49 protein-coding genes, 1 rRNA gene and 1 riboswitch (1 of these 51 only partly in view) are annotated in these 45212 nt (G+C 39.6%); of the genes, 10 read left to right on the top strand and 40 right to left on the bottom strand.

Annotation, left to right across the window (positions count from 1 at the left end):
- The 5 genes from M3600_RS13870 to M3600_RS13850 form a co-directional block, all read right to left on the bottom strand.
- Positions 1-86 (bottom strand): 16S ribosomal RNA (locus tag M3600_RS13870); the annotation flags it as partial.
- Between the two features lie 301 nt (positions 87-387).
- Positions 388-1263: a nucleotidyltransferase-like protein gene (locus M3600_RS13865; RefSeq protein ID WP_233316423.1), complete on the bottom strand. Its 876-nt coding sequence runs from the start codon at positions 1261-1263 to the stop codon at positions 388-390.
- 217 nt (positions 1264-1480) lie between these two features.
- Positions 1481-1924 carry a peroxide-responsive transcriptional repressor PerR gene (gene perR / locus M3600_RS13860; RefSeq protein ID WP_245399835.1) on the bottom strand — a complete coding sequence of 148 codons (444 nt, stop codon included), beginning with the start codon at positions 1922-1924 and terminating at the stop codon, positions 1481-1483.
- A gap of 335 nt (positions 1925-2259) precedes the next feature.
- Positions 2260-2724 carry a thioredoxin-dependent thiol peroxidase gene (gene bcp, locus M3600_RS13855; protein ID WP_233316422.1) on the bottom strand — a complete coding sequence of 155 codons (465 nt, stop codon included), beginning with the start codon at positions 2722-2724 and terminating at the stop codon, positions 2260-2262.
- 71 nt (positions 2725-2795) lie between these two features.
- Positions 2796-3206: an ion channel gene (locus M3600_RS13850; RefSeq protein WP_233316396.1), complete on the bottom strand. Its 411-nt coding sequence runs from the start codon at positions 3204-3206 to the stop codon at positions 2796-2798.
- Positions 3207-3382: 176 nt separating this feature from the next.
- Between M3600_RS13850 and M3600_RS13845 the strand changes: the two genes are divergently transcribed.
- Complete coding sequence (locus M3600_RS13845; RefSeq protein ID WP_251646421.1) at positions 3383-4681, top strand: glutamate-1-semialdehyde 2,1-aminomutase; 1299 nt, start codon at positions 3383-3385, stop codon at positions 4679-4681.
- 300 nt (positions 4682-4981) lie between these two features.
- Complete coding sequence (locus M3600_RS13840; RefSeq protein WP_251646419.1) at positions 4982-6070, top strand: FUSC family protein; 1089 nt, start codon at positions 4982-4984, stop codon at positions 6068-6070.
- A 42-nt stretch (positions 6071-6112) separates the two neighbouring features.
- On the opposite strand, the gene M3600_RS13835 is transcribed toward M3600_RS13840, so the two are convergent.
- The 6 genes from M3600_RS13835 to M3600_RS13810 all read right to left on the bottom strand — a co-directional run bounded on the left by M3600_RS13835 (position 6113) and on the right by M3600_RS13810 (position 11247).
- Entirely contained in the window at positions 6113-7861 is a 1749-nt protein-coding gene (locus M3600_RS13835) for an ABC transporter ATP-binding protein (protein WP_282581419.1), read from the bottom strand.
- 146 nt (positions 7862-8007) lie between these two features.
- Positions 8008-8538: a nucleoside tri-diphosphate phosphatase gene (gene ntdP, locus M3600_RS13830; RefSeq protein ID WP_233316393.1), complete on the bottom strand. Its 531-nt coding sequence runs from the start codon at positions 8536-8538 to the stop codon at positions 8008-8010.
- Between the two features lie 185 nt (positions 8539-8723).
- Positions 8724-8984 (bottom strand): YgaB family protein, encoded by a 261-nt coding sequence (locus M3600_RS13825; protein ID WP_233316392.1) that lies wholly within the window; start codon positions 8982-8984, stop codon positions 8724-8726.
- 281 nt (positions 8985-9265) lie between these two features.
- Positions 9266-9442, bottom strand: a complete 177-nt coding sequence (locus M3600_RS13820) for a gamma-type small acid-soluble spore protein (RefSeq protein WP_233316391.1) — start codon at positions 9440-9442, stop codon at positions 9266-9268.
- 242 nt (positions 9443-9684) lie between these two features.
- On the bottom strand, positions 9685-10470 hold the full coding sequence (locus M3600_RS13815) for an SDR family oxidoreductase (protein ID WP_251646417.1): 786 nt from the start codon (positions 10468-10470) through the stop codon (positions 9685-9687).
- Positions 10471-10509: 39 nt separating this feature from the next.
- Positions 10510-11247 carry an SDR family NAD(P)-dependent oxidoreductase gene (locus tag M3600_RS13810; RefSeq protein ID WP_233316389.1) on the bottom strand — a complete coding sequence of 246 codons (738 nt, stop codon included), beginning with the start codon at positions 11245-11247 and terminating at the stop codon, positions 10510-10512.
- A 186-nt stretch (positions 11248-11433) separates the two neighbouring features.
- Between M3600_RS13810 and M3600_RS13805 the strand changes: the two genes are divergently transcribed.
- Positions 11434-12048, top strand: a complete 615-nt coding sequence (locus M3600_RS13805) for a TetR/AcrR family transcriptional regulator (protein WP_233316388.1) — start codon at positions 11434-11436, stop codon at positions 12046-12048.
- A 28-nt stretch (positions 12049-12076) separates the two neighbouring features.
- Here M3600_RS13805 and fabL read toward each other — a convergent pair whose 3' ends face one another.
- The gene (fabL, locus tag M3600_RS13800; protein ID WP_251646415.1) at positions 12077-12820 is read right to left on the bottom strand and encodes an enoyl-[acyl-carrier-protein] reductase FabL; all 744 of its coding nucleotides are present in this window, start codon (positions 12818-12820) and stop codon (positions 12077-12079) included.
- A 116-nt stretch (positions 12821-12936) separates the two neighbouring features.
- On the opposite strand from fabL, the gene M3600_RS13795 reads away from it, so the two are divergent.
- A complete protein-coding gene (locus tag M3600_RS13795; protein WP_233316386.1) occupies positions 12937-13161 on the top strand; it encodes a hypothetical protein in 225 nt (74 codons plus the stop codon).
- A 39-nt stretch (positions 13162-13200) separates the two neighbouring features.
- On the opposite strand, the gene mutY is transcribed toward M3600_RS13795, so the two are convergent.
- Positions 13201-14289 (bottom strand): A/G-specific adenine glycosylase, encoded by a 1089-nt coding sequence (gene mutY, locus M3600_RS13790; protein ID WP_237940724.1) that lies wholly within the window; start codon positions 14287-14289, stop codon positions 13201-13203.
- A gap of 268 nt (positions 14290-14557) precedes the next feature.
- Between mutY and M3600_RS13785 the strand changes: the two genes are divergently transcribed.
- Positions 14558-15538 (top strand): metal-dependent hydrolase, encoded by a 981-nt coding sequence (locus M3600_RS13785; RefSeq protein WP_233316384.1) that lies wholly within the window; start codon positions 14558-14560, stop codon positions 15536-15538.
- A 38-nt stretch (positions 15539-15576) separates the two neighbouring features.
- Here the strand turns inward: M3600_RS13785 and M3600_RS13780 are convergent, their stop codons facing one another.
- Complete coding sequence (locus tag M3600_RS13780) at positions 15577-15846, bottom strand: YfhJ family protein (protein ID WP_233316383.1); 270 nt, start codon at positions 15844-15846, stop codon at positions 15577-15579.
- 107 nt (positions 15847-15953) lie between these two features.
- Here M3600_RS13780 and M3600_RS13775 point away from each other — a divergent pair, with 107 nt between their 5' ends.
- Positions 15954-16103 (top strand): small, acid-soluble spore protein K, encoded by a 150-nt coding sequence (locus M3600_RS13775; protein ID WP_233316382.1) that lies wholly within the window; start codon positions 15954-15956, stop codon positions 16101-16103.
- Between the two features lie 41 nt (positions 16104-16144).
- On the opposite strand, the gene M3600_RS13770 is transcribed toward M3600_RS13775, so the two are convergent.
- Complete coding sequence (locus tag M3600_RS13770) at positions 16145-16459, bottom strand: YfhH family protein (RefSeq protein WP_233316381.1); 315 nt, start codon at positions 16457-16459, stop codon at positions 16145-16147.
- 93 nt (positions 16460-16552) lie between these two features.
- Positions 16553-17362 carry a recombination regulator RecX gene (gene recX / locus M3600_RS13765; protein WP_233316380.1) on the bottom strand — a complete coding sequence of 270 codons (810 nt, stop codon included), beginning with the start codon at positions 17360-17362 and terminating at the stop codon, positions 16553-16555.
- A 96-nt stretch (positions 17363-17458) separates the two neighbouring features.
- On the opposite strand from recX, the gene M3600_RS13760 reads away from it, so the two are divergent.
- Entirely contained in the window at positions 17459-18358 is a 900-nt protein-coding gene (locus M3600_RS13760) for a TIGR01777 family oxidoreductase (RefSeq protein ID WP_237940723.1), read from the top strand.
- A 61-nt stretch (positions 18359-18419) separates the two neighbouring features.
- On the top strand, positions 18420-18545 hold the full coding sequence (locus M3600_RS13755; protein ID WP_233316378.1) for a YfhE family protein: 126 nt from the start codon (positions 18420-18422) through the stop codon (positions 18543-18545).
- A gap of 305 nt (positions 18546-18850) precedes the next feature.
- Here M3600_RS13755 and M3600_RS13750 read toward each other — a convergent pair whose 3' ends face one another.
- Together M3600_RS13750 and M3600_RS13745 are read right to left on the bottom strand one after the other, a co-directional pair.
- On the bottom strand, positions 18851-19033 hold the full coding sequence (locus M3600_RS13750) for a hypothetical protein (protein ID WP_233316377.1): 183 nt from the start codon (positions 19031-19033) through the stop codon (positions 18851-18853).
- Positions 19034-19257: 224 nt separating this feature from the next.
- A complete protein-coding gene (locus M3600_RS13745) occupies positions 19258-20325 on the bottom strand; it encodes an ATP-grasp domain-containing protein (RefSeq protein WP_233316376.1) in 1068 nt (355 codons plus the stop codon).
- Between the two features lie 228 nt (positions 20326-20553).
- Here M3600_RS13745 and M3600_RS13740 point away from each other — a divergent pair, with 228 nt between their 5' ends.
- On the top strand, positions 20554-21612 hold the full coding sequence (locus tag M3600_RS13740; RefSeq protein WP_233316375.1) for a lactonase family protein: 1059 nt from the start codon (positions 20554-20556) through the stop codon (positions 21610-21612).
- A gap of 43 nt (positions 21613-21655) precedes the next feature.
- On the opposite strand, the gene M3600_RS13735 is transcribed toward M3600_RS13740, so the two are convergent.
- The 13 genes from M3600_RS13735 to M3600_RS13675 all read right to left on the bottom strand — a co-directional run bounded on the left by M3600_RS13735 (position 21656) and on the right by M3600_RS13675 (position 35248).
- Positions 21656-22366 carry an ABC transporter ATP-binding protein gene (locus tag M3600_RS13735; protein WP_233316374.1) on the bottom strand — a complete coding sequence of 237 codons (711 nt, stop codon included), beginning with the start codon at positions 22364-22366 and terminating at the stop codon, positions 21656-21658.
- A 13-nt stretch (positions 22367-22379) separates the two neighbouring features.
- The gene (locus tag M3600_RS13730) at positions 22380-23156 is read right to left on the bottom strand and encodes an ABC transporter ATP-binding protein (RefSeq protein ID WP_233316373.1); all 777 of its coding nucleotides are present in this window, start codon (positions 23154-23156) and stop codon (positions 22380-22382) included.
- Positions 23157-24428 (bottom strand): branched-chain amino acid ABC transporter permease, encoded by a 1272-nt coding sequence (locus tag M3600_RS13725; RefSeq protein ID WP_251646413.1) that lies wholly within the window; start codon positions 24426-24428, stop codon positions 23157-23159.
- Between the two features lie 9 nt (positions 24429-24437).
- On the bottom strand, positions 24438-25415 hold the full coding sequence (locus tag M3600_RS13720) for a branched-chain amino acid ABC transporter permease (RefSeq protein ID WP_233316371.1): 978 nt from the start codon (positions 25413-25415) through the stop codon (positions 24438-24440).
- A gap of 160 nt (positions 25416-25575) precedes the next feature.
- On the bottom strand, positions 25576-26772 hold the full coding sequence (locus tag M3600_RS13715) for a branched-chain amino acid ABC transporter substrate-binding protein (protein WP_233316370.1): 1197 nt from the start codon (positions 26770-26772) through the stop codon (positions 25576-25578).
- Positions 26773-27086: 314 nt separating this feature from the next.
- Positions 27087-27611: an acyl-CoA thioesterase gene (locus M3600_RS13710; protein ID WP_233316369.1), complete on the bottom strand. Its 525-nt coding sequence runs from the start codon at positions 27609-27611 to the stop codon at positions 27087-27089.
- 44 nt (positions 27612-27655) lie between these two features.
- Positions 27656-29191 carry a sensor histidine kinase gene (locus M3600_RS13705; protein WP_251646412.1) on the bottom strand — a complete coding sequence of 512 codons (1536 nt, stop codon included), beginning with the start codon at positions 29189-29191 and terminating at the stop codon, positions 27656-27658.
- Positions 29130-29819: a response regulator transcription factor gene (locus tag M3600_RS13700; protein ID WP_237940717.1), complete on the bottom strand. Its 690-nt coding sequence runs from the start codon at positions 29817-29819 to the stop codon at positions 29130-29132. Before M3600_RS13700 ends, M3600_RS13705 begins: the two co-directional genes overlap by 62 nt.
- 116 nt (positions 29820-29935) lie before the next feature.
- Positions 29936-31114: an ABC transporter permease gene (locus M3600_RS13695; protein WP_237940716.1), complete on the bottom strand. Its 1179-nt coding sequence runs from the start codon at positions 31112-31114 to the stop codon at positions 29936-29938.
- Positions 31111-31812 (bottom strand): ABC transporter ATP-binding protein, encoded by a 702-nt coding sequence (locus M3600_RS13690; protein ID WP_245399834.1) that lies wholly within the window; start codon positions 31810-31812, stop codon positions 31111-31113. Before M3600_RS13690 ends, M3600_RS13695 begins: the two co-directional genes overlap by 4 nt.
- Positions 31812-32813, bottom strand: a complete 1002-nt coding sequence (locus M3600_RS13685; RefSeq protein WP_233316365.1) for an efflux RND transporter periplasmic adaptor subunit — start codon at positions 32811-32813, stop codon at positions 31812-31814. Before M3600_RS13685 ends, M3600_RS13690 begins: the two co-directional genes overlap by 1 nt.
- Positions 32814-33030: 217 nt before the next feature.
- Positions 33031-34284: a M20/M25/M40 family metallo-hydrolase gene (locus M3600_RS13680; protein WP_233316364.1), complete on the bottom strand. Its 1254-nt coding sequence runs from the start codon at positions 34282-34284 to the stop codon at positions 33031-33033.
- 136 nt (positions 34285-34420) lie between these two features.
- Positions 34421-35248, bottom strand: coding sequence for an SAM hydrolase/SAM-dependent halogenase family protein (locus tag M3600_RS13675; protein ID WP_311315912.1), 828 nt, complete (start codon positions 35246-35248; stop codon positions 34421-34423).
- Positions 35249-35426: 178 nt separating this feature from the next.
- A riboswitch (PreQ1 riboswitch) is annotated at positions 35427-35471 on the top strand.
- A gap of 7 nt (positions 35472-35478) precedes the next feature.
- Here M3600_RS13675 and M3600_RS13670 point away from each other — a divergent pair.
- Entirely contained in the window at positions 35479-36000 is a 522-nt protein-coding gene (locus M3600_RS13670) for a QueT transporter family protein (protein WP_237940715.1), read from the top strand.
- A 41-nt stretch (positions 36001-36041) separates the two neighbouring features.
- Here the strand turns inward: M3600_RS13670 and M3600_RS13665 are convergent, their stop codons facing one another.
- The 9 genes from M3600_RS13665 to M3600_RS13625 form a co-directional block, all read right to left on the bottom strand.
- Positions 36042-36521: a GNAT family N-acetyltransferase gene (locus M3600_RS13665; protein ID WP_251646410.1), complete on the bottom strand. Its 480-nt coding sequence runs from the start codon at positions 36519-36521 to the stop codon at positions 36042-36044.
- A gap of 18 nt (positions 36522-36539) precedes the next feature.
- Positions 36540-37619, bottom strand: a complete 1080-nt coding sequence (locus tag M3600_RS13660; RefSeq protein ID WP_237940713.1) for a toxic anion resistance protein — start codon at positions 37617-37619, stop codon at positions 36540-36542.
- A complete protein-coding gene (locus M3600_RS13655) occupies positions 37616-38275 on the bottom strand; it encodes a 5-bromo-4-chloroindolyl phosphate hydrolysis family protein (RefSeq protein ID WP_233316360.1) in 660 nt (219 codons plus the stop codon). Before M3600_RS13655 ends, M3600_RS13660 begins: the two co-directional genes overlap by 4 nt.
- Positions 38276-38536: 261 nt before the next feature.
- Complete coding sequence (locus tag M3600_RS13650) at positions 38537-39769, bottom strand: L-lactate MFS transporter (protein WP_233316359.1); 1233 nt, start codon at positions 39767-39769, stop codon at positions 38537-38539.
- Between the two features lie 152 nt (positions 39770-39921).
- Positions 39922-40671 (bottom strand): LytR/AlgR family response regulator transcription factor, encoded by a 750-nt coding sequence (locus M3600_RS13645; protein ID WP_251646408.1) that lies wholly within the window; start codon positions 40669-40671, stop codon positions 39922-39924.
- On the bottom strand, positions 40668-42335 hold the full coding sequence (locus M3600_RS13640) for a sensor histidine kinase (protein ID WP_233316357.1): 1668 nt from the start codon (positions 42333-42335) through the stop codon (positions 40668-40670). Before M3600_RS13640 ends, M3600_RS13645 begins: the two co-directional genes overlap by 4 nt.
- A 135-nt stretch (positions 42336-42470) precedes the next feature.
- The gene (gene opp4C / locus M3600_RS13635; RefSeq protein WP_233316356.1) at positions 42471-43391 is read right to left on the bottom strand and encodes an oligopeptide ABC transporter permease; all 921 of its coding nucleotides are present in this window, start codon (positions 43389-43391) and stop codon (positions 42471-42473) included.
- 12 nt (positions 43392-43403) lie between these two features.
- Positions 43404-44366 carry an ABC transporter permease gene (locus M3600_RS13630; protein WP_233316355.1) on the bottom strand — a complete coding sequence of 321 codons (963 nt, stop codon included), beginning with the start codon at positions 44364-44366 and terminating at the stop codon, positions 43404-43406.
- Between the two features lie 229 nt (positions 44367-44595).
- Positions 44596-45212 carry the final stretch of a peptide-binding protein gene (locus M3600_RS13625; RefSeq protein ID WP_233316354.1) on the bottom strand. Its footprint extends 1117 nt past the window's final position, so 617 of the gene's 1734 nt are visible here — the last part of the coding sequence; the start codon falls outside the window, past its right edge; its stop codon occupies positions 44596-44598.

Raw genomic sequence — 45212 nt, 5'->3', positions numbered from 1 at the left:
AAGCAAGCTTTTTAAGTCCGCTCGACTTGCATGTATTAGGCACGCCGCCAGCGTTCGTCCTGAGCCAGGATCAAACTCTCCGATAAAGAGTAAGATTAGCTCATTTGCTAAACTCTAGCTTTTTGTTACTTTGTTTTCATCTTTATAACGCAAGTTATAAAAACGATTATTGTTGACGTTTTGTTTGTTCAGTTTTCAAAGAGCAATCTCGTCTGCTTCCTCATTCTTCCAGAAGCGACTTTCTTAATATAACATTTGACCTTTTTCGTGTCAACTGTTTTTTAAAAAAACTTTTCCGCCGTTTCAGCAACATTTTGTGTTGTTTTAGCGACGGATATAAATATAACAAGTTATTTAGTTAGCGTCAATACTTTTTCTAAAAAAACTTTAATCTTTTTTCGAAACCTTATAATAGCGGTGATAAACCTTAGGACTTTTCGTTTCCACATCCACCACTTCAATAAAATGTTTTTCAATTAAATATTCAACAAGCATTCCTAAATCAACAGAATATACAAGAAAAAGCTCTTCATTCTCCATAAGATCATTAAATGACCAATACTCTTTCTCCTCCAGTATATCTGAAATATGCTGAATGCTCATTTTTGTCTTTGAATGGATGAGGAACTCGCTTGCCAAAAACAACAATTCAAGTCTTTTTTCCAAAGGCTCTTCACTGTTAATCAATTCAACATATAATTTATAAATCTCTGGTTCAATCTGTTTAACCTGACTCCAAACAGTCACCTCGGGGTGAAACCCGTTTTCGATGACCGCAAGCCTTGCTAAATGATGCAAGGAGTGAACGACATCATTATATGCATCAAGATAATGTTTGTTCTCAAAAAATGCCTTTCCATCCATATATCTTCTGATAAGCTTGGCAAACTCCACACCCATCTTCCGCTTTCTTTCAGAGACAGGAAAATCCTTTAACTCACTTTTGAGCTGCGAGACAAACTCATTGCGGTCAAATATAACTCTCCCATTGTACAGCCATTCAAAGATTTTTTTATTTGTCCCAAGCAGGATCCATTTTTTCAACTGAGTCTCTGTGATGACATGAAGTGCTGCCTTTTTATCTGTATACGTATAATGCTTAATGAAAATTGGCTTTTCCGCCTCTTTTACGATGATTAGCATCACCGAGTCAAATGTATCTGTTACCGTCATTTCTTTTTGTCTTTTTTCTATCATCAGAACGCCAAGTGTGTTCGCTTGGCTCGCTCTTTCTTGATAAATCGGACGAAGAATGTCTTCCATCATTGCTCCCCCATCATAAAAAATTCGTTAATTATACTTTCGATATATTGTTCTAAAATTCCTGCCTTTCACTAAATCGGACAATAATCCCCGGCAAACTTTATGATACGTTTTTCTAATGAGCACATAAAAGACAAAAAGAGGAGTCATCATTTTTTAAATCCCCCGCCGGCATTTGGTGGGAAATTTCAAAAAGAGACATCCTCTTTATACTTGCTTAGTGCGCTTCGTTTTTTGCACATTCAGGACATGTTCCATAAATTTCTAAGCGGTGATGACTGATTTTAAAACCTGAGACATGACTGGCGAATTGTTCTACCTCATCCAGTCCAGGATAATGGAAATCCACTATCTTCCCGCAATCCTTACATATGATATGGTAATGATGGGAAGTGATAAAATCAAAGCGGCTTGAAGAATCACCATATGTCAATTCCTTTACAAGACTCACTTCTTTAAACACTCTTAAATTATTATAAACAGTGGCCACACTCATATTTGGAAATTTGCCTTCCAGTGCTTTGTAAATTTCATCGGCAGTCGGATGTGACATTGAGCTTATTAAATATTCAAGTATCGCATGACGCTGCGGGGTAATGCGCACTCCTGTTTCTTTTAGTTTATCAAGAGCTTCCTGTAACTCATTATGTTCCACAGACATGCACCCCATTTCTAAAAAGTATTCTTATTTTATAATGTTTATAATTAGTGTACTAACAAAATCATGCTTTTGTCAATAAGAATGGCGGAATAGACGTAAATCAGACTGATATTGTGTTATCATTTGTCTAAAACTAGAATGATTCTTTTTCTATACTTCTTATTATATTCGATTGGCCATATATAATGCTCTTATCTTCCTAAATAAAAAAAGGCAGACCAACCATCGTGGTCTGCAACATATATCTGAGGAGGTATGCCCTAATATAATGTATTCACAACTTGTATATTGGAATGGACAAAAGCCTCAGCCGTAATAAATTAGGCTAGAAAAGCTTATCGTTTTTTCAGTTCTTCAGCAATCTCCTCTACATGACCGGCCACTTTGACCTTTCGCCATTCACGGACAAGTCTACCCTCTCTGTCGATAAGAAAGGTGGAACGTTCAATACCCATATATTCCTTCCCGAAGTTTTTCTTCAGCTTCCAGACTTCGTAGCTTTCTGCTACTTGATGATCTTCATCTGCAAGAAGCAGGAACGGCAAGCCGTGTTTTTCAATAAACTTTCTGTGTTTATTGACAGGATCAGGACTTACTCCAAGGACAACTGCCTCAAGCTTTTCGAAGATAGCATGGCTGTCTCTGAAATCACACGCTTCTGTTGTACATCCAGGTGTCATATCTTTCGGATAAAAGTATAAAACAACATTTTTCCCAATAAAATCTGACAATTTAACTGTCTCTCCATTATTTGCTTCTAATGTAAAATCAGGTGCTTTCTCTCCTATAATCACACTCATCATTCTTCCTCCAATACTATTATTAATAATAGCCTAGCGAAAGGAGCATTTTTTTTCAACTTACATCCCTTTTAGCTGTCCATATCAAGAACTGCTCTTGCCACAAATGCCGCAGGAATTGTATAGCCGATAAGTGCTTCTATTACTACAATCAATCTTCCAAACCCGATTGGCGCCAAGTCGCCGAAGCCGACTGAAAAAAGAGTGATGCCACTGAAATATATCCCTGTTTGAAGCATATCTATAAAATGCAGGGAAGAGTCATACATTTGTTCACTTTCATTGTAGACCTCTACCCCGTTGAGCTGAAGGAGTGTGTAGATTAAACCAAATCCTATCATAATGGTGATATAAACAAAGAATAAGTATATAAAGTTCTCAAAAGAAACCCATTTTTCTTTCAGACGATAAGGAACGAACAATGTTCGCAAGCTCATCATGATAAAAAAAATAATCATAGCTAACAGAAAATAAAAAAACACGTTCCTCCCCCTTATCTGCTTTTCTTTTTAAAAATGTATGCTTGTCTTTCTACATAAAGACCAGAGCATCAGGCAAAGTAGTACTTACAATAGCTTTATCGTTTATCTTCTGAAAAAAAGTGCTAAAATTATGATGAACATCATTTAATAATGATAGAAGATTTAGGAGGAATATCATGCAACATAATAATTCTGAGAGATTACATGAGGAAGCACTTAAAGTAATCGTCGGGGGAGTCAACAGCCCCTCTCGTTCGTATAAAGCAGTTGGCGGCGGAGCTCCTGTCGCTATGGAAAGAGGACAAGGAGCCTATTTCTTCGATGTGGATGGAAACCAGTACATTGATTATTTGGCAGCATACGGCCCAATCATTACAGGACATGCTCATCCCCATATAACAAAAGCTATCACTCGAGCAGCAGAAAGTGGCGTTTTGTACGGGACACCGACACCGCATGAGGTGACATTCGCTAAAATGCTTCAAGAAGCTATTCCCTCTATGGAGAAAGTCAGATTCATGAACTCTGGAACAGAGGCGGTCATGACAACGATCAGGGTGGCACGTGCCTATACTGGCAGAAACAAGGTTATTAAATTCGCAGGCTGTTATCACGGCCACTCCGATCCTGTCCTTGTTGCAGCAGGTTCAGGTCCATCTACACTGGGCACACCAGATTCAGCTGGCGTACCTGCTGTGATTGCCGCTGATGTTATCACTGTTCCTTTCAATGATATCGATGCCTTCAAGGATGCAATTGAGAAATGGGGACCAGAAATTGCTGCCGTCCTTGTCGAGCCAATAGTCGGTAACTTCGGTATTGTCGAGCCTGTTGAAGGTTTCCTTGAATTAATTAACGAATATACCCATAATGCTGGAGCTCTTGTCATTTATGATGAAGTAATCACTGCCTTCCGCTTTACATACGGTGGTGCCCAGGATTTACTAGGAGTAAAGCCAGATTTAACAGCATTAGGGAAAATCATCGGCGGAGGTCTTCCAATCGGAGCTTATGGAGGCAAAAAGGAAATTATGGACAAAGTGGCACCGATTGGACCCGCATACCAAGCTGGTACACACGCCGGAAATCCTGCTTCTGTGCTTTCAGGAATTGCCTGCCTTGAAGTGCTGAAACAAAAAGGCGTATATGAGCACTTGGATAGATTGGGTGCTTTGCTTGAAAAAGGGATTGCTGATGTGGCTGCATTGCATAAGGTGCCGATTACTATTAACCGTCTAAAAGGCGCACTTACTATTTACTTCACGAACGAAAAGGTTATGAATTATGAGCAGGCCGAAAACACTGATGGTGAATTATTCGGTAAATTCTTTAAGTTAATGGTAGAACAAGGTGTTATGCTTGCACCTTCAAAATATGAAGCATGGTTTATTACCATTGCTCATACCCAAGAGGATATTGAGGCAACAATCCATGCTGTCAACAATGCTTTTGAAGCATTGGCGAAAGAACTATAAAAACCATCTAAAACAGAGAGCAGTTATATTGCTCTCTGTTTTATAAATCACATAAATCTGCATGATACAACGTTTAAATTCTCCTGTAAAAACTTTTGCAACCTGCTAAAATCCAACAAAGCATATTCCGCAGCATTACATTTCATTAATTTTTCATGAAAAAATCATATAATCATTAAATGACTATTGATGTTAACAGTCAATCACTGTATAGTACATTATTGTTTAGTTTTTCTATAATTTGTTTAAAGTATAGATATACTAGGCTACTTAAAATGTATGAGAGAGGATTATTTCTATATGACTTTAGGAGCGCGCATTCTTAAGACAGGAATCGCCATCGTTTTAGCGTTGCTGCTTGCCCAAACACTGCAAGTGCCAACACCTGTATTCGCAGGAATTTCCGCAATCTTTGCGATACAGCCTACTATTTATCGATCTTACTTATCTATTATAGAGCAAATACAAGGTAATATTATAGGCGCAATTATCGCTGTTGTTTTCGTACTCAGCTTCGGCAACAATATCTTTATCATTGGTCTTGCCGCGGTAATTGTAATTACGATTAATTTAAAGCTTAAACTAGAAAAAACAATCATTTTGTCAACAGTAACGTTGATTGCAATTATGGAAACGACGACAGATGACTTTATTACATTTGCGATTATACGATTTTCAACTATAATGCTGGGGATTCTATCAGCGTTTATCGTAAATCTCGTATTTTTGCCTCCAAAATATGAAAACAAGCTGTATAACAGCATTTCTGATATTAGTGAAGAAGTTACAAAGTGGATACGCCTGAATATTAGGCATGCATCTGAACATAGTCTACTAAAGAATGATATCGACAAGATTTCTGACCGGATTATTAAAATAGACCAGTTGTACTTAATGTATAAAGAAGAAAGAAACTATTTTAAGAGGAATACGCCTCTTAAAGCGAGAAAGCTTGTTATATACAGGCAAATGATTAACACGCTTAAAAGATCATTCCATACTTTAAAGAAATTGCACCGTTTTGAAAATGAGCTTAAATCATTGCCGGAGAATTTTCAAAATATCATCCAGCAGCAGCTTGATTGTCTGATCCATCATCATGAGCATGTGATGCTGAAGTTCATTGGTAAAGTGAAACCGAATGTCACCTTTGAGGAAGGGAATATCACCCTTGACAGGAAGGAACTATTCTACCAGCTTATCAACCACTACCGCGAAACAGTTGATGAGCGTATATGTGAACACGAAGAGGAAATGGTGCAGTACCATGCAATGCAAATCATTTCTGCAATCATTGAATATGATGAAAATGTGGAGCATTTAGATACACTAATCACCACGATTCAAGTACATCATAAGCATGAACCGGAAGTTAAGATAGAAGAATAAAAAGAAAGGATGTCCTTGATTCAAGGACATCCTTTCTTTTATTTATACTCCAAGCTGCTGTATTTGAAACAGATTAAAGTAATGACCTTGAAGCTTCATCAGCTGTTCATGGCTGCCATCCTCAACAATTTCCCCATTGTTAATTAAGACAATGCGGTCTGCATGAGTGATGGTCGAAAGTCTATGGGCAACAATTAATGTCGTCCTTTCCTTTGCCAGTTTCTCAATCGCTTCTTGAATAGATTGCTCACTTTCCAAATCAAGAGCAGACGTAGCTTCATCCAAAATGAGAATTGGCGGATTCTTTAAGAATACACGGGCAATGGCAACACGCTGCTTTTGTCCGCCGCTTAGCTTTACTCCTCTTTCGCCAACCTTTGTTTCATATTTATCTGGGAGCTGCATGATGAAGTCATGTGCGTTAGCAGCCTTTGCTGCTTCGATTACTTCTTCCTCTGTTGCATCTGGTTTTCCTATCATAATATTCTCTCTGATTGATTCACTGAATAGAATATTTTCTTGGAGAACCATTCCGATTTTATCCCTTAAGGTTCTTACTTGAAAATCGCGGATATCTTTTCCGTCAAGAAGAATACTGCCGCCAGTAACATCATAAAAGCGCGGAATCAGACTGATCAGTGATGATTTACCGCCGCCGCTCATCCCTACAAAAGCAATTGTTTCTCCTTGCTTTATATTTAAAGTGATATTTTTTAAGACACGGTCATCCTTTTGATCGTAGGCAAAATCGACATTCTGAAAACTAATATCCCCTTTAACATCCACACATGGGACAGCTGTCTCCTTATCTTGAATATCGTACTTTTCATCTATCAGCTCAAAAACACGATCCATTGATGCGATTGACTGTGTCAGTGTAGTGGAAGAGTTCACCATTCGTCTCAGCGGATTATACAGCCTTTCAATGTATGCAAAGAAAGCTACCATAGCCCCTAAAGACAGCTGACCGCTGATTACTTGATAGCCTGAATAGGCAATTACGATTAATGGTGAAATATCCGTAATCGTATTAACCACAGCAAATGCTTTTGCATTCCAGCGTGTGTGATCTGTTGCCTTTTCCAAGAATGCACTATTATATTTTTTAAAGTGTTTTTGTTCATGATCTTCTGTTGCAAAACTTTTGATGACCGAGATTCCCTGCACTCTTTCATGCAAGAAGCTTTGCACTCCTGCTAAAGCCTGCGATCTCTCTCTTGTCAGCGTACGTAAGTTTCCGAAGAAATGTCTGATAGATAACGCATAAAACGGCAAAAGAATAATCGAGATAATCGTCAGCTTCACATTCATCGTCAGCATTATTCCGATCGTAATTAAGATGGTAACACCATCAAGCCATAAGTTCATCAGGCCAGTCAGGATAAAGTTCTTCGTTTGCTCCACATCATTAATTACGCGGGAGATAACCTCCCCTGCCCTTGTATTTGAATAATACTTCAAGCTCAGTTTCTGTAAATGAGAAAACAGCTGATCACGAATGTCATAAAGTATTTTATTCGACGTCCACTGGGCAAAATATTGGCGGTAATATTCAACAGGCGGCCTAATGATGACAAAGATGATTAACATTATACCCATCATCTTCAAAAGGCTTGTTATTCTCTCTTGTTTATCCAAGTCTGTTGCGTTAATAATGTCATCAACGACAAATTTAAGCAAAAGCGGAATGAGCAAAGGAATAGCGAATTTGATGATACCAATGATGATAGTTCCTATAATTTGCATTCGGTAAGGTTTTACGAAATGCAAATATCTTTTAATACTGTCCACATTCTCTCCTCTTTCCTTTCCAAAGTTGTTATGTAAATAAGTAATTAGAACAAAGCTTCCAAACAAGATGTTATTTTACCACTAGCACAAATCAAAACAAAAGAAAAAGCTTGCTGAACTCTCAACAAGCTATTCCTCCTTACTTATTAACTTCTGTACGTTAAATACCTTTCATACCATAAATCAATAAAATCTGGTGCAAAGGGACCTTTTCTTTGGCGTATCCACTGAATCAATTGATTAACATGCGATTTCAAGATACGGTCAATCGCATCTGGATACTTCATTTCCGCACGGTGACGCTCATACTCGTCCTCATCAAGGAGGTTGAAAGTCATATCTGGAAAAATTTTAATATCCAAATCATAATCAATATACTTCACTGCTTCTCCATCATAAATAAATGGCGAACTAAGGTTACAATAATAATGGATTCCGTCTTCCCTTATCATTCCAATTACATTAAACCAGTATTGGGAATGAAAATAGCATATTGCCGGTTCACGGGTGACCCATGTTCTGCCGTCTGATTCTGTAACAATTGTCCGATCGTTACCGCCTATTATTAAATTTTGCGTCCCTTTAAGTATCGTTGTTTCGTCCCAGATTCGATGGATGTGCCCATTATGTTTGTAGCTATGAATTTGTATTGGTTCACCCTCGATAGGTACGCCCATTATTCTCCCCTACTTTCATTTTGCGGACGCTTTGCAACCTACTTACATTTAAATATTCTAATTCCCAATCAAGGCAACAAAGAACAATTCCTCTTTTTTCTATTATTATAACGGTTAATAGAAAAATTTAAAACAAAAGAACCATTGAAATTGCAGAAGGGATAAGAAATATTTAATGTTACCTATCAAATGGAGCTTAAATTCATTTCGTTTTGCTGGTAAACCTTGATAACTTTTTCTGTCTGCATTTCAAATATTCGCTGAATCTCTTTCAGCTCCATCTCCATATTCAGGATCTCAACCTGCACTTCCTTCAGCTCTGTTTCCTTTTGCAATTGCTGCAATTGTGCCTCTATTTCCTCACACCGCTCCAGCTCACTTTGCAAGTACAGCAGCTTTTCCATAATCTTCATCTGTTCTCCTACTAATCCATTGAACACGTTCATGAACATACACATCCTAATTCATATTTTTAGCAAGGATTTAATTACCTCTCATTTTAAAAAAGATATTCTACTATTCCCTCTTCACTGCTGACTTTTAAATTTTGGTGTTTTTTTTGCTCTGTTGATTATTTCCACTTCAAGTCCCTATTTCCTTTGACTACTTCTGTAGACTAACAAGAGGTTTTGTCGAACTTTCCATTAGGAGTATACGAGGATTTTTTTAGGAGAAATAAGAGAAGACACTTTCCTCTAAGAAAAGTGCCTTCATCTTTTAGCTATAATTATGAGTTTTTAGATTTGTTTTGCTCTGCTTGAGCGTTTTGTCTTTTTACTTCTTGTACGTCAGTTTCGCTAGCGAATTCTGTACCGAATTGTTGACCAGAAGTTACTGAAGCGTTTTGTTGTTTTACTTCTTGGATGTTAGTACCAGTTTGTGTGCTACCTGCTTTTTTAGCCATTACTATCACCTCCACGAATATAATTTGTCCCGGATGCAGAAGTTCTATCCATTATTTTTTTAATTTCAATAAAATCCATATAAAAAAGCACGAGATTAACTCGTGCTTTAAATTCTACTAAGACCCTAATTAAGCTGTTAAATCTTTTGCAATTATTCCATAGTAAAGCTGTTAACCTGGGGGGCTATTGAAACTTAGCTGGAAAACAATCGCAAGCGAAAATGGAAGCTTATATCTTAATATTAATATTTGTAGGACTGTCCGCCGTCAATTGGAATAACAGTCGCATTGATGAAGTTAGCTTGATCAGACAGCAGGAATGCAACTAAGTAGCCAACTTCCTCTGGTTTTCCGAAACGCTTCATTGGGTTTGGTTCAACAAATTGTTTGCCGACCTCTTCCCAGTTGTCTGGGTCGATTTGCTTTAATGATCCTTCTACCATTGGTGTCATAATTGCACCTGGCGCGATCGCTTTAATGCTGACTCCATATTGGCCGTACTCAATTCCTGAGTTGCGAGTTAAGCCGACAACGCCGTGTTTGCTTGCTGCATAGCCGGATTGGTTTCCAACACCGCGGATTCCACCTACAGATGCAGTATTAACAACAGACCCAAAGCCTTGTTCTCTCATAACTTTCAATACGTATTTCAAGCCATAAAATACACCATTTAAGTTTATGCTAACGACTTTTTGGAACTCGTCTAGACCGAAATCTTCCGTAAGATCCTGTTTACCTTCAATACCAGCATTATTGAAAAAGCTGTCAATTTTGCCGAATTTAGCAACCGTTTCGTTTACATAGCTTTCAACTGCCTTCTCATCGGCTACATTTGCTGTAATAAGCAAAACTTCTGCTTCTGGTGTTGTTGCAAGCACTTGTTTTTTTGTTTCTTCTAAAGAAGCAGTATTTAAATCCACAAGGGACAGCTTAGCTCCTTCTTTCGCAGCTTGCAGAGCGGAAGCCTGTCCTAAGCCAGAGCCAGCGCCTGTAATTAACACAACTTTGCCATCAAAACGATTTTCCATCGTCCTCTTCCCCCTTTTCATGTTTAAGCCGTAATTGAATTATTGTGCAGTATAACCGCCGTCTACTATCAAGCTGTTCCCTGTCATATAAGAAGAATCATCAGAAGCTAGGAACAAGACAGCTTTTGCCATTTCTTCTGCTTTGCCGAGACGTTTTACAGGTGTTGCTGCAGCGAGTGCTAATTTGCTTTCTTCTGGAATGATTGGTGTATCAATAAATCCAGGGCAAAGCGCATTTACACGTATATTTTGTTCAGCATATTCTAATGCAAGAGAGCGAGTTAAGTTAACAACGCCACCTTTTGCCGCATTATAGGCAGCAGAACCTGGTGAACCAACCCATCCGTACATGGAAGCTGTATTGACGATCGTGCCTCCTCCAGCTTTCAACATTTCGCGGATAGCTTCACGTGCCACTAAGAAAACACCATCTAAATCTACATTTACTGTTTGGCGCCATTCGGAATAGTCCAATTCATGTGAAGGCTGAACACGGCCAATACCTGCATTGTTGAAAACAATATCAACTTTGCCAAATGCATCTATCGTTTGCTTGAAGATATTAGCAACCTCATCTTCACTTGTAATATTAGCTTTAACGAACAGAGCTCCAGCGTTAAGCGCTTTCAATTCTGACTCGAAGGCCTTTCCTTTTTCTTCATTTAGGTCTACAAGCACAACTTTAGCACCTTCTGAGACAAATAAACGTGCTGTTGCTGCGCCAATACCAGACGCGCCGCCTGTGATTACTGCAACCTTATCTTGTAATTTTCCCATTGTAAATCCCCCTAAAAAATATGCTTACATATTCCTATAAAAAGTACTAGACTATTTGATGAATATGCTTAATTACAAATTAAATTTTACTCTTTTGTTCACAATTAACAATCATTAAGATATCATTAAGTGACTATTAGTTAGACACTTGCGATAAATCTGTCTATTTTCAGGGAGGTTTTTTTCATGGATCAGGAACATCCGGCAACAAATCGGCAAAACCGGACGAGAGAACATCTGAAGCAAGCATTAATAGAACTTATAAAAGAAAAAGGCTATCACGCTGTCACAGTTAAAAACATTGTGGACCATGCCTCCTATAACCGCAGCACCTTTTACATTCACTACCCTGATAAAATAGAACTGGCAGAAGATTTGCTTGTTTCAAAGCTGGAAGGTTTAGAAGCAGCAGTCGGCAAACCATACATGCATGGCCATAAATTTTATACAGAAAAGCTTAATCCGCAGTCTTTCAGTATCGTTGCTTACATATACAAAAACCGTAATTTTTTTGAGCTGATAAAGTATGAAGATACATTACCAGGATTACATACTAACTTCCCGCAGACTATTTTGAAAATCTATAAAGAGCAATTCATCTTTGATACAATTAACCATATTCCTGTTAACATGGATTATTTTAAACGCTATACGGCTTACGGCTTCTACGGGCTAATATTAAATTGGATTCGGGACGGCTTCAAGGAATCACAAGAAGAATTCATCAAAGAAGTAATTGAACTGACCAAGACTCATATTCAATCGTTTGAGTTTATTGGCAAATTAGCTCATAAACATTAGAAAGGACCGGAAGCCCCGGTCCTTTTCCTTATACTAATAAAGAGATTCCTCCATCGACAATAATTGTCTGCCCTCTTATCATACTTGCATCATCGCTAACTAAAAACATGACAGCATTCACCATATCATCTATTTCTACAATTCTGCCTGCAGGCGTTCTTTCTGCAGAATGATTTAACAGCTCTTCCCTGTTTGGGAATGACTTTAATGCCTCTGTATCAATCGCTCCACCAGAAACAGCATTAACTACAATATTCATTGGTGACAGTTCAACAGCTAAATACCTTGTCAATGCCTCCATTGCCGCTTTGCTCACACCTACTGTTGTATAGTTCTCTAAATATCGGATGGATCCTAATGAGCTGATGCTGACAATTTTCCCGCCGTCTTCCATTAGCCTTGCTGCCTCTTGCGCACAAAACAGCAGCGCCTTGCTGTTTATATTCATCGTCCAATCCCAATGTGATTCCTCAAGCTCCATAATTGGTCTCAGTACTCCAGATGCGGCATTGTTAATAAATACATCCAGTCTGCCAAATTTCTCCTTTATTTCAGTAAACATCGCTTTAATCTTGTCCACATCGCCGACATTCGCCCTTACTATAAGAGCCTTTCTGCCGAGTGCTCTGATTTCCTCTGCCGTTTCCTCTGCAGCCTTTTTGCTTCTTGCATAATTTATAACGATATCATAACCAGCTGCTGCGAGCTTCAGTGCTGTTGCTTTTCCAATCCCTCTAGAACTGCCTGTAATTAAAGCTACTTTATTTTCCATCCTTTTTACCAATCCCTTCCGTCATTATTTCGCTTCACATTTTACCTGTTCCATGCATAGTTCGCAATCAACAACAACACAATACTTATAGATAATAAGGGAAAGAAGGTGCTTAAATGTATGTCGGCAGAGATATGACTGAACTGGCAATGATTGATAAATCTGAATGGAAAGACAGCGAACTCGCCTACTTTCATCATTCCTTGCAGCAAATGACCCAATACTTGAATGTGGAAGGTGTCTCTATCCATAGAAAAATTATCGAGGAAATCGAAAATCGCGGCGGGCTGAAAAGGCAGGAAGCCGATTGGACCCATGGCACAGAAGTCAGCTATGATTAAAATAAAAAATGCCTCTCCCAAAATAAGGGACAGGCATTTTTATTCTGCTTCAGGGATAAATTTGAGCATTTTCTGATGTGATACCGGAAAAGGATATGGTTCAATTTCCTTGGCATTCACTCTTTTTAATGTGTTTGTTTCTTCTTCAAGCTTGATAAGCTTCCCTTTATATACCGTAATCTGCCAGATAAGGTGTGAGAAAACATGTTCAATCCTTGTGATGCTTTCCTCCACTTCAATAGTTGCTCCATATCTGCTCAACATCTCTGCCTTTAACTGCTCTGCTTCACTTGTAAGTGTCTGCACTATTTCCATATTAGGAAACTCCCAAAGGTTGGCAAGCAATCCTTTATCTGGGCGTTTGTGAATTAAGGTTCTGCCATTTTCATCTGCTAATATGACTGCAGCTAGCTGAACTGTCTTCTGTTTTTTACTCTTTGTCTTTACTGGTAATTCACCTTGTGTGCCATCCATAAAAGCCTGGCAGTGCTCACGGACAGGACATAATAGACAGGAAGGAGATGTTGGTGTGCAAATAAGTGCTCCTAGCTCCATCAATGCTTGGTTAAAATAGGACGGATTTTCATGAGATATTAACATCCTCACAGCTTCCTCAAAGGTTTTTCGTGTTTTTGGCTTAGCGATATCTTCCCATATCGACAGAATTCTCGATAAAACCCGCATCACATTTCCATCTACGGCTGGTTCTGGTACACCGTAGGCAATGCTGAGAATCGCACCGGCAGTATATGGGCCCACTCCGCGCAATGTTGCTATTTCTGCTGGAGTATCAGGAACAACACCACCATACTTTTCTCGTACTTCCTTCACAGCACTATGTAAGTTCCTAGCACGAGAATAATATCCAAGTCCTTCCCAAGCCTTGAGCACTTTCTCCTCTTCTGCATCTGACAATGCATTAATGGACGGAAACAGTTCAATAAACCGGTTAAAATATGGAATAACAGTATCCACCTTCGTCTGCTGAAGCATGATTTCTGAAACCCAAACCTTATATGGATCCTTGTCCTTGCGCCAAGGAAGGTCACGCTGTTCTGCTATGAACCAATTAAGTAAGTCATCTCTAAATTGCTGTATGTCCAATTGGCTTTTTGCTTCTTCTTTCACTTTTACCCTCCACCATGTTAATATTTTGTGAAATGGGGAATAACATAAAATGTGTTCTTCTAACCCATTTTGGGCTTTTATGAAAACAATCCCAATGATAAGGTATAGATAATGTTTCTCTTTCACAAAGTAAACAGAGATAATTTTTTCAGTTAGTCTAAAATCAAAGTGTATCTTTACTGATAAAAAAAATAAAGCTATTTTTTATAGAAATTATTAGAGCATTATCCATTAATTGCTTATGCAAAATCAGGGAGGTAATTTATTTTTGGATACTGGGACACATGTAGTAATGGGATTAGCGCTAGGAGGCTTGGCGACTCTTGATCCAGCAGTTGCAGGAAGCCATGCGACAACAATAAGCGTGATGATTGCAACATTAGCCGGTTCTCAAGCTCCTGATGTCGATACTATATTAAAACTAAGAAATAACGCAGTATATATTCGTAATCACAGAGGTATAACTCATTCAGTTCCTGCTGTGGTACTATGGCCGCTAATAATTGTAGCTGTTTTATATCCGTTTTTTCCTGAAGCTAACTTGCTCCATTTATGGATGTGGACATTTATTGCCGTGTTCCTCCATGTATTCGTCGACATTTTCAATGCATATGGGACACAAGCTTTAAGACCATTTTCTTCTAAATGGGTAGCACTCGGTTTCATCAATACATTTGATCCAATTATTTTTGCTTTGCACGTAGTTGGTCTGTTTATTTGGGCTTTCGGAGCACCACCTGGATATACTTTCCTCGTGTTATATATCGTGTTGTTTTTTTACTATATACTCCGCTATCTGGCCCAAAGAAGGGTGAAGCACAAAGTAAAAGAAGTCATACCTGATGCAAACACTATCATCCTGTCTCCAACGATGAGATATGGCCATTGGCGTGTCGCCGTAATGACAGATGAGTATTTTTATGTCGGCAGAGCACATAACTATAAAATTGAAATTTATGACCAATTTAAGCGGATTGCCATTCCATCCACACCTGTGCTGGAAGCAGCAAAAACAGACAGCAACCTGTCTGCTTTCCTTTCCTTCTCCCCAGTATATCGCTGGGAAGTTACAGAGCTAGAGGATCAATATCAGGTCCGATTTATTGATTTGCGCTACCGCAGCAATGGGCATTATCCATTTGTCGCTGTCGTCCATCTCGATACAAATCTGAACATCATTTCCTCGTACACAGGCTGGATATTTAGTGAAGAGAAGCTTCAGAAGAAACTTGACATAATAACAAACTAATCTGCTTGCACAAAAAATCCAGCATCTGCTGGATTTTTTTAATGGAAGCTTCGCTTATTTTCAGCAAGAAAGTCTTTATACTTCGGATTTTCCGCTACAAATTCATGGAGATTTGGACCATAATTTTCTATCCATTGGCTTACAACCTTCTCCGTCATTTCTGCTCCTTTATAATCTCTTCCCGCCTTAGCATATGTTGTTTCAAAATCCTCCCACAGCAGCTCTACCCATGTCTGTGCCTGAATAACTGTTATACTTTCATTTATCTCAAGCAATCTGTCCACAAGTTTTTTTTGATAATCATACATGAAAACTACCTTCTTTCCTTATAATTAACGCTTATAGTTTGTTTAACTGATACAAATACTATTGATGTGCAAGTATATATTATGAACTATAAAGGAGGAACAGCCCAATGGTTAAAGGGGTAGATAATATAAATGAGAACAAATTTGAAGGTGAGCCAAGAGCAAAACCAGAGTATGCATCTAAGAGAGCAGATGGCACAATTAATACCCATCCGCAAGAAAGAATGAATGCCTCATCACATAGACATAAACAATAAGAAGAAATTGGCATAAGAACGGTTGCCCGCTCTTATGCCTCTTATTTTTTCAATAAGGAGATGGGGATGCCTTCTTCTTGCCCTTCACCATTATCTCGCGTGCCCCACGCAAAAATACCATTCATATAATTAATCGTGAAATGCACGCCAGGATCTCCCTCAATTTCATACACTTCACCTTGTTTAAATTGATTCGGGTCGAGCAAATATGCTTTTGCCATTACGATTTTCCGTTCGAGCACGGCAAATTCATTGACGATGCCCAGTTGTTCTGCTTTTTTGGCCTTATCATTTAACTGGGCGATTTCAGACCGTAATTCATATTCAGACATCAAGCTGTACCTTTTCGTTTGCAATTGCTTCAGTTCCCCCTTCTCCTTCTATCTTGCTTTATTTTATATGACAAAAATGCTTTCAGCAAAAAAAATGAACTAGCGTGTTACTACGTGTTAATCTTCAAAGCTCTCCAATTCGTCCAGATATTTTTGAATTAACTCAATGGAAAAGCCTTTTCTGTATAAAAACTGCTTCATCTTCTGTTTAAATTCATAGCCTGTATATGCGGAAAATTTACGCTGAGCTTTTTCGCCGTGAACGCGTAATGCAGCTAGCTCATCTTCTTCACCTGTCTCGTCTAAGGAAAGCTTTACTTCCTTAATAACCGAACCTGGATAACCCTTTCTAGTCAAAGTCTGCTCTACCTTTTGCTTGGCCATTTTAAAGGAATTCTTCTTATTGCTGCTTAAAGCCTTGGCAGCAATTTTTTCGGCGTTTGCGAGCATAACATCAAAAGGAAGCTCCACTAACGCTTTGCTAATTAATTCATCTCCCAGTCCCTTTTCTCTTAATTCTCTTCTAATTAGTTCAGGACCCTTATCTGAAGTGTTTTTTTGTGTTCGTACATAGGAATAAGCATAATCCTCATCATCCAGAAACTTCATTTCGTAGAGCTTGCGAATGACTTCTGCGATGACTGTGTCTTCCTCGATTTTCGTGCGCAAATGTGTTCGGACCTCTGCTTCTGTTCTCTTCATCCTTGTCAAATATCTAACAGCTGTATGATAGCCTTTACGGATTTCATCACTGTACTGTATTTGATTTAATAAAAGAGGATCAAGTTCCATCCCTTTGCGGAGCTGATACTTCACTAGGATTGATTCATCAACACTGAATGCATACTCTTCCTTGCCGGCTTTTTCCGTAAAAAGATTATATCGGTCGCTTAAATTTTTCTGCCTCGTAATTTTACTGATTTTCATCCCATTTTTCCCCCTTTCTCTATAAGTCGTCTGGCTAGGATTCAAATACATGTCAATATTATAATAAAAAAGAAAATATTTAGGGAGGATTACACAATGAATTTCCTGATTGCTGGCGGAACCGGCTTGATCGGTAATGCTCTAATAAAGAGTTTAACGCAAAAAGGTCATGCTATCTATTGTTTGACTAGAAGCAAAAATCGGGAGAACAGCGGACAATTATTTTTTGTTAACTGGGATGATGCATTAACAAGCTCTTCTGCTGCACTTCCTGCACCTATCGATATTGTTATTAATCTTGCTGGTGAATCACTAAACAGCGGCCGCTGGACATCTGAACGAAAAGAAAGAATCGTCAAAAGCCGGGTAAAGTCAACAGACAGACTTCTATCTATCATCAGAGAGCTTCCAAACAGACCAAAGCTTTGGATGAACGCCAGTGCAATCGGTGTTTATGGAACTTCCTTAAGCATGAAATTTACAGAAGAGTCCAGTCTAGGCAATGATTTTCTTGCAGATACTGTAAAACAGTGGGAAGCACATGCTGCTCATGCAACAGAGCAGGACATCAGAACGGTTTTTTGTCGTTTCGGTCTTGTGCTTTCAGAAAAAGGGGGAGCTCTTCCGAAACTGCTTCTTCCCTATAAGTTATTTGCCGGCGGAAATTTAGGGAGTGGAAACCAGTGGGCATCTTGGATACATATTAAAGATGTTGTTGCCGCAATGGAGTTTATTATAAATAATAATTCTATTTCAGGTCCAGTTAATTTCACAGCACCAGCTCCAGTTAAGATGAGTATTCTAGGTAAAGCGATAGGCAGACAGCTCGGCCGTCCGCATTGGCTGCCAGTTCCAGCTCCTTTTCTTAAGCTGGCATTAGGAGAAATGAGTGTGCTAGTTGCAGAAGGGCAGCATGTTTTTCCCTCTGTCTTGACTAAACATGGCTATACCTTTACATATGAGACGATAGATTCTGCCATCGCCAGCCTCTGCTGATGTATCTTTCCAACAAGAATGGAGACAATAACATTATCTTCATTTAGAAAGGATGTCAGCAATGGATAAGAAAAAAGCATTCAAAGGGAAACCAAAGCTTTCCAGCATGCAAGAGGTCACATATCAGCATGAATTTAAAATGGCGGATAGAGCTGCAAGCAGACAATCCGACCAAGGAAAACAGTAAGTCAATAAATACATTACATGGTAAAGCTGGGGATAACTTTCTAACTTATGAAAGCATTTTCATTTTTTATGCTTACATATCCCAACTTATCCACAAATCCACTAGGATAACCACATTAAAACTGTGGATATTGTGAATAAATCTGTGGAATACCACTCTCCTATAGTTTTCGCATGTGTATAAGTAAGTGAATAAGTACGCTCTTTTTCCACAGGGTCTAAACATGAAAAAATCCACTAGCAATTGCTGGTGGATTTCGTTTTCTTAAATAATTAGTATAATTGCAGTAAATTTAAATGAATATATTAAATACTTCTGCCAGCAGATATCTCTTCCTGAAGCATTCTCAGTTTATCTTGATAGTAACAGTACTTTTGGAAATAGAGATTTCTATCTAAACCTAATGCCGCTTTATTTGATTTTTGTGAGTACTTGTTGATAAGCCTTGCATAATATCGCATTTTTAGTGTTTGGATAATGGCATCCACTGGTATTCCTCCCAAGTATTTTTTGTTCTCTATAAAGAACCTATAAGCAAAAAAATATTACCTTTACAGACAATTTCTTTATAAAGAACAAATGTTGTTTGTTATAAAGTGTTAATAAATTAATAATACGTCGATATGTTCGTTATGTCAATAACTTTTGTTTCTTATAAAGAACCGTTTGTTATTTTGAAAAAAACCCCAGTTTAACCGAGGTTTTTCTTGCCTTACATATGCACAATTTTTGTGTAGAAAGCATTATCTTTTAACACTATTTCCTTTTCTAAATAGCTTGATTTAATACCAAAGTGAGGCTGAAAATATTTAATTGCCTTTCTTCCCTCTATTAAAAGCTTTATTGCCCTGTATGGCATATTAATTCCTGCTAAGCAGCTGTAATGAAGGCCGCCTGACATTCTTGGATTGATTTCAAGCAGCTTCGGTATACCGTTTTGATATTTCACTTGGATATTATAGATAAACGGGATTTTAAGGGCTTCATTTATTTCTTTTGCCAGCTTTAAGAGCAATGGATTGTCCTCCAGCTCCCTGAGCCTGCCTTTTCCCTTTTTTCTTGGGATAGCAGCCATCAATTTACCTTCATACGACAGACAGTCAATGCTGTACTCATATCCATCTAAATATTCTAGCACCATCAAAGGCGGAAAGGATTCCTGCTGCTTCAATATTTGATACGCTGAATCCAAGGATATATTAGCACTAATCCCTTGATAGAAAAGCTCATCAATGGAATCAAGCTTTTCCTGAATAACTCTGAAGCCGTTCCCTCCCTCTCCAATAACAGGTTTAAAGCAGACTTTATGACCTTTTTCTTTTAATGTAAAATATGCTTTCTTGAATTCCTCAGCAGTGTTAACAATCTCATAATCAGGTATGTTCACCGCGGTTTTAAGTACCGGATGCTCACTCATCAGCTTATATGTAGCTTCCTTATCATCAAGAACCTCCATCAGTGAAGAATCAGGACATACAAGAACCTTTACGCCAAGCTCCTCAAACTTGTGGAGATTTTTTGAAATAAGTACATTCTCTTTTCGTGGAACAAATATATTTATGCGATGAATTTTGCAAAAGCGCAAACAAAATTCAATATAATCTTCCCCGCTAATATCTGGTTCGATAAATGCTGCATCACAGTAGCTTAAATATAATGCATGCTCATTAATGGAGGTGCCATACACCTCAAAATCATTTCCGTCAGCATTGTATTTGATCATGTCAATAAAGTGAGCAGCTGTTGTGAACCAATGATTAAACCATATTTTTTTCTTCATTTCTCTATCCTTTCCATAATACAAACATTGCAATTATCTCTCTCAAACTACTAGTATGCTCATGATTTTTTTATTTATACGCTAGACTAAGAAGGCTTGATATTACGCCTTTTCTACACTGCTGTACGTTTGAATTTTCTCTCTATTTGCATTTTAGAAGTTTCTTTATTAGTGAGTGGGCTTACAATTTGCTATAATATATTTAAATCTTTTAAAGGAGACTTGTTCATGACAAATTCAAAGAAGTTTATAGGATATGTAGGTACATATACAAAGTCAACTAGTAAAGGAATTTATTCCTTCGTGCTTGATACAGAGGAAAAGAAAATTTCGAATGTAGAACTGGCTGCAGAATTAGAGAACCCGACATACGCAACAATTTCTAAAGATAATAAGTTCCTATATGCTGTAGGTAAGGAAGGCTCACTTGGAGGAGTTGCCGCTTATAGTGTTGACCCTACTACTGGAAAGCTTGAATTCATTAACAAGCAGTTCACTGAAGGCGCTTCCCCTTGTCATGTTAGCGTAGATGAAAACAAAAGCTATACACTTACTGGAAATTACCATAAAGGAACAGTCGAGGCATACCCACTAAATACTGATGGAGCTGTTCAAGAATTGGCTGCAAAAGTTGAGCATACAGGCACTGGTCCAAATACAGCGAGACAAGAAAAGCCGCATATGCACTTCACAGGCTTTACACCAGATGAGCGTTTTGTCGTTTCTGTTGACCTTGGTATCGATAAAGTTGAAACTTATAAGCTGACAGACGGCCAATTGGAAACAGTTTGCAGCCTATCAGTTAAACCCGGAAGCGGACCAAGACATATTGCATTCCACCCGAATGGCAAATTCGCTTATGTGATGACTGAATTAAGCAATGAAGTTATCACATTATCTTATAACAGCGAAACAGGCGAATTGAAAGATTTGCAATATATCTCTGCATTGCCGATCGACTTTACTGAAAACAGCCAAGGTAGCGCAATTCACCTATCATCTGACGGCAAGTTTGTCTATGCTGGAAACCGCGGCCATAACTCTATTGCCCTTTTTAGCGTTAACAGCGAAACAGGAACATTGACTTTTATCGAGCATACTTCAACAGAAGGAAACTGGCCTCGTGATTTTGTGCTTGATCCAACTGAAAAGTTCATCGTAGCTTCAAATGAGCAATCGGACACACTTACATTGTTTGAAAGAGATGAAGCAACAGGCAAGCTGACATTGCTTCAATCAGAAATTCATGCTCCAGAACCAGTTTGTGTAAAATTCTTGAACTATTAATGCAGTAAAAAACCAAAAGAGATTTCAATCTCTTTTGGTTTTTTTACGCTAAGTATGCTTCTTGAACTTGTTTGTTAGAAATAAGTTCCTCCCCATATCCTTCCAGAACAATTCCCCCGGTCTGAATGACATAACCTCTATTTGCGATTTGCAGTGCCTGAAAAGCGTTTTGCTCTACCAATAAAATCGTCATTCCGTCTCGGTTAAGCTCCTTAATAATTTCAAAAATCTGTTCAACAATAATAGGCGCAAGACCCATGGATGGTTCATCAAGCATCAGCAGCTCTGGCTGCATCATTAAGGCACGGCCAATTGCGAGCATTTGCTGCTCACCGCCGCTCATCGTTCCTCCTTTCTGGTCTATCCGCTCTTTCAGTCTCGGAAAATACTCAAACACTTTTTTTATTCTTGTTTCAATCAGTGACTTATCCTTTACAGCAAAGGCGCCAATAAGCAGGTTTTCCTTCACTGTCAGCTTAGGAAATATCCTTCTTCCCTCTGGAACTTGGGAAATTCCTAATATCGCACTTTTATGTGCAGCAATGTTAGTAATCATCTTTTCCTTGTAAATAATGCTTCCTCTTTTGACAGGTACCTGCCCGCTGATTGACTTTAATGTCGTAGATTTTCCAGCCCCATTGCTGCCGATTAATGTAATAATTTCTCCATAGTTTACATGGAGACTGATGCCCTTTAATGCTTGGATGCCTCCATAAGATGCCTCTACCTCGACTAATTCTAATATTTTATCCATGTTAATTCCCCCCTTATGCAAGTGATACGGCACCTTTTCCTAAGTATGCTTCAATTACTTTCGGATTGGATCTGATATCCTCAGGCCTACCTTCAGCAATCTTTTCTCCATGGTCTAAAACGATGATATGATTAGAAATTTCCATAACAAGCTTCATATCATGTTCAATCAGAATGATAGTCAAGTCGAGCTTTGCACATATATCCTGGATTAAATCAGTTAAGAGGGCCGTCTCTTTTGGATTCATGCCTGCAGCTGGTTCATCTAAAAGCAGTACACTTGGATTTGTTGCAAGGGCGCGGGCGATCTCCAGCCTTCTTTGCGCACCATAAGACAGATTTCCGGCACTTTCATTCACTGCATCTGCAAGGCCGACATATTCAAGCAGTCTGTATGCCTCCCTTTTAGCTTCCTCCTCCTCCTGTCTTGCACTCGGCAGCTGCAGTAAAGTGCCGATAATATTTCCCTTAATTCGGTTATGCATCCCAATAAGAACATTCTCTAGCACTGTTATCTCACTGAAAAGGCGGATGTTTTGAAATGTCCTTGAAATTCCGTGCTTGGCAACAACATGCGGCTTTAAACCGGCAATTTGCTTACCATTCAACATAATTGAACCTTTTGTCGGCTTGTAGACTCCTGTTATCATATTAAAAAAAGTTGTTTTACCTGCCCCATTTGGACCTATAACTGCTGTAATTGTATTCTTTTCCACCGCCATATCAATATTAGCATTCGCAATTAAGCCGCCGAATGTTTTCGTCAAGCCTGTCACCTCAAGAATATTCATTTATATATCCCTCCTTGCGACTGGTATTTTTGATTCCAGGTTTGTGTCTACCTTTTCCGGAGATTTCAGTTTGTTTACATCAAACCGGATGTTTTTTGCTGGAATCAGCCCTTGCGGACGGTATAATGTCATAACTACAAGCAATATTCCAAAGATAAAACGCTGCATTTTAACAGGCGATAATGCATCAGGAATAGTAACAACTTGGCTGAGCCAGCCTGTAATTTCTGTCAGTACTTGCAAATTAAGAATAGTGACAACTGCTGCTCCTAAAATAACACCAGGCACACTGCCCATCCCACCAAGGATGACCATCACCAGAATGGTTGTCGATTCCAGATATGTGAAGCTTGTCGGATCAATAAACATCTGTTTTGCGGCAAAAACAACACCCATCATTCCTGAAAAGGAGGCTCCAATCGCAAATGCAGTCAGCTTTGTTTTTACAAGGGGGATCCCCATCGCCTGTGCGGCAATCTCATTTTCTCTGACTGCTTTCCATGACCGTCCCAGCTTCGTATGCTCTAGTTTTGTCACAGCGTAAATGACAAAAAGAAACATTACTAGAACAACATAATAATATTGATTAGGAAAGATAAGAGTTATACCAAATATTTCCGGCGGGCTGATGCTGGCAAGACCCATTGCTCCGTTCGTTATATTGACAGGCTTATCAAGGTTATTAAAGACAATCCGGATGATTTCTCCAAAGCCTAATGTGACAATTGCTAGATAATCACCTTTCACACGAAGAACTGGTATTCCTAATAAGACACCAAACAATGCGGCCACAAACAAGCCAATAATAATAAATATCCAAAAGCTGTTACCTGAAAGAGGATATTCACCGAACGGCATGAAGTTAGAAGCCTGTACTGTCGCAAATATCCCATATGTATAAGCACCAACTGCAAAAAATGCAACAAATCCTAGGTCAAGGAGACCAGCTAGACCAACGACAATATTTAAACCAAGGGCCATGCATACATAAATCCCGACCATAGTCGCTACTTCCATATAAGATTGGTATGTTGGTCCCTGACTTGCCGCATATGGAAGGATGAAACCTAAGATAACTAATCCTGCTGCCCATTTCCACTTATTGCCGAAGTTCATGAAATAGAGAATTAGCAATGAAAGCAGCAAAAGCAAAAAAGCTGTGACAGATTTCTGGGCAAGATAAAGGCTTGCACTTGTTACAGATACATAGAAGAAAAAGAGAATGCCTTGGGCAAGTTTGCTTGTTTTTAATGTGGTCATGAAATTTGCCATTATACCCACCTACACTTTCTCGGCTACGGCTTTGCCAAATAAGCCTTCTGGTTTAAATATCAACACAATGATCAGTATGGCAAATGCTGCAACATCCTTGTATTCTGCACCTAATATTCCATCTGTAATGACCGACAGGTTTGCGGCTGTAAACATTTCAATTAGACCAATAAGCAATCCCCCTACCATTGCACCGCGAATATTGCCAATCCCGCCAAGTACTGCTGCAGTAAAAGCCTTCAAGCCTAAAATGAATCCAATATAAGGATCAATCGTCCCATATTGGACAGCAAATAGTACTCCTGTCGCACCGCCTAATGCAGATCCGACAAAAAAGGTGACAGAAATAACTTTATTCACATTGATAGACATGAGTGATGCAGTGTCCCTGTCCTGGGCGACAGCTCGCATTGCCATCCCCCATTTAGTTTTGTTAACAAAGAAGTCAAGACCAACCATTAAAATAACAGCAACAATAATAACAACAAGAAAAGAGGTTTTGAAGCTCGCATTGTTAGCACCTAAAAGGGAGCCCACTTGATGCTGCCCTGAGAATAAGGAAGGAGTGTTCAGGATATAGTTGCCTTTGTACAGCTCTGTGATAAAACGGACAATATCCTGCAAAAGAAAGGAAATACCGATTGCGGATATCAAGGCAATCAATTTGGGAGCCTTCCTTAACGGACGGTAAGCAACTCTTTCCATTCCCATCCCCATTAATCCCGTAATCAAGCTTGTGATGACAAGCATAATAATTAAAGACAAGACCGCCGGAAGCATGGAGGTCCAGCCAAGGCTTGTCAATACAATCAGCACTGCTGTTCCGACAAATGCTCCTGTCATGAAAATTTCGCCATGAGCAAAGTTAATCAGTTCTAAAATCCCGTAAACCATCGTATAGCCTAAAGCGATAACGGCATAAACCGCTCCTAAAGCAAGACCGTCAATTAAAACTTGCGGCAATGTTTGCAACACTTCTGTCAGCATATTCTTCCCCACACTTTTATAGTTTTTTTATTGAAAGATAAGGGCAGTCCCCTATGTAGTAATTGAAACGAAAAAGGGTATGAACACTCATACCCTTTTTCTAAAAATATGCCGTCCTTTTCTAGAAGATTGGCACATCTTTTAAAAGAATTTGCAAGGCTTATTGAGAGATCTCACCGTCTAATGTTGCCGGGTAAGAAGCTTCATCAAATTTATAAATGAATATTTTAGCGTACTTGTTATCTCCTTTTTCATCAAAGCCTACCTCTGTTACAACACCTTTATAATCCTGTGTTCCGCGTACTGCCTCTGTCACTGCCTCTCGTGTAGGCATTTTGCCGTCATTTTCTTCAATGGCTTTTTCAATGCCTGCAAGCAAAACCCCGGCACTGTCATAAGCATATGCTGAATATGATTCAATTGATTTATTAAAGGCTGCTTTATAGTCGTCCGCAAACTTTGTGCCTTCTTCTGTTTTTGTCGTATCGCCTGCAACAGATGTCAGGAATGTGTTTTTGACAGCGTCACCGGCAATTTCAACAAATGCAGATGAATCAAGGCCGTCTCCACCCATAAATGGAATATCTAGGCCTTTTTCACGAGCTTGCTTTACAAGGATGCCACCCTCGGCATACAGCCCTCCATAATAAATCATGTCCGGCTGTTTAGAAGTAACTTGATTTAGAACTCCATTGAAGTCCTTCTCCCCGACCGTGATTCCCTCAAATCCTACAATTTCAGCTCCCATCTCCTCTGCAGCACCTCTAAAGGCCTCAGCCAATCCTGAGCCATAAGCGGTTTTGTCTTGAATAATAAATATTTTCTTTGCTCCTAATGTGTTTATCGCATATTCAGCACCAGCTGGGCCTTGGAAGTCATCACGGGCAACTACTCGGCTGACTGTCTCCAAGTTACGGTCCGTAAAATCTGTTGCTGTACTTGCAGGAGAAATACTGATAAGTTTATTATTTTCATACACTTCAGATGCTGGGATGGACACACCTGAATTTAAATGGCCGACAACACCTAGCACCGCTTGGTCTGCTGCTACCAGCTGAGCATTAGCCACCCCTTTTTTCGGATCGCCTTGGTCATCTTGTGCCTCCAGCTTCAGCTCGAAGCCCAAATCAGCGAATTTGTCCTGTTGCTGATCGATTGCCAATTGTGCTCCCAGCTTGATCGCTTCCCCTAATGTGGCACTTCCGCCAGATAGAGGTGATTGTGTAACAATCTTAATTACCTGTTTTCCTCCATCACTGTCTCCTGAGGAGTCAGAGCTGGAAGAAGCACATCCACTTAAAAACCCAAGTGCTAAAGTAGCTGTCATTGCGATTGATAATGCCTTTTTGGATAACATAGTTCTCCTCCTATTTGCTATGTACTTTTTTAAAGCGGTATTGCAAACAGATAACCTCTTCTGGCAGATGTGCCATCATTAGCTATACTTATGTAAGGATTATAATCTCGGATGAAACAAGTGTCTTTCATATTGTCAGATAATCTAACGGCATATTTTCAAAATTTTTTTATTTCCAGACATATGTTTTATTTCTCGAAATAACTGGTCTTTTCTTTACTTCTTTCCATTTAATAAAACAAGCTTCCCATTGTGCTTATCAACATTGTTAAACACAAAAAAACAGAAGGCTTATTTCGCCTTCTGTTTTTCATTTAAATCCACGGAGCATCTGTTTTAACCACTTTCGCAAATGCTTTGCTGTGCTCTCTTCTGTCTTTTCTTACTCTAACCCGCTGTTCTGCTGTATTAAAAAGCATATGCTCTTCCTCAGATTGAGGAACTACCTGTGGAATCCTTGTTGGCTTTCCTTCCTCATCAAGAGCTACAAATGTCAAAAATGACGTTGCGGCAAGCTTGCGTTCACCTGTTTTTAAATTTTCTGCCACCACTTTCACAAATACCTCCATTGAGGATTTGCCTGTATGTGTGACATAAGACTCAAGGCAAACCGAATCAGTCGGCCTTATCGGAATTAAAAAATCAACGGAATCGGTGGAAGCTGTAACGACATTGCTTCTAGAATGTCTTGAAGCACTAATTGATGCTACATCGTCAATATAGCTCATCAGCTTTCCGCCAAATAAAGAATTATGATTATTTGTATCAATCGGAAAGATTCTGCTTGTCTTTACTACTAATGAATCTTTGCAAAATTTCTCTTTGGGCATATTCAACATGCTGCACTCCTTTTGATGCCTTTCATGACGGGAAGATAAATATTTTAGTTGCTTTCTTCTTTCCATAATGGCAATTTCAATAAAAACATTGTAGTAGAACCATTGGATTTTTGTAAAGATAAAAGCCCTCCAAGCGCTTTTGCCAAAAGCAGGCTGTATGGCAATCCTAATCCAAGTCCACGCTCTACGTCCTTCTTGTTTTTTCCCCTGTAGAAGCGCTCAAAAATAAAATGCTGCTCCTCAACAGGAATACCATATCCATTATCCTCGACCGTAATTAAGACGTTGTCATTGTCATATTTAAGGCTGACTGACAGTTCTGCATCAGCCTTGCCTTTAATGGCATGAAGGCTGTTATTAAGCAGATTGACCACGATTTGCTGCAAGCGGACACTGTCGATATTGGCGAACACTTGCTTTTCCATACTAGTATAGGTTACCTTCACATCTTTTAACGCATCTGCATGGACAATTTCCCACTGATAGATAATTTCTTTAACAGCTGCTTGAATATTTGTCTTCTCGAAATGGACTCTAATAGATCCTGCACTAAAGCTGTTAAAATCAAGGAGATCCTCCACCATGCTCTGCAGCCGTTTCGCTTCCTTTAAGCTCATCGCTAAAAACTCTTTTTTTCTGTCATCTGTAATAATATTATCATTCACAGCTTGAACGAGGGCGCTAATAGAAGTAATTGGTGTTTTCAGCTCATGCGTCACACCTGCGAGAAGCTGTGTCCGCAGTCCCTCTAATGTTTGCAGCCTCTTCGTCATTTCATTAAAGGATAATACGAGCTGATGCAGCTCCTTTTCCTGAACATCTTCGTTGAGTCGAATATCATAATTGCCATTCATTAAGTTTTGTGCCGCATTTGCGACTTCCTCCACAGGCTTTGCCAGCTTCTTTGACAAAGAGTAGATTACAAGCCACCCAAGGATGGCAAGACCTGTCAGAAGAAGACCAAGTAATTGATATTCCTCTGTATTAATGCGGAGCTGATCATGGGGCTGGATAATATACACGTTTCCCGCCAACTTATCGTCTTTCAAGATAGGGGCAATTACAACAGATGCCTTTCTGTTATCGCTTAAGGTGATTGTCTCCACAGTTAAATCTTCCACCATATCCAAATCTTCAATCGCAGATGCTTGATCCGTATTATTTGGAGCAGGCTCCTTCATTTCTGACTTAGGGCTGTTCGGCGCCATGTCCTGCATAGGAGAAAGGAGATTTACCTCACCTGATTCAGCCTTAATATAAATGCTCATTGGCTGATAGATGCTTTGCGAATCCTGCCTGTCCTGCATAAATGGAAACCTGACGTCCCAGATATTTTCCAAATCTTCATCGCCTGCTCTTCCTGCTATTTCTTGGGCAACGAACTTCGTCAATTCAAGCCTGTTCGCCAAGGCATTATGGCGGATCCAGAGAATGGAAACTACTCCGATGATGACAAGTCCGACTATTAATGTAAATAAATATCGTTTTGTCCAATAATATAGAAGGGGTGTTTTTTCTTTATTTTTTTTCTTGAATATAGAATTGATAGCCGAGTCCGCGTAATGTTTTAATTTCCCCATATTCTGCATCCCATCCATTCAATAATTTCCTAATTCTTTTAATCGCTAAATCCACCGCCCTGTCACTGCCATCATAATCACTGCCCCATACGTGGTCCAGCAGCTGATCTCTTGTGAAAGTCTGGTTTGGGTTGCCAGCCAAAAAGAGCAGTACAGACAAATCTCTCGGTGTAAACGGAACTTCAATTCCATTTAAAAACACTTGGTGTGATAGATTATTTATTTTCAAGTTTCCATAATAAGTGACATCTTCCTCTGCCTGATATTGCGGGGAGCGGCGCAAAACAGCATGCACCCTTGCTATTACCTCTTCCGCTACAAATGGCTTCGTTATATAATCGTCCGCTCCTGTGTCAAAGCCTTTCAGCTTTTGATCTGTATCGGAAAGTGCAGTAAGCATAATGACAGGACATGCACTTTTTTTGCGGATATGGCCAAGCACTTCCCAGCCATCCATATGGGGCATCATAACATCAAGAAGAACCAATGCCGGCACTGTTTCTTCTATTTTATCTAACGCCTCTTGTCCATTGTATGCATAGCTCACCGCAAAACCTTCCTTCTCAAGGTAAGCTCCAAGCACCATGCTTATTGCCAATTCATCTTCAACAATTAATATATGCTTCATCTCTAATTAGTCCTTTTGTTTTTTACTCATTATACAAGAATAAAGGGATAAAAAACTATCACCTATGAAAAGAGGGTCAGGCTTTTACTATACTAGCAAAAGCCTGACCCTAAATATTACTGATACCTCAAGGCCTCTAACGGGCTTAAGTTTGATGCTTTGTTAGCAGGGAAGATGCCGAATATTATCCCTATTAAGATAGAGAAGGTTACCGAACCTCCGACAATCCACCAAGTGATCTGCATTGTCATATCAAGCATGCTTGACAGCACCTCAGCACTTCCAAGTCCAATCAAGGCACCGAGTATTCCGCCAAATGCACTTAAAACAACCGCTTCAATTAAGAACTGTAACATGATATCTTTTTTCTTCGCTCCAATTGCTTTTCTTATCCCGATTTCCCTTGTTCTTTCTGTAACAGATACAAGCATAATGTTCATGATGCCAATTCCTCCGACAATTAAGGAAATACTTGCGATACCTGCAAGCAGATATGTCATTGTATTGCTGACAGAATCAAGGGCATCAGATACAGAAGATTGATTGCGGACAGAATAGGATGTTTCGTCACCGCCGAATTGGTTGTATAAATCCTGCTCCATTTTTGCCATTCCAATTTCAACAGTATCCTCAGATGTCATTTTAACTGTAGCTGATGTTACATATGTTTGCCCGATAAAGCGCTGTGCTGTTGTAAAAGGAATCAATACTTGATCATCAACAGAGCCTGACAGTTCTTCACCTTGCTCCTCTAGCACACCAATTACTTTAAAAGTTGTGCCATCTATTTTAATAGTCTGGTCAACAGCATTTGAAAAACCAAACAGTTCTGTAGCAACATTGGCGCCTAACACGACGACCTTATTACGGTTATCCAAATCAATATCCATAATGCTGCGCCCAGAGCGGACCGTAATGTCATTTACATCTTCGTAGGAATTGTTAATCCCTGTTACAGTAACACCTTCGCTTGATGTTGTACCGTTTTTCAATGTACTGCTAGTAGAAACCGTCGGTGCTACTGCTTCTACCTCCGACAAATCTTCAAAGGACATGAGTTCATCATATGTGACGACTTCCTCATCGCTTGAATTGCCAGACAGTGATACGGAAACAGTTGTGCTGCCAAGACTGGAAACCTCTTCTGAAACCGATTGGGAAGCACCCATTCCTAAAGAGGTCAAGGCAATTACAGCAGCAACTCCGATAATTATTCCAAGCATCGTCAGAACGGCTCTAAGCTTGTTCATGGTTATATTCTTAAATGATATTTTTATTGCTTGCCCTAATTTCAAGAAACTCCTACCTCCTTTTCCTCCCTGAGTCTTCCATCTTGAATACGGATGACTCTCTTAGCCTGCTTCGCTATTTCAAGATCATGGGTGATTAATATAATTGTATGTCCTTGCTTGTTCAAATCCTTGATTAGCTTCATCACTTCTACTCCTGTCTTACTGTCCAACGCCCCTGTAGGTTCGTCCGCAAGCAGGATCGGCGGGTTGCCGGCAAGAGCGCGGGCAATCGCCACACGCTGCTGCTGGCCACCTGACAATTCAGTCGGCCTATGGCCAGCACGTTCCAGCAATCCTACCTTTTTTAAAGCAGTCAAAGCAACTTCTTTTCGTTCCTTGCTGTTCATTCCTCTGTAAATTAACGGCAGTTCTACATTTTCAAATGCCGATTGCTTCGTCAACAGATTGAATGACTGAAAGATAAAGCCAATCTTATGATTTCTTACATCTGCTAACTGTTTGCTTTTTAATTGAAAGACATTTTGCCCATCAAGGAAGTATTCGCCAGAATCTGGTGTATCCAGACAGCCGATCATATTCATCAAGGTCGATTTGCCTGACCCTGATGGACCGATGATGGCAATAAAGTCGCCCTTATTAATAGAGAAGCTCACATTATCCAGTGCCTTGACCGTTTCTCCGCCAAGTGTATATTGCTTATTTAAGTTCTTAATTTCTACAATTCTATTTTCTTCAATCATTACTGGTTAGCACCTCCGCCGCCGAAGCCGCCTGATGGCATTTGCCCTCCGCTTGGCATTTGTCCGCCTGATGGCATTTGCCCTCCGCCTGGCATGCCCTGCTGGCTGCTGCTGTCACTGCTTGATTCAAATGTTGGCAGAACAACTGTAGTTCCTTCTTCTAATCCACTTGTAATTTCAGCAACATCTTCATTTTCCAAACCTACTTCTACAGTCTGCTTTGTTGTTGCTGTTGCTGTTGAACCTTCCTCAGTTGTTGAAGATCCAGACGGGATTAGAACATAATATTCATCATCTTCTTTTTGTACTGCTTCGACTGGAACTGTTACTACATCTGTTTTACTGTCCGTTGTGATAGTTGCTTCTGCTGTCATCCCAACTAATAATCCAGAAGGTTTTTTAACTTTTACTGTTACCTCGTATTTTGCCACACTAGAACCTTCAGATGAAGTTGCCTCTTTTGCAACATTCGTTACTTCACCTGTAAATTCTTTGTCTTCTAAAGCACTTACTGTAATCGTAGCTTCTTGTCCTTTCTCAACTTTAGAAATATCAAGCTCGTCCACATTTACAACCATTTCTAAATTATCATAGTCTGTTTCTGTCAATACTTCTGTTCCCATTGAAACACTGTCGCCTTCTTCTACATTAAGCGCCGTAATTTCACCAGAGAAAGAAGCTGTAATCGGGTCAAGCGTATCATCTTCAAATGTAACAAGTTCATCTCCTTCTTCGACTTCATCTCCAACTGCTACATTCACCTCATCGACTGTTGCATTGCCGACAGAGGTTACTGCCTCTGTATTAATAGCTGCTATGCTGCCAGTTCCGCTCACATTAATTTCTACATCCCCAACTTCTGCAGCAGCGGTTTGTGTTGTTGCCTGTGCAGCTACTTGCTGCGTATCATTTTTTGTGAAATAAAAGTAGGAACCAAAACCTCCACCAATTACTACAACAATAACTCCGCTAACGATCCATTTCTTTATGCTTTTCTTCATCCTTCTTCTCATCCTCTTTCTTGTTATATTTTATATGCTTAACTTGCATTTTTTCTTAGTTCCAATAGGCTTGTGCCTCTTACAAGTAATAGAATATAAAAGAAATGTGTCAGGAATAAGTCGAGGGAAATATTTTTTAAAAGTTTCCCAAAAAATTTTTAGGAACGGCTTTTTACACTCAAAAAAAGCAGAGAAACTTAGTTCTCTGCTTTATCTATTATTTCTTTGATAGTAATGGTGCTGTTACATCTCTCATTCCTACTAGTCCTAATATCGTCAAAAAGATATTTTGCGGTCCGATATGGGCATCTGTTGGATCGAAATACTCCTCTAAAGTGTGAAAACCGCCGCTGTTACTACCACCGCCACCTAATGTCACAGCAGGAATGCCAAGGCTGATCGGTACATTGGAATCTGTGCTGAAGGCTTGTGACAGCACAGGGTTCAAACCGAGAGAAGCTGCTGCAGCAATCGTTGTCTGCACTATTTCTCCTTCTGGGCTTTGTGCGCCTGCCGGTCTGTCACCTACCTGCTTAATTGTCACTTCAATCGCTGTCTTTTCACTGTTCCAGCGATTGTTCTCCTCTTCTGCCGAGTTGTGGAGAATATCCATGACCTGCTCTTCGAGACGAATAAGCTCTTCTGCAGAATTAGAACGCATATCAAGCATCATGCTGGCTTCTTCGGCAATTGTATTTACTGAAGTGCCGCCTGTTATCGTACCGACATTAAAGGTTGTTTTCGGTTCGTCAGGCGTTTTTATATCACCGATTTTACTGATTGCTCTGCCGAGTGCATGAATCGGGCTCGGGATACCAAAGTCGCCAAAGCTGTGGCCTCCTGATCCTTTATAAGTAATGTGGAAACGATGGCTTCCTGTCCCGAGATAGGTAATGCGCTCCGGATGCCCAGGCTCGATGGAAATAAAGCCGTCTATATCCGTCCTGTCCGCAAACAAGCCCTTTACTCCTCTCAAGTCGCCGAGTCCTTCCTCTCCCACTGTTGCTCCAAAAATAATATCGCCTTCTGTCTGAATGTTTGTCTCATTAAATGCTCGCACCAGTGTTAGTACAGCTGCAAGCCCGCGGCCATCATCAGAAATTCCCGGAGCAAACACCTTGCCATTCTCTCTTCTGACAACTATATCTGTCCCATTCGGAAAAACAGTATCCAAGTGAGCACATACGAAAATTCTTGGACCTTTACCAGTGCCAGGGCGAATTCCAAACACATTGCCGTGTCTGTCTTCCTGAATATCGTCAAGACCAAGAAGCTCCAGCTTCGCCTTATAAACCCTGCCTCTTTCCGCTTCCATAAAAGAAGGCGCCGGTATTTTTGTGAGCTCAATCTGCTCCTCCAGCGTTGCATCTGCATCCTTTAGCAAATACTCCAACCCTTTTTGCACAAGGGAATGTTCCAGCAATTGATCAAATACACCTTTCGTTTTCACAGCAGCAACTTGTTCTCTCAAAAATTACCCCTTCTTTCATTTATTTCGTTTTACAAAATAGAATATTTTTATTATATTCTAAATTTTCTATAAATACTATCTTTCTTTTATAAAAACAAAAAAACCAGACCGCTATAAACGCGTCTGGTTATCTTATTTATTTCTCTACTAGTATTCTCCACTCATTGCCTGTTCCTAAATTATATCTGTTTGCCATCGACTTCTGGTTAATAGCGAGACTGAAATAATGAAGAGAATTCAAGTAGGCAATAGGTTCGCCAATAGCAGCGTCAGCAAAAGAATGACCAAAAAGAACTTTATCCTTGAAGATTTCTTCCTTATTATAATTGATTGTGACAGTTAATGTATCTCCATATTTTACTCCGCTTTGTTTTACCATAGACGCCGGGATATTCGTCCATATATTTCCGAACCGATTATCATGTATTTCAATAATGCCATTAAGCTCATTATTAGCCAGTACCGCTTTTACAACAGGCAATGTTACAACTGCTTCCTTTTCTGTGGAGTGTCCGATATCTTGGTAGCTTATTTGTCCTGAAGCAAGTCTCGCACCTGTATAGGCATAAATATCTCTGCCATGAAAAGTGTATGACTCACCGCTGTTTGGAAGGCGATTCTTTGTTTCATCAAGCACGCGAACTTCTTCTATTGCATGAAGCATATGTGTAATCGTGCCATTGTCAGGCGTGATTATGTAATGGCCTTCTAAAGTTTTTACAACGATACTCTTTCTGTCTGATCCAACGCCTGGATCTACTACAGAAACAAATACAGTTCCTTTCGGCCAGTAAGACACAGTTTGTAGAAGGCGATAAGAAGCCTCCCATATATTAAAAGGGGGAATATCATGTGTCAGGTCAAAAATGCGCAAATCAGGTTGAACGGAATTGGCCACTCCATACATAGCTGAAACGGCTCCGTCACTTAAACCAAAGTCAGATTGCAATACTAATGCTTTCACTAAATCACCATTCCTCTCAAAGCTGCATTTTACAATTGGCTAATATTTATTATATGTGTGAAGAGAAAACATATTATGCACACCACAGTGCGTAGGGCTATTAATTATATTAGGATAAAATTATATTGACTCACATACCCTTTTAATGTAGGATTATTGTTTGGTTTTATAATATTTTCATATCGTGGTTCGTAACCATCCCACGTAAAAAAACTAAGGGAGAGAAAAAAATGAATACAAAAACACTTGCAGTAAACGGTGTGATTGCAGCATTGTACATTGCTGTCACTGTTGCAATTGCTCCATTCGGCTTTACGAATGTCCAGTTTCGCTTATCCGAAATGTTTAATCATCTTGTTGTCTTCAATAAGAAATACATTTACGGAATAGTTGCTGGAGTATTTCTAGCTAATTTATTCTTTTCGCCAATGGTTCCTTATGACCTTATATTTGGTGTTGGCCAGTCTATTATCAGTTTGCTTATTACCATAGTAGTTGGTCGCTATGTAAAAAACATTGTTAAGCGTATGATTATTAATACTATCGTGTTTACCTTCACGATGTTTATTATTGCCTTTGAATTGCATTTAGCATTGGACTTTCCATTCTGGGCAACATGGCTTACAACAGCAGTCGGCGAATTTGTCGTCCTTGCAGTCGGGATTCCGATCATCTACGTTATCAATAAGCGAGTTGATTTTGCTTCCTTGATAAATGGAACGAAAAGAACTTATTCTCCATCAAGAGATTAAAATATAACAAAATCACCTTAAAGATTTTAGGGTGATTTTTTTTATATGTTCTTGTGTAAAACCAGCTGGTGGCCGGCACTTCCGGCAGCACGCAGTCCTCTGTCTGCAAAGCCTGCCTTCTCATAAACATGCTGTGCAGCCTCATTGTCCTCGTTAACGGCAAGAATCAGTTCATCTGCAGAAGGAAATGAGCCCTTTATGAACTCAGGAAGTTGCTTTAGCATGCTTCCAGCAAATCCTCTACCTTGGTAACTTGCTTCAATCGAATAGGCGCGCAGCAATATGGCGTTCTTATTGCTGTGGTATTCCATCACACCTTTCCCTTTATGCAGAACGAAAAAACCTGCAAGCTGCAAATCCCATAGCAGCAGAAACGGATATCTATCTTTATCTGTGTCACATTGTTCCATTGCAGCAAGAGGCATGGCCGTCCACTGCTCCTGCCCCTTTTTCAAGCGGTAATTTTTTAAAAGTATCCGATTCGCATCAGTGCATGGAACGATCTTAAGCTTTGCTTCCATCTTTACCACTCCTGCCTGCTATTTATCAAGCTGAATGACCGTTTTTAATTCGTGTTCCGCCTGCTGTCTTGTTTGGCTGCCGTCTACCTGGATGGCGATTGTTTCTTCAATTGCAGACAAAAGCTTTTGCTGAGTTTCTTTCAGTTCAGCAATCTCTAGGATTTGCCCCTGACTGCCGCTTGCATTCATACGGATCATTTCTGTGTTCTTTTCAATAATATTACCTGTGGCGTTGCGGAGACTGCTTTCTGTTTCCATTGCATGCTTTTGCCTCAATAATGTTAATGCAATGGACAGTTGATTTCTCCACAGGGGAATTGCTGTCATAATGGAAGACTGGATTTTCTCCACAACGGTCTGGTTTGTTTGCTGAATCAGTCTGATTTGAGGTGCTGTCTGGATGGTAATTTGTCTGCTGATTTTTAAATCGTAGATGCGTTTCTCCAACCTTTCAGCAAAGTCCTCCATATCCTCTGCCTCCTGCATTTTCATTTCGTCCTGAAGCTCTAATGCAAGCTTTCTCTTGTCTGGGATTATTTGCTCCTTTACCTCTGCAAGCTTTGTTTCTGCAGCTGCAATCAGTATATTTAGATCATGGAAATACTTTTTGTTGCTTTCATAAAGCTGCTCCAGCAAATGAATATCTGAGATAAGCAAATTTTTGCTTCTTGTAAGCCTTACGCTAATCCTGTCAATCTGAGCACTTGTTTTTTGATATTGAGACAGTATCTCCTGCACAGAAGACTTTGCTCTACCGAAAAGACGAGAAAACAGCCCCTTCTTTTTAACCGATAATTCATCAGGATTGATGTCATCAAGCCGCACCATTAAATCCTTCATAATACTGCTTACTTCTCCTACATCCTTTCTTTGGACATGGTCAATCATCGTCTGTGAAAAAGTAAGGAGCCGTTTTTGCGCATCATGTCCGAAATTTATCAGGGCATGATGACTGGACCAATCGAGGCTATCGGCAAGCGCTTTCGCTTCAAGCTGCTCTTGTTCAGATAAAACAGGAAAAAGGCGATGTGAATTCGCCTTTTCTGCAGGACTATTCTGCAAGCTCTCGTTTAATTGAATTTCATCCCTTTCGGTCATTTTAACCTCCTGCTTTCATCAATTGGCTTATTATCTAATTTCTTGCTGTCCAAAGTATGACGAACTACATCCATCTCGAAATGCAAGTCATCGATGTCATCTGCAAGAATCTCATGAAGATCCTCCTCCAGTGTGAATGACAGCTTCTCTAAAGTAATTCTCGTTTCAGTCAGCGTTTCCTGCAAATCATAATTTTTCTTTGGCTGGGCAGAAAGCAAAGCGTATTTTTCCGCTATTTCTACAGCAGAATCCAAATGGGAATAATAGAACTTTTCCGCCTTGTAGAATCTTTTCGGCTCCTGTTTTGTCAAACGGTAGATTTTTTTCGTCACCCTGATAAAATCAATTCTCTTCTTTATAGACGGCAAATGGCGGATTTGTAACATCGCCCGATTAAGCCTCGATATCTTGCTGTTTGCTTCTTTAAGCTGTTTTTGAATAAACTTATACTCTTTTCTTGTCAAAGCATGCTTCTTTAAAAATCTGTGGGAGCTGATTCCATCGGCTAGGAAATAAGCAGCAGTCCCGAGGCCCACCGCATATATGACTGATAGGAAGAAACCTTGATTGAATGCAAACATGCTAACAAACCAAGTCAATATCCCTGTTGGCAGCGCAACACCCGTTCGGATGAGAAAAAGCAAAAATGAGTTCAATTTGATCGACTCCTGACTTTACGTCTTTTATTTTTATACGAACTATGTGAAAAAAAGGTTTCAATTATATTACTCTTATGCTTATACAATAACGGATAAGCAATATTTTTTCCATAGACTTAAAAAGGAATCGCATCTAAGACTTAAGACGTAATTATCATAAAACAGCTCCTTTCCTTATGCATATACGAACTCTCTCAAAAACATGCAAAAAACCCCTCTAAAGAAATATCTTTAGAGGGACTAGCAACTATTTACATATCAGTACTTGTGTGAAGGCTGCATGTTAGGCAGCTTCTGATTAGATTTTCTTTCCGCTTTACCTTGGTATGGCGGTTTGATTGTGAATGCAATTACCAATGAGATAATGCAGAGAATCGTCAAGATAATGAAGGTTGGAATAAATCCTCCTAAAAGTGCTGCAATAAAGGAACCGGCCAATGCACCGATGCCAAAACCTTGATAGATTACACCGTAGTTTTTGCTTTGATTCTTTAATCCGAAGAAGTCTGCTACAATCGTAGGGAATACAGTAATGTTTCCACCAAAGCAGAAGGCAATAACCGCAACACAAGCAAAGAATATCGGGAAGTTTAATGGAACAAAGCTCAATGTTGCTACAGCAATTGCCGTTGCGAATAATGCACCTGAAACAACTTTCAATCTGCCGACTTTATCTGACAGCGCTCCTAAAACTATACGGCCTGTCGTATTAAAGATTGCAACTAATGCTACTGCATTTGCAGCAGTTGCTGCATCGAGACCTGCAAGACTAACACCGATATCCTTAACAATACCAATCAAGTATAGTCCGCTCATGCATGCTGTAAAGAAAATGACGAACAGCAGGTATGCCTGTTTTGTCTTCAGCATTTCCTTCACTGTATAATCCTTTGTAGCAACATTTCCTGCTGCTGCACTTGAAGTAACCTTTGCTTCTCTCACTAGGAAAGAGCCGCCGACTACCATAATCAGAACGATGATACCCCAAAATAAGAAGGCTGACGTTACACCGTATGCACTTATAAAATGTCCATTAATATACTTAAACACAAGACTTCCAGTTCCGTATGCTCCTACTGAAATACCTGAAATAAGACCTTTTTTCTCTGGGAACCACTTAATTAAATTCGATAATGTTGTAATATACGCTGTACCATCGGCAAAGCCGACAACCACTCCTGCAAGCACATAAAGCATTCCGAGTGATGAAGCTTGAGAGCTAAGAATCAACCCTACGCCGAGCAATATACCTGATGCAGCGATTAGGCGGCGAATTCCCCATTTATCCTGCAGGCGCCCTGCAAACAATGTCGCAAATGCCAATGCGAAGCTAGTAATAGAAAAGGTGATAGCAACAGAGCTTAATTTCCAGCCAAATGCATCAACAAGCGGCTGATTGAACAAGCTCCACGTATATATTGTACCAAGACCCATTTGAACAATGATTGTACCGATGACAATTAACAGCCGGTTTTCTGTGCGGTTTTTCATCTGAAATCTCCTCTTTTCCTCGTTTCGGTTCTTCCTATATAAAACTCTTAACTTAAGATTTAAGCGTTTTCTTTATAGGAGGATTATACCTCCGAAACTATTCATAAAATCGTTTTCAGAATGAATTGCAAAGATTTCGGAATGAATTGCATTTATAGCTGCATAATTTGTCGGAATTCCTTTACCTTGCTTCTGCTTACAGGCACCTCTCCTTTAATGTCTTTTAATCTTAAAATATACGTATGATTAAACCAAGGGACAATCTCATGGATCTTTGTAAGATTGACTGTATACGAGCGATGGCATTTAAAGAACAAATCTTCAGGAAGCTTTGCATGAAATTCTGAAATACTCATCGGCATCATATATTCATCTGTTTTCGTATAGACAATCGTCACCTTCTCACTTGCAGAAGCATAGTAAATATCGTTCACATCTGTTACGATAATATTTTCATTTTTACGGAGATTGATTCTCCTGCTGGCTCCTTGATCTGCAGCAGGCTCCTTTTCTCCCTTGTCTTCCTCTTTGCCATAGTCCTTCTCAAAAGCTGTCTCCAGCTTTCTCAGCATTGCGGCAATTCTTTTTTCATCATAAGGTTTTAAAATATAATCGAACGCTTCAAGCTCAAAAGCTTGCGCTGCATGCTCCTTATAGGCTGTCGTAAAAATAATATACGGCTTTTTTGCAAACAAACTGATATTGCCGGCAAGGAGCATGCCATCAAGTGATGGGATATTTATATCAAGAAATATCGCGTCTACTTCCTCCTCCTGTAAAAACTTAAGGACATCAAGCCCATCCTCAAAAGCACCAACAATTTCAATACCACTATGTGTTTCGATTAAATATTCCAGCTCTTCTTTTGCTGGAATTTCATCCTCTACAATTATTGCTCTCATTGTTTCTCCTTTGTTATGTCAAAATATACTTTTGTACCAGGATTCAATCTTTCAATCACAAGTCCTTTTCCATAAATCAGCTTCACTCTTTCATGCACATTGGAAAGACCTATTTGTTTGGATGACATTTCGCCGCGGTACAGCTTATCAATGATTTCCTGTTTAATTCCTTCACCTGTATCCTCCACACTGACCCTGATAGTTTCCTCTTTGTCCTCAACTGAAATAGTGATAAGGCCAGGTGCTTTTCTTTTCAATATTCCATGGACAACGGCATTCTCAACCAATGGCTGGATAAGAAGGCTCGGCACTTTAATGTGAACATCATCTATATGGTATTCAACTTGCAGCTTGCTGCCAAACCGAGCCTTTTCAATATCGATATAATCCTGGACTTGCTGTAAAGCAAGATGAATGTCAATTAATTCATCTCCTACCTCTAAGTTATATCTCATATATCCAGATAAACTGATTATCAATTCCCGAGCTTTTTCGGGATTTCGTCTTGTAGTTGAAGCAATTGCATTTAACGCATTGAACAAAAAATGCGGATTGATTTTTGTCTGTAATGCCTTCAATTCAGCTTTATTGGCTGCTTCCTTTATTTGTTCGACTCTGGAAACCTCCATTAATGTAGAAATTATTTGGGCAAGCCCAATCGCCATCGTTTGAAGTGTATGAGTGATAGTATATGCTTTGCGGTAGTAAATCTTTAATGTACCAGTTACCACTCCTCTTTCTTCAAGAGGGATGATTAGCAAACAATGAATTTGCGGTGTATGATGGTCTGCAATATTATTGCGGATTGTTATCTTGCCGCTGCTTATCGTTTCCTTCGTTAAGCCACTGATAATTTCATGTCCGTTTTTATATTTTTCTTCACCAAAGCCGACATATGCAAGAACATCCATCGTATCGGTGATAGCCACAGCATCTGCTTTAATCTCCTTCTGGATAATCTTGCAGATCTTATGAAGCGATTCACTGTTGATAGACCGAAAATACGGCAAGGTTTTGTTAGCAATACCTAATGCCAGCTGTGCCTGCTTTGCAGCAATTCTCTCTTTCTCTCCTTCAACACTCGCAATCATCAAGACGATAAAGCCAATGCTGACTTGTCCTAATATCATCGGCAGAGCGATTTTAGCAACAATATCCACACCTAGAGAGAACGGTTCTGCCATCACAAGAATAAGCACCATTGTCAGCATTTCGCAAATCATACCAGCAATGATTCCGTATACCCATCTCTTTTGTTTCTTTACACGGAAATAAATAATGCCCGCAACAATCCCTGCCAAAATGCTTGTTATTAAACAAGGCACAGAGGTGACCCCGCCTATATCAATTAAATAACGATGAACACCTGACACAATTCCAGTGATGATTCCGACCCACGGTCCAAATAAAATCCCGCCGGACATAACTGCAATAATGCGGATATTAACAATCGAACCTTCTACCTCGATTCCCGAATACGTGCCAAACAAAGCGAAGGCGCAAAATATGATCGTAATCAGCGTCAATTCTGTTGGAGAATGATTTTCCTTCTGCAATGTTTCCTTAAATTTCGGCACTCTTGATAAAAAAAACAGCGTAATAAGCAGTAATGCTGCCCTCTCAATTAATTGAATGAGCATTTGAATTTCCATTGACGCATACATCTGTAATCCTCCTCTTGATGCCATTATGTTATGTATGTATTTTCTTCTATTATATATTAGCAATAAACAAGGTTAGCTTCATCTGTTTCCAGATAAAAGAAAAAAACCTGCCAAATCATTAGCAGGTTTTCCTCATTAACGCTTATTGCTTTTTGGATCAAGTGCGTCGCGAAGACCGTCTCCAATAAAGTTGATGCAAAGTACCGTGACAAATATACAAAGTCCTGGCGGTATCCATGCTTCAGGGCTGTTCCGTAAAATACGGATGCTTTGTGCTTCAGAAATCATATTCCCCCATGTTGGTGTTGGCTGCGGTATTCCAAAACCGATGAAGCTCATGGCAGATTCAATGATAATATAAGTTGCCATCATCAATGTAGCGTTTACTACAATCGGCCCAATAGCATTCGGAATAAAATGCTTAAAAATAATGCGGAAATCGCTTGCGCCGATTGCCTTTGCTCCTTGAACAAATTCCTGCTCCCTCAAGGACAAATACGTTCCCCTGATTATCCTCGTTAAATTCGGCCACGAGGTTATCGCAATGATTGCAACGAAGCTGCCGATTGACACCTTTGGCATAATAGAAACTACTGTTAAAGCAATAACAATAAATGGAAGCATCATGATGATATCAGCGATACGCATGATGATCGCATCAACAATTCCGCCATAGTAGCCGGCAATGGAGCCTAACAGCACACCAATTACTAACGTACAAACCATTGCAGAGAATCCTACGATAAGAGAAATTCGTCCTCCATATAATAGACGAGCAAGATTATCCCTTCCTGAGCCATCATTGCCGAGCGGGTGATCAGCGCTTGGTCCCCGTTCAACCAACAGCAAATTTGACTTAGTTGGACTTTGGTCTGTAATCAGCGGTGCGAAAATGACGGCAAGGATAATAATCGTTAAAACAATAACACCAAGCACTGCTAATTTATTCTTTAAAAATCTGCCGAGTGCAATCTGGCCAGGAGTTTTACTTTTTTTATTTTCTACCTTTAAAGGTAAGTTTGGTTCTGTTTCGATCGTTTGTTGTTTCAGTTCCATTGTTCATTCACCTCACTCGTATCGAATTCTCGGGTCAACAAGACTGTAGCCGATATCTGCCAGCAGATTTCCCAGCAATGTAAAGAAGCCGATCATTAAAGCAATGACCATGATGACAGGATAATCCTTGCTGGAAATAGAGTTAATGAACAATGTCCCAAGACCAGGATATTGATATACACCCTCTGTAATGATGGCTCCCCCTAAAATGGCGCCAATCTCAAATCCAAGCAATGTCACAATCGGAATCAAGGCATTTCTTAATGTATGCTTGTACAATACTGTATTTTCTGTCATTCCTTTTGCTCTGGCTGTACGGATATAATCTCCTGACAGCACATCGAGCACCTCTGAGCGCATATAGCGAGTATATGTAGCCATTCCACCTAAACCTAATGTTAATCCAGGCAGGATTAAATGATGGATTTTATCCCAGAAAAGCTCTGCTCCTTGCAGATTCGGACTCGAGACCGTTCCTTGTGACGGGAACCAGCCGAGCTGGATGGCGAAGAAATAAATTGCCACCAAACCGAAGAAGAAACTCGGAATAGCAAGCCCAAAAAAGCTGAAGGTTGTTACTGTGTAGTCAAGTATAGAATATGGTTTTCTTGCTGAGTAAATCCCGATCGGAATGGAAAATAAAATCGTAATAAATAAAGAAAAGGTTCCTAGCGTGAGTGTATTGCTAACTCGTGATTCAAGCAAGTCAGTTACTTCACGTCCCTTATACACAATTGATTCCCCAAAGTCCCCCTGAAGCATATTTCCTAACCAGCGGAAATATTGCACATAAATTGGGTCATTCAACCCTAAAGCTTCTTTTTGCTGTTCATATACTTCTGGGTCTACATTCGGATCAAGCTTTCCAGTAAAGGGATCGCCAGGAGCCGCCTGCATTAAGCCAAACACGATGACAGTCAAAGCGAATAGCATTGGAATGAACACTAATACGCGACGAATAATATACTTATACATTGCTCCCCCTCCATTTCTTATGATGTAAATATAAAGCTGCTAAAGCTGCAGCCGGATTGAACCATTATTTGGTTCATTTCGTACAGACCGCAGCACCACACGAAATGAACCAAAATAACAAGAATTTAAAAGGGGCTTTCTTTAAGGAACAGGCCCCGCATATAAGTAAATTTCCTGTTAATATGCGGAATTTCCCAAAATACGAAAGCCCCATCTAATTAACCTTTAATTACTCAGTCACACTCCATAAATGTGTGTTGTTCAAGAATGAGTACGGCAATACATCTATGCCTTGAAGACGTTTGTTATGCGCCCATAAGCTGTTTTGAGCATACAGGATTAATGCTGGAAGATCTTCAGAGAACTTCACTTGCCATTCGCTGTATTTCTCTTTTCTGTAATCCTGTTCAAACGCATCTGGTGGTGTAAATGCGTCTTTTAACAGCTGTTCTGCTTCAGGGTTATTCCAACGAGAATAGTTGTAAGCAGCATTAGCAGACCATAAGCCGCTCGGATCTGGGTCTGTGCTGTCTAAGCTCCAGCCAAGCAAGTATAGATCCCAATCTTGTGCATTCTTTTCTAGGTCTTCAAAGTATGCAGCAGCTTGTTTTGGCTGACGCAAGTCAATTTTGATTCCGACAGCTTCAAGATATTCTTGAATGATTGGTGCTGATTTTTCACGAATTTGGTTTCCTAATGGATAGTTCAGGTTCAACACCCACTCTTTTCCATCTGGATCTTCACGGAAGCCGTCGCCATTTGTATCTTTATAGCCTGCTTCATCTAATAGTGATTTTGCTTTTTCTGCATCAAATGCATATTGGTTAGGCTTTGTATCATCATATG

The sequence above is a fragment of the Niallia sp. MER 6 genome, from assembly GCF_023714395.1.
GTDB lineage: Bacteria > Bacillota > Bacilli > Bacillales > Cytobacillaceae > Niallia.
This window is presented reverse-complemented; position numbering and strand designations above follow the sequence as displayed.

Excerpts from the sequence above, each read along its gene's own strand:
- M3600_RS13865 (WP_233316423.1), bottom strand. The coding sequence starts at position 1,263 with ATGGAAGACATTCTTCGTCCGATTTATCAAGAAAGAGCGAGCCAAGCG.
- perR (WP_245399835.1), bottom strand. The coding sequence starts at position 1,924 with ATGTCTGTGGAACATAATGAGTTACAGGAAGCTCTTGATAAACTAAAA.
- bcp (WP_233316422.1), bottom strand. The coding sequence starts at position 2,724 with ATGAGTGTGATTATAGGAGAGAAAGCACCTGATTTTACATTAGAAGCA.
- M3600_RS13845 (WP_251646421.1), top strand. The coding sequence starts at position 3,383 with ATGCAACATAATAATTCTGAGAGATTACATGAGGAAGCACTTAAAGTA.
- M3600_RS13840 (WP_251646419.1), top strand. The coding sequence starts at position 4,982 with ATGACTTTAGGAGCGCGCATTCTTAAGACAGGAATCGCCATCGTTTTA.
- ntdP (WP_233316393.1), bottom strand. The coding sequence starts at position 8,538 with ATGGGCGTACCTATCGAGGGTGAACCAATACAAATTCATAGCTACAAA.
- M3600_RS13825 (WP_233316392.1), bottom strand. The coding sequence starts at position 8,984 with ATGAACGTGTTCAATGGATTAGTAGGAGAACAGATGAAGATTATGGAA.
- M3600_RS13820 (WP_233316391.1), bottom strand. The coding sequence starts at position 9,442 with ATGGCTAAAAAAGCAGGTAGCACACAAACTGGTACTAACATCCAAGAA.
- M3600_RS13815 (WP_251646417.1), bottom strand. The coding sequence starts at position 10,470 with ATGGAAAATCGTTTTGATGGCAAAGTTGTGTTAATTACAGGCGCTGGC.
- M3600_RS13810 (WP_233316389.1), bottom strand. The coding sequence starts at position 11,247 with ATGGGAAAATTACAAGATAAGGTTGCAGTAATCACAGGCGGCGCGTCT.
- M3600_RS13805 (WP_233316388.1), top strand. The coding sequence starts at position 11,434 with ATGGATCAGGAACATCCGGCAACAAATCGGCAAAACCGGACGAGAGAA.
- fabL (WP_251646415.1), bottom strand. The coding sequence starts at position 12,820 with ATGGAAAATAAAGTAGCTTTAATTACAGGCAGTTCTAGAGGGATTGGA.
- M3600_RS13795 (WP_233316386.1), top strand. The coding sequence starts at position 12,937 with ATGTATGTCGGCAGAGATATGACTGAACTGGCAATGATTGATAAATCT.
- M3600_RS13780 (WP_233316383.1), bottom strand. The coding sequence starts at position 15,846 with ATGTATGATTATCAAAAAAAACTTGTGGACAGATTGCTTGAGATAAAT.
- M3600_RS13775 (WP_233316382.1), top strand. The coding sequence starts at position 15,954 with ATGGTTAAAGGGGTAGATAATATAAATGAGAACAAATTTGAAGGTGAG.
- recX (WP_233316380.1), bottom strand. The coding sequence starts at position 17,362 with ATGAAAATCAGTAAAATTACGAGGCAGAAAAATTTAAGCGACCGATAT.
- M3600_RS13760 (WP_237940723.1), top strand. The coding sequence starts at position 17,459 with ATGAATTTCCTGATTGCTGGCGGAACCGGCTTGATCGGTAATGCTCTA.
- M3600_RS13755 (WP_233316378.1), top strand. The coding sequence starts at position 18,420 with ATGGATAAGAAAAAAGCATTCAAAGGGAAACCAAAGCTTTCCAGCATG.
- M3600_RS13745 (WP_233316376.1), bottom strand. The coding sequence starts at position 20,325 with ATGAAGAAAAAAATATGGTTTAATCATTGGTTCACAACAGCTGCTCAC.
- M3600_RS13740 (WP_233316375.1), top strand. The coding sequence starts at position 20,554 with ATGACAAATTCAAAGAAGTTTATAGGATATGTAGGTACATATACAAAG.
- M3600_RS13735 (WP_233316374.1), bottom strand. The coding sequence starts at position 22,366 with ATGGATAAAATATTAGAATTAGTCGAGGTAGAGGCATCTTATGGAGGC.
- M3600_RS13730 (WP_233316373.1), bottom strand. The coding sequence starts at position 23,156 with ATGAATATTCTTGAGGTGACAGGCTTGACGAAAACATTCGGCGGCTTA.
- M3600_RS13725 (WP_251646413.1), bottom strand. The coding sequence starts at position 24,428 with ATGGCAAATTTCATGACCACATTAAAAACAAGCAAACTTGCCCAAGGC.
- M3600_RS13720 (WP_233316371.1), bottom strand. The coding sequence starts at position 25,415 with ATGCTGACAGAAGTGTTGCAAACATTGCCGCAAGTTTTAATTGACGGT.
- M3600_RS13715 (WP_233316370.1), bottom strand. The coding sequence starts at position 26,772 with ATGTTATCCAAAAAGGCATTATCAATCGCAATGACAGCTACTTTAGCA.
- M3600_RS13710 (WP_233316369.1), bottom strand. The coding sequence starts at position 27,611 with ATGTTGAATATGCCCAAAGAGAAATTTTGCAAAGATTCATTAGTAGTA.
- M3600_RS13705 (WP_251646412.1), bottom strand. The coding sequence starts at position 29,191 with ATGGGGAAATTAAAACATTACGCGGACTCGGCTATCAATTCTATATTC.
- M3600_RS13700 (WP_237940717.1), bottom strand. The coding sequence starts at position 29,819 with ATGAAGCATATATTAATTGTTGAAGATGAATTGGCAATAAGCATGGTG.
- M3600_RS13690 (WP_245399834.1), bottom strand. The coding sequence starts at position 31,812 with ATGATTGAAGAAAATAGAATTGTAGAAATTAAGAACTTAAATAAGCAA.
- M3600_RS13685 (WP_233316365.1), bottom strand. The coding sequence starts at position 32,813 with ATGAAGAAAAGCATAAAGAAATGGATCGTTAGCGGAGTTATTGTTGTA.
- M3600_RS13670 (WP_237940715.1), top strand. The coding sequence starts at position 35,479 with ATGAATACAAAAACACTTGCAGTAAACGGTGTGATTGCAGCATTGTAC.
- M3600_RS13665 (WP_251646410.1), bottom strand. The coding sequence starts at position 36,521 with ATGGAAGCAAAGCTTAAGATCGTTCCATGCACTGATGCGAATCGGATA.
- M3600_RS13660 (WP_237940713.1), bottom strand. The coding sequence starts at position 37,619 with ATGACCGAAAGGGATGAAATTCAATTAAACGAGAGCTTGCAGAATAGT.
- M3600_RS13650 (WP_233316359.1), bottom strand. The coding sequence starts at position 39,769 with ATGAAAAACCGCACAGAAAACCGGCTGTTAATTGTCATCGGTACAATC.
- M3600_RS13645 (WP_251646408.1), bottom strand. The coding sequence starts at position 40,671 with ATGAGAGCAATAATTGTAGAGGATGAAATTCCAGCAAAAGAAGAGCTG.
- M3600_RS13640 (WP_233316357.1), bottom strand. The coding sequence starts at position 42,335 with ATGTATGCGTCAATGGAAATTCAAATGCTCATTCAATTAATTGAGAGG.
- opp4C (WP_233316356.1), bottom strand. The coding sequence starts at position 43,391 with ATGGAACTGAAACAACAAACGATCGAAACAGAACCAAACTTACCTTTA.
- M3600_RS13630 (WP_233316355.1), bottom strand. The coding sequence starts at position 44,366 with ATGTATAAGTATATTATTCGTCGCGTATTAGTGTTCATTCCAATGCTA.